General features: G+C 63.0%; 52 protein-coding genes, 1 pseudogene and 1 riboswitch (2 of these 54 only partly in view). Of the genes and pseudogenes, 18 read left to right on the top strand and 35 right to left on the bottom strand.

Annotation, left to right across the window (positions count from 1 at the left end):
- From AC0C6X_RS20610 to AC0C6X_RS20620, 3 genes and pseudogenes are all read right to left on the bottom strand, one after another.
- Window positions 1-318, bottom strand: the start of a protein-coding gene (locus AC0C6X_RS20610) for a FecCD family ABC transporter permease (protein ID WP_173519602.1). Its footprint begins 753 nt before the window's first position; the window shows 318 of its 1,071 coding nt (coding positions 1-318); the start codon lies at window positions 316-318; the stop codon falls past the left edge of the window.
- A complete protein-coding gene (locus tag AC0C6X_RS20615) occupies window positions 315-1,424 on the bottom strand; it encodes an ABC transporter substrate-binding protein (RefSeq protein ID WP_432704696.1) in 1,110 nt (369 codons plus the stop codon). Before AC0C6X_RS20615 ends, AC0C6X_RS20610 begins: the two co-directional genes overlap by 4 nt.
- An 88-nt stretch (window positions 1,425-1,512) precedes the next feature.
- A pseudogene (locus tag AC0C6X_RS20620) lies at window positions 1,513-2,647 on the bottom strand (ABC transporter substrate-binding protein).
- A gap of 106 nt (window positions 2,648-2,753) precedes the next feature.
- On the opposite strand from AC0C6X_RS20620, the gene AC0C6X_RS20625 reads away from it, so the two are divergent.
- Window positions 2,754-3,557 (top strand): class I SAM-dependent methyltransferase, encoded by an 804-nt coding sequence (locus AC0C6X_RS20625; protein ID WP_173519599.1) that lies wholly within the window; start codon window positions 2,754-2,756, stop codon window positions 3,555-3,557.
- A gap of 32 nt (window positions 3,558-3,589) precedes the next feature.
- Here the strand turns inward: AC0C6X_RS20625 and AC0C6X_RS20630 are convergent, their stop codons facing one another.
- The 3 genes from AC0C6X_RS20630 to nirK all read right to left on the bottom strand — a co-directional run bounded on the left by AC0C6X_RS20630 (window position 3,590) and on the right by nirK (window position 6,665).
- Window positions 3,590-4,288, bottom strand: a complete 699-nt coding sequence (locus AC0C6X_RS20630; RefSeq protein ID WP_247959178.1) for a Crp/Fnr family transcriptional regulator — start codon at window positions 4,286-4,288, stop codon at window positions 3,590-3,592.
- Window positions 4,289-4,515: 227 nt separating this feature from the next.
- Window positions 4,516-5,433, bottom strand: a complete 918-nt coding sequence (locus AC0C6X_RS20635; RefSeq protein ID WP_173519597.1) for an SUMF1/EgtB/PvdO family nonheme iron enzyme — start codon at window positions 5,431-5,433, stop codon at window positions 4,516-4,518.
- Window positions 5,434-5,528: 95 nt separating this feature from the next.
- On the bottom strand, window positions 5,529-6,665 hold the full coding sequence (nirK, locus tag AC0C6X_RS20640; RefSeq protein WP_173519596.1) for a copper-containing nitrite reductase: 1,137 nt from the start codon (window positions 6,663-6,665) through the stop codon (window positions 5,529-5,531).
- Window positions 6,666-6,997: 332 nt separating this feature from the next.
- On the opposite strand from nirK, the gene AC0C6X_RS20645 reads away from it, so the two are divergent.
- The gene (locus AC0C6X_RS20645; RefSeq protein WP_246304564.1) at window positions 6,998-8,221 is read left to right on the top strand and encodes an NnrS family protein; all 1,224 of its coding nucleotides are present in this window, start codon (window positions 6,998-7,000) and stop codon (window positions 8,219-8,221) included.
- 65 nt (window positions 8,222-8,286) lie between these two features.
- On the opposite strand, the gene AC0C6X_RS20650 is transcribed toward AC0C6X_RS20645, so the two are convergent.
- The 4 genes from AC0C6X_RS20650 to AC0C6X_RS20665 form a co-directional block, all read right to left on the bottom strand.
- On the bottom strand, window positions 8,287-8,613 hold the full coding sequence (locus tag AC0C6X_RS20650) for a metal-sulfur cluster assembly factor (protein WP_173519594.1): 327 nt from the start codon (window positions 8,611-8,613) through the stop codon (window positions 8,287-8,289).
- A complete protein-coding gene (locus AC0C6X_RS20655) occupies window positions 8,600-9,130 on the bottom strand; it encodes a DUF2249 domain-containing protein (protein ID WP_472954843.1) in 531 nt (176 codons plus the stop codon). The genes AC0C6X_RS20650 and AC0C6X_RS20655 overlap by 14 nt, the downstream gene beginning before the upstream one ends.
- Window positions 9,111-10,490: a hypothetical protein gene (locus tag AC0C6X_RS20660; RefSeq protein ID WP_247959181.1), complete on the bottom strand. Its 1,380-nt coding sequence runs from the start codon at window positions 10,488-10,490 to the stop codon at window positions 9,111-9,113. The genes AC0C6X_RS20655 and AC0C6X_RS20660 overlap by 20 nt, the downstream gene beginning before the upstream one ends.
- 147 nt (window positions 10,491-10,637) lie before the next feature.
- Window positions 10,638-10,916 (bottom strand): DUF2249 domain-containing protein, encoded by a 279-nt coding sequence (locus AC0C6X_RS20665; protein WP_376741699.1) that lies wholly within the window; start codon window positions 10,914-10,916, stop codon window positions 10,638-10,640.
- A gap of 221 nt (window positions 10,917-11,137) precedes the next feature.
- On the opposite strand from AC0C6X_RS20665, the gene hemN reads away from it, so the two are divergent.
- On the top strand, window positions 11,138-12,490 hold the full coding sequence (gene hemN, locus AC0C6X_RS20670; RefSeq protein WP_247959182.1) for an oxygen-independent coproporphyrinogen III oxidase: 1,353 nt from the start codon (window positions 11,138-11,140) through the stop codon (window positions 12,488-12,490).
- A gap of 516 nt (window positions 12,491-13,006) precedes the next feature.
- Here the strand turns inward: hemN and AC0C6X_RS20675 are convergent.
- The 6 genes from AC0C6X_RS20675 to AC0C6X_RS20700 form a co-directional block, all read right to left on the bottom strand.
- Window positions 13,007-14,908 carry a nitric oxide reductase activation protein NorD gene (locus tag AC0C6X_RS20675; RefSeq protein WP_247959183.1) on the bottom strand — a complete coding sequence of 634 codons (1,902 nt, stop codon included), beginning with the start codon at window positions 14,906-14,908 and terminating at the stop codon, window positions 13,007-13,009.
- 8 nt (window positions 14,909-14,916) lie between these two features.
- Window positions 14,917-15,729: a CbbQ/NirQ/NorQ/GpvN family protein gene (locus AC0C6X_RS20680; RefSeq protein ID WP_247959184.1), complete on the bottom strand. Its 813-nt coding sequence runs from the start codon at window positions 15,727-15,729 to the stop codon at window positions 14,917-14,919.
- A 64-nt stretch (window positions 15,730-15,793) separates the two neighbouring features.
- Window positions 15,794-17,140, bottom strand: a complete 1,347-nt coding sequence (locus tag AC0C6X_RS20685; protein ID WP_472954845.1) for a cbb3-type cytochrome c oxidase subunit I — start codon at window positions 17,138-17,140, stop codon at window positions 15,794-15,796.
- A gap of 24 nt (window positions 17,141-17,164) precedes the next feature.
- A complete protein-coding gene (locus AC0C6X_RS20690) occupies window positions 17,165-17,617 on the bottom strand; it encodes a c-type cytochrome (protein WP_173519586.1) in 453 nt (150 codons plus the stop codon).
- A gap of 155 nt (window positions 17,618-17,772) precedes the next feature.
- Window positions 17,773-18,051 carry a cytochrome C oxidase subunit IV family protein gene (locus AC0C6X_RS20695; RefSeq protein ID WP_247959186.1) on the bottom strand — a complete coding sequence of 93 codons (279 nt, stop codon included), beginning with the start codon at window positions 18,049-18,051 and terminating at the stop codon, window positions 17,773-17,775.
- Window positions 18,052-18,056: 5 nt separating this feature from the next.
- Window positions 18,057-18,614, bottom strand: a complete 558-nt coding sequence (locus AC0C6X_RS20700) for a cytochrome c oxidase subunit 3 (protein WP_173519584.1) — start codon at window positions 18,612-18,614, stop codon at window positions 18,057-18,059.
- Between the two features lie 183 nt (window positions 18,615-18,797).
- On the opposite strand from AC0C6X_RS20700, the gene AC0C6X_RS20705 reads away from it, so the two are divergent.
- From AC0C6X_RS20705 to AC0C6X_RS20720, 4 genes are all read left to right on the top strand, one after another.
- A complete protein-coding gene (locus tag AC0C6X_RS20705; protein WP_089044838.1) occupies window positions 18,798-18,953 on the top strand; it encodes a hypothetical protein in 156 nt (51 codons plus the stop codon).
- A 290-nt stretch (window positions 18,954-19,243) separates the two neighbouring features.
- The gene (locus AC0C6X_RS20710) at window positions 19,244-19,927 is read left to right on the top strand and encodes a DUF1326 domain-containing protein (RefSeq protein ID WP_247959187.1); all 684 of its coding nucleotides are present in this window, start codon (window positions 19,244-19,246) and stop codon (window positions 19,925-19,927) included.
- A 247-nt stretch (window positions 19,928-20,174) separates the two neighbouring features.
- Window positions 20,175-20,603: a hemerythrin domain-containing protein gene (locus AC0C6X_RS20715; RefSeq protein WP_173519582.1), complete on the top strand. Its 429-nt coding sequence runs from the start codon at window positions 20,175-20,177 to the stop codon at window positions 20,601-20,603.
- Between the two features lie 10 nt (window positions 20,604-20,613).
- Window positions 20,614-21,306 (top strand): NnrU family protein, encoded by a 693-nt coding sequence (locus tag AC0C6X_RS20720; RefSeq protein ID WP_173519581.1) that lies wholly within the window; start codon window positions 20,614-20,616, stop codon window positions 21,304-21,306.
- Here AC0C6X_RS20720 and AC0C6X_RS20725 read toward each other — a convergent pair.
- Complete coding sequence (locus tag AC0C6X_RS20725; protein ID WP_173519580.1) at window positions 21,303-21,887, bottom strand: UbiX family flavin prenyltransferase; 585 nt, start codon at window positions 21,885-21,887, stop codon at window positions 21,303-21,305. The two genes, AC0C6X_RS20720 and AC0C6X_RS20725, sit on opposite strands and share 4 nt — an antisense overlap.
- Window positions 21,884-23,395, bottom strand: coding sequence for a UbiD family decarboxylase (locus tag AC0C6X_RS20730; protein WP_247959188.1), 1,512 nt, complete (start codon window positions 23,393-23,395; stop codon window positions 21,884-21,886). Before AC0C6X_RS20730 ends, AC0C6X_RS20725 begins: the two co-directional genes overlap by 4 nt.
- Window positions 23,396-23,522: 127 nt before the next feature.
- On the opposite strand from AC0C6X_RS20730, the gene ubiT reads away from it, so the two are divergent.
- Genes ubiT through ubiV form a run of 3 tightly spaced genes read left to right on the top strand, consistent with a single transcriptional unit; the run spans window position 23,523 to window position 25,961 of the window.
- Window positions 23,523-24,041 (top strand): ubiquinone anaerobic biosynthesis accessory factor UbiT, encoded by a 519-nt coding sequence (gene ubiT / locus AC0C6X_RS20735; RefSeq protein ID WP_173519578.1) that lies wholly within the window; start codon window positions 23,523-23,525, stop codon window positions 24,039-24,041.
- A complete protein-coding gene (gene ubiU / locus AC0C6X_RS20740; RefSeq protein ID WP_173519577.1) occupies window positions 24,032-25,009 on the top strand; it encodes a ubiquinone anaerobic biosynthesis protein UbiU in 978 nt (325 codons plus the stop codon). Before ubiT ends, ubiU begins: the two co-directional genes overlap by 10 nt.
- 7 nt (window positions 25,010-25,016) lie before the next feature.
- The gene (ubiV, locus tag AC0C6X_RS20745) at window positions 25,017-25,961 is read left to right on the top strand and encodes a ubiquinone anaerobic biosynthesis protein UbiV (protein WP_247959191.1); all 945 of its coding nucleotides are present in this window, start codon (window positions 25,017-25,019) and stop codon (window positions 25,959-25,961) included.
- A 57-nt stretch (window positions 25,962-26,018) separates the two neighbouring features.
- Here the strand turns inward: ubiV and AC0C6X_RS20750 are convergent, their stop codons facing one another.
- From AC0C6X_RS20750 to AC0C6X_RS20765, 4 genes are all read right to left on the bottom strand, one after another.
- On the bottom strand, window positions 26,019-26,489 hold the full coding sequence (locus AC0C6X_RS20750) for an RbsD/FucU family protein (RefSeq protein WP_472954851.1): 471 nt from the start codon (window positions 26,487-26,489) through the stop codon (window positions 26,019-26,021).
- 154 nt (window positions 26,490-26,643) lie between these two features.
- Window positions 26,644-27,657 carry an ABC transporter permease gene (locus tag AC0C6X_RS20755; RefSeq protein ID WP_246304563.1) on the bottom strand — a complete coding sequence of 338 codons (1,014 nt, stop codon included), beginning with the start codon at window positions 27,655-27,657 and terminating at the stop codon, window positions 26,644-26,646.
- A gap of 1 nt (window position 27,658) precedes the next feature.
- Window positions 27,659-29,224: a sugar ABC transporter ATP-binding protein gene (locus tag AC0C6X_RS20760; protein ID WP_173519574.1), complete on the bottom strand. Its 1,566-nt coding sequence runs from the start codon at window positions 29,222-29,224 to the stop codon at window positions 27,659-27,661.
- Window positions 29,225-29,439: 215 nt separating this feature from the next.
- The gene (locus AC0C6X_RS20765) at window positions 29,440-30,372 is read right to left on the bottom strand and encodes a substrate-binding domain-containing protein (protein ID WP_472954853.1); all 933 of its coding nucleotides are present in this window, start codon (window positions 30,370-30,372) and stop codon (window positions 29,440-29,442) included.
- A 296-nt stretch (window positions 30,373-30,668) separates the two neighbouring features.
- On the opposite strand from AC0C6X_RS20765, the gene AC0C6X_RS20770 reads away from it, so the two are divergent.
- Window positions 30,669-31,670 carry a LacI family DNA-binding transcriptional regulator gene (locus AC0C6X_RS20770; protein WP_472954856.1) on the top strand — a complete coding sequence of 334 codons (1,002 nt, stop codon included), beginning with the start codon at window positions 30,669-30,671 and terminating at the stop codon, window positions 31,668-31,670.
- 53 nt (window positions 31,671-31,723) lie between these two features.
- On the opposite strand, the gene AC0C6X_RS20775 is transcribed toward AC0C6X_RS20770, so the two are convergent.
- The 5 genes from AC0C6X_RS20775 to bioB are packed head-to-tail and all read right to left on the bottom strand — an operon-like array spanning window position 31,724 to window position 36,747.
- The gene (locus AC0C6X_RS20775; protein WP_173519571.1) at window positions 31,724-32,713 is read right to left on the bottom strand and encodes a beta-ketoacyl-ACP synthase III; all 990 of its coding nucleotides are present in this window, start codon (window positions 32,711-32,713) and stop codon (window positions 31,724-31,726) included.
- Window positions 32,710-33,978: an adenosylmethionine--8-amino-7-oxononanoate transaminase gene (locus AC0C6X_RS20780; protein ID WP_472954858.1), complete on the bottom strand. Its 1,269-nt coding sequence runs from the start codon at window positions 33,976-33,978 to the stop codon at window positions 32,710-32,712. The genes AC0C6X_RS20775 and AC0C6X_RS20780 overlap by 4 nt, the downstream gene beginning before the upstream one ends.
- The gene (gene bioD, locus AC0C6X_RS20785) at window positions 33,975-34,613 is read right to left on the bottom strand and encodes a dethiobiotin synthase (RefSeq protein WP_173519569.1); all 639 of its coding nucleotides are present in this window, start codon (window positions 34,611-34,613) and stop codon (window positions 33,975-33,977) included. The genes AC0C6X_RS20780 and bioD overlap by 4 nt, the downstream gene beginning before the upstream one ends.
- On the bottom strand, window positions 34,610-35,755 hold the full coding sequence (locus AC0C6X_RS20790) for an 8-amino-7-oxononanoate synthase (protein WP_173519568.1): 1,146 nt from the start codon (window positions 35,753-35,755) through the stop codon (window positions 34,610-34,612). The genes bioD and AC0C6X_RS20790 overlap by 4 nt, the downstream gene beginning before the upstream one ends.
- Window positions 35,752-36,747: a biotin synthase BioB gene (bioB, locus tag AC0C6X_RS20795; protein WP_376741721.1), complete on the bottom strand. Its 996-nt coding sequence runs from the start codon at window positions 36,745-36,747 to the stop codon at window positions 35,752-35,754. Before bioB ends, AC0C6X_RS20790 begins: the two co-directional genes overlap by 4 nt.
- A gap of 459 nt (window positions 36,748-37,206) precedes the next feature.
- A riboswitch (TPP riboswitch) is annotated at window positions 37,207-37,327 on the top strand.
- 156 nt (window positions 37,328-37,483) lie between these two features.
- On the opposite strand from bioB, the gene thiO reads away from it, so the two are divergent.
- The 4 genes from thiO to AC0C6X_RS20815 are packed head-to-tail and all read left to right on the top strand — an operon-like array spanning window position 37,484 to window position 40,028.
- The gene (gene thiO / locus AC0C6X_RS20800) at window positions 37,484-38,455 is read left to right on the top strand and encodes a glycine oxidase ThiO (RefSeq protein WP_472954859.1); all 972 of its coding nucleotides are present in this window, start codon (window positions 37,484-37,486) and stop codon (window positions 38,453-38,455) included.
- On the top strand, window positions 38,452-38,649 hold the full coding sequence (gene thiS, locus AC0C6X_RS20805) for a sulfur carrier protein ThiS (protein WP_173519566.1): 198 nt from the start codon (window positions 38,452-38,454) through the stop codon (window positions 38,647-38,649). The genes thiO and thiS overlap by 4 nt, the downstream gene beginning before the upstream one ends.
- 3 nt (window positions 38,650-38,652) lie before the next feature.
- The gene (locus tag AC0C6X_RS20810) at window positions 38,653-39,426 is read left to right on the top strand and encodes a thiazole synthase (RefSeq protein WP_173519565.1); all 774 of its coding nucleotides are present in this window, start codon (window positions 38,653-38,655) and stop codon (window positions 39,424-39,426) included.
- Window positions 39,423-40,028: a thiamine phosphate synthase gene (locus tag AC0C6X_RS20815; protein ID WP_173519564.1), complete on the top strand. Its 606-nt coding sequence runs from the start codon at window positions 39,423-39,425 to the stop codon at window positions 40,026-40,028. The genes AC0C6X_RS20810 and AC0C6X_RS20815 overlap by 4 nt, the downstream gene beginning before the upstream one ends.
- Window positions 40,029-40,062: 34 nt before the next feature.
- Here the strand turns inward: AC0C6X_RS20815 and AC0C6X_RS20820 are convergent, their stop codons facing one another.
- Window positions 40,063-41,808 carry an amidohydrolase family protein gene (locus tag AC0C6X_RS20820; protein WP_472954861.1) on the bottom strand — a complete coding sequence of 582 codons (1,746 nt, stop codon included), beginning with the start codon at window positions 41,806-41,808 and terminating at the stop codon, window positions 40,063-40,065.
- A 126-nt stretch (window positions 41,809-41,934) separates the two neighbouring features.
- Between AC0C6X_RS20820 and AC0C6X_RS20825 the strand changes: the two genes are divergently transcribed.
- From AC0C6X_RS20825 to AC0C6X_RS20835, 3 genes are all read left to right on the top strand, one after another.
- Window positions 41,935-46,047 (top strand): AAA family ATPase, encoded by a 4,113-nt coding sequence (locus tag AC0C6X_RS20825; RefSeq protein ID WP_472954863.1) that lies wholly within the window; start codon window positions 41,935-41,937, stop codon window positions 46,045-46,047.
- Window positions 46,044-47,603 (top strand): B12-binding domain-containing radical SAM protein, encoded by a 1,560-nt coding sequence (locus AC0C6X_RS20830; protein WP_173519561.1) that lies wholly within the window; start codon window positions 46,044-46,046, stop codon window positions 47,601-47,603. Before AC0C6X_RS20825 ends, AC0C6X_RS20830 begins: the two co-directional genes overlap by 4 nt.
- 168 nt (window positions 47,604-47,771) lie before the next feature.
- On the top strand, window positions 47,772-48,842 hold the full coding sequence (locus AC0C6X_RS20835) for a glycoside hydrolase family 25 protein (protein WP_472954866.1): 1,071 nt from the start codon (window positions 47,772-47,774) through the stop codon (window positions 48,840-48,842).
- Between the two features lie 133 nt (window positions 48,843-48,975).
- On the opposite strand, the gene AC0C6X_RS20840 is transcribed toward AC0C6X_RS20835, so the two are convergent.
- The 7 genes from AC0C6X_RS20840 to AC0C6X_RS20870 all read right to left on the bottom strand — a co-directional run.
- Entirely contained in the window at window positions 48,976-49,980 is a 1,005-nt protein-coding gene (locus tag AC0C6X_RS20840; protein ID WP_247959197.1) for a ScyD/ScyE family protein, read from the bottom strand.
- The gene (locus AC0C6X_RS20845) at window positions 49,959-50,708 is read right to left on the bottom strand and encodes a formylglycine-generating enzyme family protein (protein WP_432704697.1); all 750 of its coding nucleotides are present in this window, start codon (window positions 50,706-50,708) and stop codon (window positions 49,959-49,961) included. The genes AC0C6X_RS20840 and AC0C6X_RS20845 overlap by 22 nt, the downstream gene beginning before the upstream one ends.
- A gap of 16 nt (window positions 50,709-50,724) precedes the next feature.
- Window positions 50,725-51,786 (bottom strand): ABC transporter ATP-binding protein, encoded by a 1,062-nt coding sequence (locus tag AC0C6X_RS20850; RefSeq protein WP_173519558.1) that lies wholly within the window; start codon window positions 51,784-51,786, stop codon window positions 50,725-50,727.
- 4 nt (window positions 51,787-51,790) lie between these two features.
- Window positions 51,791-52,651 (bottom strand): carbohydrate ABC transporter permease, encoded by an 861-nt coding sequence (locus AC0C6X_RS20855; RefSeq protein WP_247959199.1) that lies wholly within the window; start codon window positions 52,649-52,651, stop codon window positions 51,791-51,793.
- Window positions 52,652-52,658: 7 nt separating this feature from the next.
- The gene (locus AC0C6X_RS20860; protein WP_472954871.1) at window positions 52,659-53,582 is read right to left on the bottom strand and encodes a carbohydrate ABC transporter permease; all 924 of its coding nucleotides are present in this window, start codon (window positions 53,580-53,582) and stop codon (window positions 52,659-52,661) included.
- 204 nt (window positions 53,583-53,786) lie between these two features.
- Window positions 53,787-55,046, bottom strand: a complete 1,260-nt coding sequence (locus AC0C6X_RS20865; protein WP_173519555.1) for an ABC transporter substrate-binding protein — start codon at window positions 55,044-55,046, stop codon at window positions 53,787-53,789.
- Window positions 55,047-55,256: 210 nt separating this feature from the next.
- Window positions 55,257-56,509, bottom strand: partial view of a patatin-like phospholipase family protein gene (locus AC0C6X_RS20870; RefSeq protein WP_247959201.1) — the 3' portion only. The gene runs 130 nt beyond the window's last position; 1,253 of the gene's 1,383 nt are visible here — the last part of the coding sequence; its start codon lies off the right edge, out of view; it ends in the stop codon at window positions 55,257-55,259.

The following is a 56,509-nucleotide window of genomic DNA, read 5'->3' on the forward strand; positions in this document are numbered from 1 at the left end:
CGGATTGGCGAGGATCGTCTGCATCTGCGCGCCCGCGACCGACAGCGAGGCGCCCACCGTCACCGCCATCAGCGCGATCGGCATGCGGATGTCCCAGATGACCACGCGAAGCTGGTCGCTCACCGTGTCAGGCCGAAACAGCGCCGTCAGCACGTCGGCGAGCGGATAGTTTGCAGGTCCGAGGGCCATGTCGACTGCGACCGATGCAAAGAGCGCGCCGATGAGACAGAAGATCAGCACCAGACGGCGCAGAACGAGGGCGCGGTAGCGCCCTCGTCCCTCAATGCCGGAAATATGGTCGGTCATGGCAACCATCATTCACCCCCTGTCGCAAGCGAGATGAAGTAACCCGGGCGATAGATCACCGGCAGGAACTTCTCATGAAACTCGCGGAAGGTCCGATCCGGATCGATGTCGGCGAAAAGTTCCGGGTGGAACCACTTGGCGAATTGCTGGATCGGCACGAACTCGTAGGGCGCACCATAGAACTGGTGCCAGACCGCATGCACGTTGCCCTCCTTCACCGCCTTCAAGCCGGGAAAGCCCGGGCGCTGCATCAGGCCGCGCAGCCGCGTCTCAGCCGCTGCTGCATCGGCACCGCGGCCGACGCTGACGAACTGGTTGAGATCGGATTCGGCCGACCAGTTGCTGCCGGTGATGATGACATGGTCCGGATCGCTGACGATGAGTTGCTCGGGATTGAGGTCCCCGAAGGTGCCCTTGATGACGTCCGAACCGATATTGTGGCCGCCGGCCTTTTCCACCATCTCGCCGAAATTGGCCGGACCGAAGGTTCGGCAGCAGGCGAATTCGCCGGTGATGCCGGGCGAGCGTTCGATGAACACTTTCGGACGCGCAACCGCCCCGGCCTTGGCCAGCCGGTCGGTCACCAGCGCGATCTGGGCGTTGCGGTATTCGATGAATTCGCGCGCCCTTGCTTCGGCGCCAAAGAGCTGGCCGAGGATTTCGACGGATTTCTCGCTGTTGGCCGCCGGATCGACGCGGAAATCAACATAGACGACGGCAATGCCGGCAGCCGCGGCCTTTTCGATGAAGCCAGATTCTTCGACTGCATCTCGCGCTTCGAGGTTCAGCGTCAACACGTCAGGCTTGAGCGCAATAGCCGCTTCGAGGCTGAAATCCCCCGTCGGGATATAGCCGAAGCGCGGCAGCTTCTCGATCTCGGGGAACCGCTCGACATAGGCGGCGTAGGAATCCGGATCCTTCTTGATGAGATCGTCGCGCCAACCAACGATCGTATCGAAGACCTGCACCCCCTTCAGCGCCGCGGCGATGTGAATCTGTCGCGCCTCGCCAAGCAGTATCCGTTTGGCGGGCAGCGCCATTTCGACCCGACGGCCGGTGACGTCGACGATTTCCGCAGCGCCGGCCGGCAGAGCCGCCAACACGACCGCCGCAATCATCGCGGACGCGATTTTCCTGAAGATCGACATTCTCATACCTTTCGATCGCGGCGCCGGCGGCCTCCCGTTCCGCTAGCCGCCGATGCAGTTACTTGCTGGTCGTCAGCGAAACGAAGTAGCCACCCTTGTAAGGAAGCGGCAGGAAACGCTCGTGCAACTCCCTGAACGTCGCCTCCGGGTCGAGATCGGCAAAGAGGTCGGGATGCAGCCACTTGGCGATCTGCTGGATCGCGACGAACTGGTAGGGGTTGTTGTAGAACTGGTGCCAGATGGCATGGACCTGGCCGTCCTTGACCGCCTGCACGCCGGTAAAGGCCGGGCGCTTGGTGAGGTTTTCGAGCTTGCGGACGGCTTCCTTTTCATCGGCACCGTAGCCGACGCCGACCCAGGCCCCCCCCCGGCACATAACCCTGCCAGTTGCCGCCGGTGATGATGATCTGCTCCGGATTTGCGGCGATGATCTGCTCCGGATTTACCGTGCCGAATGTGCCGGGAATGATGTTCTTCGCCATGTTCACGCCGCCGGCGAATTCGACCATCTTGCCGAAATTCTCGTTGCCGAAGGACATGCAGCAATCCTCGGAGTAACCGCCGGCGCGCTCGACGAAGACGAGCGGCTTCTTCGGATTGGCCTTCGCCAGCACGTCGGTCACCTTGGCGATGTTCTCGGCGCGGAACGTGATGAACTCTTCGGCCTTTTCCTCCTTGCCGAGAAGCTTGCCCATCACACGCATGCTCGGCTCGGTGTTTTCCATGGGCTTTTCGCGGAAGTCGACATAGACGAGCGGGATGCCGACCTTGGCGAGCTTTTCGATGTAGCCGGCCTCTTCCGTCGCCGTCTTGGCATCGACATTCATCAGGACGACATCGGGCTTCAGCGCCACCGCCTGCTCGATGTCGAAGGTCCCGTCCTTCATGCCGCCGAAGGTCGGCAGCTTGGCGATGTCAGGGTATTTCGCGAGATAGGCGGCGTAGCTTTCAGGATCCGCCTTCGCCAGGTCGTCGCGCCAGCCGACGACGCGCTTGAGCGGCTCATCGCGGTCGAGGGCGCCGAGGAAATAGATCTGGCGCCCTTCACCGAGGATGACGTGCTCGACCGGTACATTGACCTCGACGTCGCGACCGGTGACATCTCTCAACGTCACGACATCAGCGAAGGCTGCCGTTGAAAAAAGCACGCAAAAGCCCGTGGCGGCCGCGGCCACCCTGTTGAAAAACTGCATTGTTTTCTGCTCCGCTGGGAAAATCGACGCGATCTAATGTTTCATGACTTTATTAGTCAACATTTATCTTTTAGAACGCCTCCAAACAAGGGCGAGCGGTATCGATATGAGCGATGTAACGGATCGGCAGAACTACAACCTGCGGGATGAAATCAAGGCCTACTGGTCGGAACGCGCCGCGACCTTCGATCTGTCGCCAGGACATGAGGTCTTCTCGGAGGACGAGCGCGCGGCTTGGCACAGGCTGTTTCTACGCCATCTCGGACCGGGGTCCGGCCGCAGCGCGTTGGATCTTGCAAGCGGCACCGGCGTCATTTCGCACCTGCTCGATGATCTCGGCTTCAAGGTGCAGGGCCTGGACTGGGCCGAGCCGATGCTCGAACGCGCCCGTGAAAAGGCCCGCAAGCGGGGTCGTTCCATCCGTTTTGGTCTGGGTGACGCCGAAAACACCATGGAACCCGATGACCACTACGATGTCGTCGTAAACCGGCATCTCGTCTGGACGCTCGTCGATCCGGCCGCAGCCTTCACGGAGTGGCTTCGCGTTCTCAAACCGGGCGGAACCCTGCTGATCGTCGATGGCGACTTTGTGAATACCAGCGGGCTCGAGCGGTTGTTCTCGAAGCTCAGTGCCTGGGGACAACAACTCGGCGTGTTCAAGTCGGAAACGCCGAGCGGCTCATCACAGATGATGGCGACGCATCGCAGCATCCTCTCGCGCGTTCACTTCTCTGAAGGTGCGCGCGCCGAGGCCGTCGTCGTTCTTCTGCAGAGGGCCGGATTTGTCGATATCGAGGTCGATACCGATCTTGGCGAGATCCATCGCACCCAGGCGAGGAACTGGAATGTCTTCAAAGGTCTGGCGCGGCAGTCACAGCACCGCTACGCCATTCGCGCCGCAAAACCGTAGTTGTTCCGTCAGTCCGTAGGGGCATCCGAGATCTAGCCGCCGACGCGTTCGGCGAGACGCCGCAGGCCTGGAATGTCCTTGAGCGTCAGCTTCTGCCGGCCGCCCTGGACGAGGCCCTGGCCTTCCCAGGCGCTGAGGATGCGCGAGACCGTATGCAGCGTCGTTCCCGTCATCTCGGCGATATCCTGGCGCGAGATCGGGAAATCGATGCGGATACCGCCACCATCGGGCTTGCCGGCCTGCTCGGCCAGCCGCAGCACCGTGTGGGCGACGCGGCGCTCGACCTCTTCCGTCGACATTTCGCGGATGCGGGTATGCGCCTCGTCGAGACGCTGGCCGATCGTATGCATGGCGTTGACGGCAAGGTGGGGGTTCTTCTCGACGAAAACGTTCCAGAGCTCCGTCGGCCAGGCGAGAACGAGGCTCTCGATTGCTGCCGTCGCGGTTCCCGGGTAGTCGCTGCGCTGGAGCGCACGGGCAAAGCCGAAAAGATCGCCGGGATTGACGACCCGGACGATGATCTGCTGCCCATCCTTGGTGACCTGGGTCACCTTCAGCCGACCGTGCAGCAGCAGGAAGAAGAAATCGGCTGTCGCACCTTGTTCGAACACCGCTTCGTTCTGCGGAACGCGCCGCACCGTGGCGCGCGTCAGCAGCGAATCCAGTTCCGGATCGCTCATCTTCTGGAACAGAGGGAGCGATTTGACGAGTGTGCGATCAAGTGCAGCCACTTTGGCCCTATATCCTGCCGTTTGAGTTGCCCTGATGTAGCACAGCCCAGGACCCTGCAAAAGGACCAGAGCGCCGCACGACCGGTCAGACGCACAAAGGTCGCGGCAGCACCTCGAATACCACATGTTCTTGCCCCTGGACCGGCGGCGATCCAGGGGCAAAAGCATGTATTGGATCCATGCCGGCTGAGGCGCGAGGACTTGGCGGCTCTACCGGCCGCGCCGTGTCACCCAGCGCCCTGGAGCCGGCGTTCGAAGGCATAGAGCAAGGCCGAATACCAGCGACCGTCGCGCACCAGCCGAAAGCCGAGATTATCCGGCGGTACGCCGACGGCGCAGCCGCCGCTTTTCGGGTCACGGATAAAGAAGCTCATCGACGCCCGGTGCTTGCCGTTGACGACGAAGATGCCACAGGCAGGAGACTCCTTCAGCACCTCGCCGTCTTCGCCGATGGTGACGCGGCGGTGGCAGGTCTCGGTCCATTCCCAGACATTGCCGTCCAGGTCTGCAACCCCATACTCGTTTTCGCCGAAAGCGCCCGATGGCTGCGGCATCGGGTTCTCTGCGCGCTGCCGGCTCGCTTCGCGCTCGTAGTCCGCCAGCCAGCGCAGCGCCGGATTGTCCTTGGTGCCGTCGATCCCGAGCGCATCGTCTGGAAACTTGGAACCGGCGGCAAAGGCCCACTGCTGGTCGGTCGGAAGGCGCCAGACCACACCGGTCTTCTTCGTCAACCACGCCGCATATTCAGTCGCATCGGTATAGTTGACCCCGGTCATCGGCACACCCGGCAGGCCCGCGCCATGCCCGCCTTCCGGCTGCTGGCAGGCGCCGTCGGCAACGCAGCGTTCATAGTCCTGACGCGTCACCTGGTATTTCATGATCTCGAGCGGCTCCTTAAGCGCTGCGACGACGATGGGCGCATCGACGGCAAAACCGTTCTTCAGGAAGTGTCCCTCTGCCCGATAGCTCATTTCACGCGGCGCGATCGTCACGGTCACCGGTGCCTTGACCGACAGGTCGACGCCGTCCTTGAGATCGTCGAACAGCCCCACCTTCGCCGAAAGCCCGCCGCCGATGGCGACCAGAAGAACGGCCGGCGCTGCGAGCGACAGGAGCGAAACCGCAGATTTCTTTTTGCTGGGCATGGGAGGTCTCCGGGGAAACGGCACGCGCTGGCAGGCGCGTGCCCTTGGCGTGTGGGGTCGCTGAGACCGCGGCCCCACGGTTACCTTGCTTCAGGCTACATCGACGCCGGCTTGACGACCGAAGTCATGAGGTCGTCGTTCCATTCGCCGGTGACCTTGAAGTGGCCAGCAGCACCCAGTTCGAACGCTTCGATCAGGTTGTGGTTGACATAGGCGTACACACCCGGCTGGCGGAAGGTGTAGAAGGCAGCGCCCGCGGTTCCGCCCGGAATGAGCCAGGTTTCCTGGTCGAGGTCCGGCGGATTGCGGAACTTGCCGGTTGCCCAGACATAGTCACCATGTCCGCCGATCAAGTGCGGCCGCGTATCGCGGTTGGCCTGCGAATGGACGACGAGCACGCGCTCGCCCACGGCCGCGGTCAGGGCATTGTCGCCGGTCAGCGCGCCGACCGCGCCGTTGAAGACGATGTGGGTCGGGGTCAGCGTGCGCATCGCCTTCACCGCATCTTCATAGGCTTCGCCGGGGGTCTCGTATTTCTTGTAGTTCCCCGCCTCGTCCTTCGGCACGTAGAAGTCCTGTTCGCCGACATAGTAGACCTTGTCATAGGTCAGCGGCTGGCCCTTCTCGTCCTTCAGGCCTTCACGCGGTAGCACCATGATGGCGCCGTTCATGCCCGATGTGACGTGCCAGGGCACCATGCCTTCAGGCGCGCAATGGTAGACGAAGACGCCGGGCTTGGTGGCCTTGAAGCGAAGCGTCGTCTCCTCGCCCGGGTTGACCTGGGTCAGCGCGCCACCGCCCAGAGCGCCGGTCGCGGCGTGGAAGTCGATGTTGTGCAGCAACGTGTTGGTCGCCGGGTTGATCAGCCGCAGTTCGACATAGTCGTTTTCATGCACGACCATCAGCGGGCCCGGCACCGAGCCATTGAAGGTCATCGCGTGGATCTCGGTGCCCTCACGGTCGATCACCAGCTTCTTTTCCTCGATCGTCATGGTGAATTCGACGACGCGGGGTCCGGTCTTGGCGACCTGCTCGTGGGCATGCACGAAAGGCGGCTTGACGAGATCGACCTTCACGCGCGGCAGGGTCGAGATGTCGACGGGGGCAGCACCCGCTGCCGTGGCGGCACCGGCCGCCTTAGCCTGCGCGGTATGGAGAAGCGGCGCAACCGCGCCCGCCAGGGCAGCACCGGCAAGCATAGTCCGGCGGGTCATCTGAAGTTGTTCAGTCATCTTGCTCTCCTTCGACGCACTCCAGCGGCCGGAATTGGCCTTCTGCGAAACGCGCCTGTATTCAACGAGTTAGGGTGGGCGACGCCGACTTGGGCAGCCTCACCTCCGGTCTCGACCACCGGTCCCCCAGCAGTCACAAGAAAAGTAGAACCGGAGACGAATCGCGTCTTTGTCTTGGAACAAATCCTTTCGCGGAGATCGCTTTTCTTTGCCGCCGCATGAACGCACATGGCGGAGCCGGGTAACAATACTTGCGTTTTCGCAAAGAGCGGCTCCGAAGCCATTGATAGATCAAGCCTCATCCGCAAGCACGCACGACAAGGACGATGATCATGTTGGACAGACTCATAAGACCGAAACCGAGCGGCGGCATTCCGCGCGGGCTCTCGACCACCGGCCCGGTACTCTTCTCCTACGGTTTCCGGCCGTTCTTTCTGGGCGCCACCCTTTGGGCGATCGGCGCCATGGCACTCTGGATCTCCGCATTGATTCTCGGGGTCGACCTTGCCGGCAACTACGGCGCCGCGCATTGGCACGCTCACGAAATGCTGTTCGGTTTCTCCTCCGCCGTGCTCGGCGGCTTCCTGCTGACGGCGATCCCGAACTGGACCGGCAGGCTTCCGGTTTCCGGGCGCCCGCTCGCCGCCCTCTTCGGGCTCTGGATCGTCGGTCGGGCCGCGCTGCTTTCGAGCGGTGTCATCGGTCTGCCCGTCGCCGCAGGTATCGAAGCGCTGTTCCTGCCGGTCCTCCTGCTGATCTGCGCGCGCGAGGTGATCGTCGGCCGGAAGTGGAAGGACCTGAAGGTCATCGGCGGGCTGGTGCTCCTGTCCACCGCCAACATCTGGTTCCATCTTTCGGTTCTCAGCGACCTCGACGTCGATGCCGCAGCGCGGCTGGCGATCGGCGCCTACACTATGCTGATCATGATCGTCGGCGGGCGCATCGTGCCGAGCTTCACGCGCAACTGGCTGAACAAGGTCGGGCGCACCGATTTCCCGGTGCCCTATAACCGCTTCGACACGGCGGCGATCCTGATCGGCATCGCGGCGCTTGCCGCCTGGACCTTCGCACCTGTTCACATCGTCACCGGGGCGATCGCGCTCGTCGCCTGCGCCTTCCATACGGTGCGGCTGTTCCGCTGGCGCGGACTGGCGACCTGGCCAGAAAAGCTGCTCTTCGTGCTGCACGCGGCCTATGCCTTCGTGCCGCTCGGCTTCCTCGCGATATCAGCCGGTGCGATCGAACTCCTGAGCGAATACCCGGTCATGCATGTGCTGACCGTCGGCGTCGTCGCGTCGATGATGCTCGCCGTCATGACCCGCGCCAGCCGCGGCCACACCGGCAGGCAGCTGGTCGGCTCGGCGCTCACCAACGCCTCCTATGTCGCGATCATGACCGCAGCGCTGATCCGGCCGCTGGCGGAGGTGCTGCCCGCGCACTACCAACACCTGGTCGCGCTTTCGGGTGCGTTGTGGATCGCCGCTTTCGCTCTGTTCACGCTCGAATACGGGCCGATGCTGGTGCGCGAACGCCGCTCGCCGCGCGCCTCATCCTGACGGCGCGTTTCGAACCCAAAGCAAAAGGCGCCGGATCAGCGGCGCTTTTTTTTGCAAGACCACTTTCAGAAGATGCTGCCCTTCGTGAATTCGACCGCGCCGTCAGCCATCATCTCAGGCGTCCATGGAGGCTCGTAGGTCAGGCGCACTTCGGCGTACTCGACACCCGGCACATACCAGACGCAGTTCTGAACCGCCTCCTTGAGGAAGGCCGTCGCCGGGCAGCCCTTGATCGTCGTCGTCATGGTGACGCGGGCGATCCCGCCTTCCTGAACGTCGATGTCATAGATCAGGCCGAGATCGACGACATTCTTGCCCATTTCGGGATCGATGATGATGCGCAGCGCATCGCGAATCTTCGCTTCGAGATCTAGGGTTTCAGGCGCCGACATGGGTACGCCCTCCGCCGATGCGAATGAGGATCCGGTAGGTCTCGCCGGTCGCGTCGAAATTGCCGGCCCATTTGTGCCCGCGCTTGGCGAGCTCCGGATAGAGGAACAGCGGTTCGCGCGCGAGCAAGGCGAAGAGCACTTCGCCCTCCGTCATCTTCTCGGCCGTCGCCAGAATGCGCACCATCGGCTCGGGCGGATCGAGATCGGTCAGGTCGAGCTGGCGGCTCGGATCCGGCCAGGTATCGAGATCCGTTTTGCCGGCCGAAAGCCGGATCTCGTCGACCTCTCCTTCGGGCGTGAACAAAACCTCCCAGTCGCCATTGTCGAGCGGGCGATCCTGATGCGTGAAACCGCGACCGGCCATGACGCTGAAGAGCGGAACGGGCCTGAAGGTGGCAATCAGCTTCAGCGCCTGGCCTGGCGCCAGGCTGTCGACAGCATTCATGATGGCCTGAAACGGATCGCTGCCGCCGCGCAACAGCGGCCGGACGTCGAGTTCATAGGGATCTTGGCTCATGGGAACCTCCGTGAGGAATGGATGGCAGAAACAGGCCCGGTCGAACAAGTCCGCCAGGCAATCGAAGTTCGGCCGGAACGTTGATCAGCCGCCGTGTTCGCACGAACTCGAAGATGAGCGCATTGATGGCAATCAATTGGCCGAAGCTCGCAAAGCGAAACAGGATCGCGCTACCGATCAGCAGGGCCAGCGTCCCGACCGCAACCGTCAGATAATAGAGCCGAAACCAGCGAAGTGCCGCGGCCTCGACGACGAGGTCCTGGACCCGCGGCGTCGGCATACGCCCAAGTGCCGGCCCATAGCATTCGAGCCAGGTCATGAACGGTACGATCTTGTAAAGCTGGGCGAGACCCATGCCGGTCAGCCAGCCGAAGGTGACGAGATAGATGACGGCGCCCGAACCGGTGTCGAGCCGGCCGGCCGCCAACAGGGCGACGAACAGCACGGTCGCGGCGATCAGGGATGCGAAGGCACCGATGCTGGCGCGACTGTTGAGCTCGATCGCCTTACGCCGGCGCTCCCGATAGATGCGCAGGATATCGCCGACATAGATCGCCACGACTGCAGCGCCGGAAGCGACGGCAAGGATGAGAAGCGGCACACGGCCGAATGCGCCCACGAGAACGACAGGGACCGCTGCGGCCAGAAGGCCGAGACAAAGCGTACCGAGCACGAAGACGAGCCGGCTGCTTGCGCGTTCCTTGTCCGGCGAAAGCATGAACATGGTCAAAAGCCGGTAGCTGACGCCCATGGTGGTGAAGCTCAACCAGCCACAAAGGCCCAGGGAGGCATGAAGCGAAAGCCCGTCGATCGTCAGGTCGATCGCGCCTTCCGCATCGATCAATCCCGAGAGCACGCCGGCATAGACGCCGCCGAGCAGCATCGTGGCGAGGAGCGCAGCGAGACCGACCGCGACAAAGCGGGCGGGAAGCGGCAGCGGGCGCGCATGCCAGAGTGTCGCCGCGAAGGCGAAGCCAGGCACTGAGAACCCGACGATCGAGAAGGCGCCTCCGAGAGGAAGCAGCGTCACCGGAAGATCGATCGTGCCCGAAAGGCTGACGAAGCCGAGCGTCAGGCTGGCGATGCCGACAATGAGCAACAGGAGTGCCGGCAGGGCAACGCTCGGAAAGGACAACGGCCGGCCGACGAGAACCGGCACGAATTGTAGCAACGCACCGGTCATCAGCAGGCTCAACCAGCCCAGGACGACGATATGGACGAGCGCCAGCGTTTCCGGCGCCTCAAGGGCGGAGACCGGGTGGCCGTAGCCGAGAACCATCATGATCTCGCCGAGGACGAGAAAGATCAGCGCGGCCGCGAAATAGGACATGGTCCAGCGGGACAGCGTGGCTGCGAACATGGCGGTTCATCCCCTAGATCACGATGGGCTTTGGCCGAGCCGATCAAAAACCAATAAACGTGATCGATTCTCGTAAGTTAGAGCGGGATGTGCGCGGAAGTCCGCACAGACTTTTCTTCATCCCGCTCTCAAGGCGCACCGAGAGACTCAGTGCCCGCCGCAGCAGCAATCGCAGCCGGAGGATTGTTGCCGGCCGATTTCGACACGCCAGACATCAGGTCCTTGCTCGAGATATTCCCAGGTGAACTCGCCCGGATAACGCGTCTCCAACTGGTAGTGCAGCGGACGCGGATCATGATCGTTGATGATGATGAAGGCGCCGCCCTCGGCAAGCGCGTTCAACATGCCGAAGATTTTGGGATGGCGCTCCACCGGCGGGATCGTCCGCACGTCGATGAAGGGCTTGTCGGTCTCTGCAATGCTCATGGTCATCCGCTCTAGTCGCCGTCGTTGCTTGATGATCCGGGAAACGCCGGCGCACACGCCCCGGATTTCCGCAACCTAACGACGGCCGGACCGCGACATTTTGTCGAAGCGCAAACAAATCCCGGTTTGACCGAGACCACCCCCGTCCTTGACTTTTCGCAAAGAGTTGCCGGCTTGCGCAGCCTAGAAAGATGATCCATCGCCACCCAGATGAGGACGAAATGTTAGCTTCCGCGCTCCTGAAATACGGTGAAATGCGCCTGCCGCGCTACACGAGTTACCCGACCGCGCCACGCTTTGCCGCAGCGGTCGACGAGCAGACCTATGGCGACTGGCTGAAAGCGATCCCCGGCGGGCAGGACGTGTCGCTCTATCTGCACATCCCGTTCTGTCGATCGATGTGCTGGTATTGCGGCTGCCACACGACGATCACCAAGAAGGACGATCCGATCCTCGATTATCTCGACGTGCTCCGAGACGAGATCCGCATGGTCGCCGATACGGTCGGACGCCCCTTGCCGGTGGCGGAAGTGCATTTCGGCGGCGGCACGCCGACAATCATCGAGCCGCGCGAATTCCTGGCGCTGATGACGTTGATGCGCGAACGCTTCGCTCTCACTCCATCGACCAACGTCGCCGTCGAGATCGATCCGCGCCGATTGACGCTCGCCATGGCCGAGGCGCTCGGCGAAGGTGGCGTGCGGCGCGCAAGCCTCGGCGTGCAGAGCTTCGATCCCGTCGTGCAGAAGGCGATCAATCGCATTCAGAGTGAGAAGCAGACGGCCGAGGCCGTGGGCCATCTGCGCGGGGCCGGCATTGGCGGCATCAATTTCGACCTGATCTACGGGCTGCCGCATCAGACGGTTCGCTCCTGCGTCGAGACGGTCGAAGCGGCCGTGGCGATGCGTCCGGAACGGTTCGCCGTCTTCGGCTACGCTCATGTGCCAAGCTTCAAGAAGCACCAGCGCATGATCGACGAGAAGGCACTGCCGGACAGTGGCGCCCGCGCCGAACAGGCGATGGCGATCAGCGAGGCGCTCGTCAAGGCCGGCTACCGGCAGATCGGCCTCGATCATTTTGCCTTGCCTGATGACGATCTTGTCACCGCCCAGGCAGCCGGACGGCTTCGCCGCAACTTCCAGGGCTATACGACCGACAATTGCGAGACGCTGATCGGTTTCGGCGCCTCGGCGATCGGCCGCTCGCGCGACGGTTATGTCCAGAACGAGGTACCGCCGGGTGTTTACGCAAGCCGCATCGCCTCGGGCCGGCTCGCGACCACGAAGGGTTACCGGCTGACCGACGAGGACAGGCTGCGTGCCGTAATCATTGAACGGTTGATGTGCGATTTCAGCGCGGATATTTCCGCAATCGCCGCGGCGCACGGCCGGGACTGGCAGTCGCTCATCGAAGGCAACGGCAAATTGACTGAACTGCAACAGGACGGTGTGATCGATATCGCTGATGGCGTCATTACGGTCAGGCCCGAGCACCGCTTCGTCATCCGCGCGGTGGCGGCGGCCTTCGATGCCTATATCGATGAGTCTCAGCGAGTGCACAGCAAGGCTGCTTGAGGGCTCTTTCGCCAGGAAGGTTCGGCCATTGCCGAGTCTTCTGTCACAGGGGCGTGCCCGCCATCGGGGCACGCCCGCGCCACAATACAGCCAAAGCGCCGCCCCCCTCCGCCATGCTCGGGCTCGACCCGAGCATCTCTTTATCTCCTCATGCTTCGAGAAATGCGAATAGACACCACGCCTTGGATCCTCGCCTCAAGGGCCTCACGGGCGAGGATGACGGTGTTCGGGGGGACCTCTCGTTAAAGGCCGGTCGCTTGCGGCGGGTTGCGGTCCTTGGCCTGCAACGACGTTTTGGGCCGTGGCAGCATAAGTTTGCCAGGTGCCGCTTCTCTCCTTCATGGTCGAGGCCCGACCTTACGATGCAGCCGCCTTCTGCAAGGAGTACGCCGCGAACGCTAGGCGCGTGTCCTTCGTTCAAACCTTTGCGACGAAGATCGGGCGCCCGCATACCTGAGCTTGAATTCAAAAGGCCCGACGATTGCGGGGCCCTTGTTTCCTGACTGGATAACCGCCTCACCCCACCAGGTTGCGGTAGATCGCCGGCAGCGCCGCGGGTAGCCGCGAGATGTTGCCCACGACCGCATAGCCGTTCTGGCCGAACATCGCGGGCACATAGGACTTCGCCTCGCGGTCGACCGTGACGGCAAAGGTGTTGATGCCGCTCCGCCGCGCCTCCGTGACCGCCCGGCGGCTGTCTTCAAGCGCGAAGCGTCCCTCATAATGGTCGATGTCGTTGGGCTTGCCGTCGGTCAGTACCAGGAGAAGCTTCTTGCGGTTCGGTTGCCGCCGCAGCTCGGCCGAGGCATGGCGGATGGCCGCACCGATGCGGGTGTAATAGCCGGGCTTCAGCGCGGCAATGCGCGCCTCGACCAGCGGTCCCATCGCCTCGTTGAAGGCTTTGACCGTTTCGACCCGCACCCAGTCGCGCCGTCGCGACGTGAAGGTCAGGATCGAGTGGTTGTCACCGCAAGCGGAAAGCCCGTGCGCCAGGATGAGCAGGGCGTCTTTCTCCACGTCGAGCACCCGCCGGTTGTCGGACCAGGAGTCAGTCGACAGCGACACGTCGACGAGGATCGTCACCGCCAGATCGTGCATCTGCGGCCGACTCATCAAGTGGATGCGATCGCTACCCTGGCCGCCGGCGGCGAGGTCGGTGCGGGCACGCACGACCGCGTCGAGATCGAGATCGGCGCCGTCCAGTTGGGCGCGCAGCATCTCATGGCGCGGGCGCAGCACTTCGAACTGGCGTCGCACGCGGCGGATCAGGCTCTTGCTTTCCTCCGTGAGTTCAGGGCGCTCTTCGTGGCCGGAGGCCGCCATCGCCAGCACGCGGCAATGGTCTTTGAGATATTGGCCTGTCCGGTAGTTCCATTCGGGATAGGTGAGCTCGGCCGTCAGCGGCGTCGGATCGACCGCTTCCGGCGGCAGGTCGAGATCGAAGCGGAAGCGCGCCGAGGGCCGCCCCTTGCGCTCGCCGAGCGTCATGTCGTCGAGTTCCTGGGCAGCCTTGCTGTCGTGGTCGTCGCTGTCATCGCCGGGGCGGTCGACATTGACCATCTCGGCCATGGCCAGGATCTTCTCGAAGCGGTTAAGAATGAAGGGGCTACGCTCGCCCTTGCGGTTTTCCGGGTTTTCGCGAACGGCGACATGGCGTTCGACTTCGGTAACCGCGGCCTGAGTACCCGGCGTCGCGGCGACATCCTCGTCGCGCGTGGTCGTGGTTTCCGCCCGACCCAGCGTGTCCGGCCAGAGCGGCATCGGCAGCATCGGCAAATAGCCGGGCGGCGCGCGATGCGGGAAAATCACCGGCAGCGTCGCATCCGCCTGACCCGCAGCCTTGCGCAGGAGGCGCAGGATATGGTTTTCGAGATGTTGTTCGGTCGCCGGCAACGCGCCCCGCTGCCGCTCGGCAAGCGTCGCTTCCGCCAGGCGCCGATAGCGCCGCCGAAGTCCCGGAAACCGCTGGAACACCTCCTCGACAGTCTCCTGGGCGCGCGACACGAGCGCCAGGTCGCGGCGGAGCGGATCGGTTTCACTGACGGGGTCGACCGGCATCGTTGCCATGAAGGCAACCAGCCAGTGATAGAGATCCCGGTTGAGGTCCTTCGTCGGAAAGATATCGATCTCGCCAGGCAGCATCAGCGACGCGTGGTCGCGCGCCGGCTGCACGAGCTTCTCTTCGCCGAGCCCCATGCGCTGCCGCCACCGCAATCGATGGGTAGAGGTTCGACCACGGGCCGGCACAATCTGCACCGCCGCCTCGCCGCCATGTCCGCGAAAGGACACGCCGAGCACCGGCATCATGTCGGTGAGCTTCATCGCTTCTTCCGGATAGCGCCGCCACGTTCTGGTGTTGCCTACGAAACGGTGCCATGCCCGCCCGACGGTTTCTTCGAGCTCGAGGAAATCAAGCATGGCTCACCTCAGGCGATCAGGGAGCCGGCTACTTCGAGAAGTGCTGCGCGCACATCCGGCTCATCGGTGAGCGGCTCGATCATCGCGGCCCGCACCGCGTCCTTGACCGGCATGCCGGCATCGATCAGCGAGGCGCAGTAGACCAGCAGCCGGGTCGACACGCCTTCTTCCAGGTCATGCCCCTTGAGGGCGCGCAGCCGATGCGCGAGATTGACGAGCGGCGCCACCTGGCTTTCCAGCAATCCACTTTCCTGGGAAACGACCGCGATCTCCTGGTTCTTCGGCAGGAAATCGAATTCGATCGCCACGAAGCGCTGCCTGGTGCTGGGCTTAAGGCTCTTCAGCAGGTTCTGGTAGCCGGGATTGTAGGAGACGATCAGCATGAAGCTCGAGGGGGCTTCGAGCAGTTCGCCGGTGCGTTCGAGCGGCAACATGCGGCGATCGTCGGTCAGCGGATGCAGGACGACGGCGACATCCTTGCGAGCCTCGACGATCTCGTCGAGATAGCAAACGCCGCCGTCGCGCACGGCGCGGGTCAGGGGGCCGTCGACCCAGACGGTGTCGCCACCCTTCAGCAGATAGCGACCAGTGAGGTCAGCGGCGGCAAGATCGTCATGGCAGGACACGGTCGAAAGCGGCAGGCCGAGCTTCGCTGCCATGTGGCTGACGAAGCGAGTCTTGCCGCAACCGGTCGGTCCCTTGAGGAGCAGCGGCAACTGCCGCACCCAGGCGCTTTCGAACAGCGCGCATTCATTGCCGGCGGGACTATAGGCGGGGATATCGAGCGCCGCGCGACTGATGGCGGTTTGGACAGGGCTCATGGCAGGTCTCCATGCTGAAAATTCTTGGGGGGTGCCGGCGCGGGGAACCGCGCCGGCTGATGGGTCATTCGGCGGGCTGGACGACGCCGCTGAGTTTCTCGCTGCGCTCCCGGCCGGGCACGAGAACCGCCCAGATGAACATCAGCGCCGAGATCAGGACGACGGCACCGGAGCCGAGGCGGATCCAGTAGAACAGCGCAAGCTGATCCTGAACGTCCATGTAGCTTTCGCCGAGCACGCGCTGCAGGTGCGCCTGGAGAACGCCGGCGAAGGTGAGCGCGAAGGTCATGACCGACATGGCGGTGCACATGATCCAGAAGCTTGTGATCGACAGCCACTGGTTATAGGGGGCGCGGCCGCGGATCTCCGGGATGGCATAGGCCATGACTGCGAGGTTCAGCATCACATAGGCGCCGAAGAAGGCGAGGTGTCCGTGGGCCGCGGTCACCTGGGTACCGTGGGTGTAGTAGTTGACCGAAGACAGCGTGTGCAGGAAACCCCAGACGCCGGCACCGAAGAAGGCCATGACCGAGCAGCCGATCGACCAGAGGAGGGCGGCACGGTTCGGATGCTTGCGGCCGGCCTTCCAGGTCATCACGAAGGTGAAGATCACCATGGTGAAGAAGGGTGCGACTTCCAGCGTCGAGAACAACGAACCGATCCACTGCCAGTAACCCGGCGCACCGATCCAGTAGTAATGGTGGCCCGTGCCGAGAATGCCGGAGAAGAGCGCCAGGCCGACGATGAAATAGAGCCACTTTTCGACGACTTCGCGGTCGATTCCGTTGAGCTTGATCATCAGGAAGGCGAGCACCGATGCCATGATCAGTTCCCAGACGCCTTCGACCCAGAGGTGGACGACGTACCACCAGTACATCTTATCGAGCGCGAGGTTGATCGGGTTGTAGAAGGCGAAGAGGAAGAAGATCGCGACACCCCAAAGCCCGAAGATCAGGATGTTGGTAACCGTGGTCTTGCGGCCTTTCAGCACCGTCAGCGTGATGTTGTAGAGGAACATCAGCGCGACGATGACGATGCCGACCTTGATCGCGAAGGGCTGTTCGAGGAATTCGCGACCCTCGTGGATATGCATGAGATAGCCGACGACGGCGACGGCCGCGGCGATCAGGAAGATCCAGAACTGCGCGATGGCGATCTTCGTGCTGTAGAGTTCGGTTTCCGCTTCTTCGGGCAGCAGGTAATAGGTAGCACCCATGAAGCCCATGAGCAGCCAGACGATCAGTGCGTTGGTATGGACCATGCGCACGATGTTGAAGGGCAGGAGCTCGGAGAGCGTGTTGGGCAGGACGTAGATGGTGCCGGCAAGCACGCCGAACAGCACCTGGGCGAGGAAGAGGCCGAGCGCTCCATAGAAATAGAGCATCGCGACCTTCTGGGTTTGGTATTTCATGGCGTCACACTCCAATTGCTCTATTTAGCCGGCCTCGTTAGGCGGCCAACTCTGGGTCTTGATGCGGCTCGTCCATTCCAGGAAGTCGGCGAGGTCGTTGAGTTCCTGTTCGCTGAGGTTGAACTGCGGCATCTGCCGCCGCCCTTCGATGCCGGTCGGCTGGGCGGCCATCCACGCCTTCAGCGTTTCGCGGGCGCCGTCCGGATCGGCCTCGCCGCCGAAGCGCTTCCAGACATTGCCCAGCTCGGGTGCGAAATAGGCGCCCTCGCCCAGCAATGTGTGGCAGTTGATACAGGAGTTCTTTTCCCAGACGTGTTTGCCGCGCGCGACCGAGTCGGTCAGCGTCGTTTCGTCCGTCGAGGTCGTCCGCATGTAGTAGTGGCTGTGGGCAGTCAGCCCGACGAAGATTGCGAAGAAAAAGAAGGACCCGCCGTAAAAGACGTTACGGGCCCCGGTTTTGGTGAGGCGTTCTGCCATCACGTGGTCCTTTCGATTTCAGATGGCCGCAAAGCGCGCGGCCGGCTGATCTGATCCCCTCCCCGTGTGGCGTCGGCAACAATCGGGGCGACCCCATGTCTAGGGAAATCGGCAGCGGCTTCTTTGCGTTTCGGCAAACAAGTCGGCGGGTGACCTCAGGTGAGGAGAACGGCGCTCAGCACCAGCTTCGCCGCAGCGAGCAGGACCAGTGCTGCGGGCCAGATCAGAAGACCGAGACGGAGAGCAGACGGCGCATGGCTGAGCCCCATGAAATCGAGCGCGACGAACCGGCTCTTGACGATGGCGAGCCCGAGCAGGACGGCGATGACGATCACCGTCGGCCCGGCAACCGCCATCAGCGCCATGCTCGAGATCACGATCGCGGCGAGCACGAGCCAGGTGTTGAACAATTGTTTTGGATTGCGGTCGGTCATGGAACTTACACGAGATAGACGAGCGGAAACATCACGATCCAGACGAGATCGATCACGTGCCAGAGCGTAGTGATGAGCGCGACATTGCCGGGAGCCGGCCGCCAGGCGACGATGAGCAGCACGAGGGCGCCGAAGACCACGTGCAGCAGGTGAAAGCCGGTAACGAGGAAATAGAGTTCGAAGAAGGAGCCGAATGCGGGATCTCCGGCGACACCGGCTTCCGCGCTGTATTCGAAGAGCTTGATCGCGACGAAGGCAAAGCCGAAGAGCGCGGCATTCACCAGCGCCCGCCGACGCTGCCCGAGCGAGGCCCGAGGCCTTGTCGCCAGGGCCGCCTGCCAGCCGCTGGTCAGGAGAACGAGCGTGTTGATACCGGCAAGCAGCGGATCGAGATGCGAACGAGCGACCGCAAATGCGTCCGGCTGGATGAGGCCGACAACCAGAAAGCCGACGAGCAGGATGCCGAAGGCAGCAAGTTCGCTCCAGACGAGCACCCAGAGCAGCAGGGTGTCCGTGGTGTCCTCTTCCGCCGCTGCGGCAATCGGATAACTGCGGGCATCCATGTCAGCGCCTCCGTCAGGTCTCAATGGGTTGGAGCGGGAAGCGGCCGGAAAACAGCACACGTTTTTCATCCCGCCTCAAAAACTCGAGGCTTGAGCTAGGCGCGGGCGCACACCCTGTCTTTGCGATTGAGCAAAGAAGGCGGCAGGGTGCGGGGCTATTGGCGGTGACAAAGGAGCCCTCCGATGACAGACGCACAGATCGGCCTTTCCGTCGCCACCCCCATCATCATCGTCTTCGCCCTCGTGCTCTATCGCATGGGCGTGCTGCAGCGCGGCGCGACGCTGTCGGCGATCCTCTCCTCCGTCGCGATCGCCATCGTTCTCTTTCTCGACCGCTGAGCGGCAGCGTCGCCCACGCCAACGGATGTCGGAGACCGGTGGAGCAACCTCCCTTCGTGGCGGGCGGTGCCGATTGAAGCGACCTTTCGACACTGCTAAAATTCGCTTCTTCCGCATCCAAACAGGAGCGGGTCCCGTGAGCGAAGCAGGCGCGGGGCGATACTACCATTCGCGCCGCAGACAAAGTCGGTCAGGGCTTGCCTCCTCGAGAGGACGATCACCGCTTCGAGGCGCTGAGCGGAAGAAATACCCTCTTACAAATGCGACCGTTCAAGGGGAGGATTGGAGGGATGATCGACCAATGGCTATTCAAAAGCGAGACCTACGACAACTGCAATTGCGCTATGAATTGCGGCTGCCAGTTCAACCTGCCGAGCACACACGGCTACTGTCAGTCGGCCTTCGTCGGCAACCTGGTAGAGGGCTACTACGGTGATACGCCGATCGCGGGCCTGAACTGGGCGGCAATCTACAAGTGGCCCGGAGAAATCAAGGACGGAAATGGCCGGCGCCAGATCGTTATCGACGAGCGCGCAAACCAAGCTCAACGGATCGCGCTTGAAGCGATCATCTCCGGCGACGCCGGCGAACCCTTGAGCAATCTCTTCTCCGTATTCGCGTCCACATGCTCCGAATTTTGCAAGACATTGTTCCTGCCGATTCAGCTTGAGGCGGACTTGGAGCTCAGAACCGCCAGGGTAGAGATACCCGGCGTCATGGTGAGCCGCGGCAGGCCGAAGATCAACGAGTTTACCGGCCAGCCGTTCCACATTGCGATGGCGCGTCCGAGCGGCAGTTTCGAATTTACCTACGCAGAAATCGGGCTGGGTACGACCTCGGTCACCGGGGATATGGAGATGGCCTACGAAAATTCGTGGGCGCATTTTTGTGTCCACCACTTCAATCAGGATGGTTTGGTCCGCGAGCGATCGAGGCTCACCGCATGGCTCGAGCGCATGGGCCCGCGTTCGTGATGCGATAAATCCGGCAATCGTCATGCGCTCACGACCGACCGCGGGGGTCCATTGATCGCAGCCGATCAATGGAGGCCGGGACATGCAGCAATTTCAAAACTCTACGGCGACCTTTGCGCGTCTTGCAGGGCGCGGAGCGCTGTAGTCCCGAGCGGCGAAGGGTCGCGCCGCAGACTTTGAGAAATGTCAAAGATGGCCGCCTTCAGTGGGTGTAGTTGAGGCATCAATACCTAATGGAGCAGGTTCTATGCAGCAGCGATTTTCGGGACAACAGGAGCTGGGACAGGCTTACCGCGGACTTCTCGACCTATGCGACCGGCTCGAATCGCTCGCCGATTCGATCCCGCATCGTATCGACGCCGCGAGTTGCCGCATGATCATGACGGAACTGCCGGAAAAGCTCAGGCGGGTCCATGCGCTGGAGGAAATGATCCTGTTTCCCGCAGTCGAAGACCAGCGGGCTGGCGAAGATCGCGACGCCTTGATCGCGCGGCTGCGCGCCGAGCATGACCAGGACGATCGGGCCGCCATCGAACTGGTGCGCGTGCTGAGAGCAGTTCTCGACAACAGGGCATCGGTCAATTGGGACGCGATCGGCTATATGTTACGGGGGTTTTTCGAAACCGTTCGCCGCCATGTAGCAACGGAGCGCCTGCTTCTATGGCGCCACGCGTGAGTCGATCGACATGACCTATTTTCTCCTCGCCTTCGCCGTCTTCCTCCTGCTCCATCTCGTGCCGGCCTGGCCGGCGCTTCGCCAGGGCCTGATCGACCGGCTCGGCCGCTCGACCTATTTCGCGGTCTATTCGCTGCTCTCCGTGCTCGCCCTCGGCTTCGTCTTTCACGCGGCGCTGCAGCTCGATTTCATCCCACTCTGGGAACCGACCGCCTGGCAGGCCTGGGTGACCTTCGTTCTGGCGCCGCTGGGGATCTTTCTCGTGCTGGCCGGCCTCTTCAGCGAGAACGCGCTGTCGATTTCGATCTACCAGGGAAACGAACGGCCCGGTGCCATCCTGACGATCACCCGCCATCCGGTGCTGTGGGGCTTCCTGCTCTGGGCCGCCGGCCATATCGTACCGAATGGCGACCTGCGCTCGCTCGTGCTCTTCGGCGGCTTCGCGCTCTTTTCCGTCGGCGGTTTCTTCATGCTCGAAAGGCGCGCCCGCCGGCGCCTCGGTGCCGGCTGGCGAGCTGCCTCGAAGGGAACATCGGTCTGGCCCTTTGCAGCGATCATCCGGGGCAAAACCCGTTTGCGCGCCGACCCCGTCATGATCATCGCCGCCTTTGCGACCGTCGCGATTGCCGTCTGGCTACTGCTCGGCGGGCACGATGTCCTCTTCGGAGCCGACCCCCTGCTCCAGGCATTCGCCTTCGACTAGCCTTGGTCTTCTCCTTGCCAGGCCTTTGCCAATGGCGTGATCGGCAACGCCAGGAGATCGATCGCGCGAGCCGCCAGATGGTCGACGATGGCTTCAACGGTTTCGGGGCGATGGTAGAAGGCCGGCACCGGCGGCATGACGATCGCCCCCATTTCGGTGATGGCGCACATGTTGCGCATATGGCCGAGATGCAGCGGCGTCTCGCGCGCCATCAGTATCAGCCTGCGCCGCTCCTTCAAATGCACGTCGGCCGCACGAACCACGAGATTGTCGGCCATGCCACTGGCGATCGCCGCAAGCGTGCGCATGGAGCATGGCGCGACGATCATGCCTGCCGTCGAAAACGACCCGCTTGCAATCGCCGCGCCGATGTCTGCGTGGTCATAGGTTCGCGCGGCCTTACGTAACAAGGATGGAAGCGCTTCCGCGCCGACCTCGTGCGCGAGCGTGCGGTGCGCCGCGGGCGACAGGATGAGATGCAGTTCGGCATCTTCGATTTCGCTGAGCCGCTCGGCGATACGCACGGCGATCGCAGCGCCGGAGGCGCCGGTCACGCCGAGTACGATCTTCATCCTGTTCATCGCGTCAGGCCTCCAAGCCCGAGATCCGCCCAGATCGCATCGACCTGACTGACGATCTGCGGCGACATATCCAGAACACGCCCCCATTCACGATCGGTTTCGCTACCGATCTTGTTGGTGGCGTCGAGCCCGAGTTTACCGCCGAGACCCGAGCGCGGCGAGGCGAAGTCGAGATAGTCGATCGGAGTGCCCTCGATCACCGTCACGTCGCGGCTGGCATCGAACCGTGTCGCAAGCGCCCACATCACGTCGGACCAGTTGCGCACGTCGATATCCGGGTCGACGGCGATGATCAGCTTGGTGTAGCTGAATTGCGGCAGCATCGACCAAAGCCCCATCATCACGCGCCTGGCCTGCCCCGGATAGCGCTTGTCGATCGAAACGACCATCGCCCGGTAGGAGCAGGCTTCGGGCGGCAGCCAGAGATCGGATATCTCCGGAAACTGTTTGCGGACCAGCGGTACGAACAGCCTGTTCATCGCTTCACCGAGCCGCGAAGGCTCGTCCGGTGGCCGGCCGGTATAGGTCGAGAGATAGAGCGGGTTGCGGCGCATGGTGATTGCCGACAGGCGCATGACCGGGAATGGCTCGATTGAATTGTAATAGCCGGTGTGGTCGCCATAGGGGCCCTCCTGCGCCGTTTCGACTGCCGAAACGGTGCCCTCCAGCACGATCTCGGCATTGGCTGGCACCAAAAGAGGCACGGTCTTCGCCGTGACGAGCGGCGTCCTGCCCCTCCTGAGCAATCCCGAGAAATTCAGTTCGCTCAATCCGTCCGGCAGCGGCATGACGGCGGCAAGGATCGTCGCCGGGTCAGCGCCGATGACGACCGCGATCGGCATGTCCTGACCCAAGCGTTGCCACAGGCGATGGTGGCGAGCGCCGCCGCGGTGGGCGAGCCAGCGCATGATCACGCGATCAGGGCCTAGCACCTGCATGCGGTAGATGCCGACATTGACATCCAGCGGGTCATCCGGCGCACGCGTGATCACCAGCGGCCAGGTGATGAGCGGCGCCGGCTCGCCGGGCCAGCACCATTGAACCGGCAGGCGGCCGAGGTCGATTTCCCGACCGCGCCACACGATTTCCTGGCAAAGCGCACGCGCCACTTTTCGCGGCCGCATATACATCGCCGATCTCAGCAGCGGCAGCCTGTCCCAGGCATCGCGCAGCGATTGCGGCGCTCGTGGATCGCGCAGTTCCGCCAAGGCGCCGGCCAGCGTATCGAGTCCTCCCGGCATCAGGCCGAAACCACGTTCGATCCGGCGTTCCGACCCAAAAAGATTAGCAAGAAGCGGGATCGGCTGCACGGCACCAGAGGCATCGACCGGTTGCTCGAAAAGAAGCGCGGGCCCGTCGGCCGCGAGCACGCGGCGGTGGATCTCGGTCACCTCGTGCACCAGCGAAACGGGTCGCGAGATGCGCTTCAGGTCGCCTTCACGCTCAAGCGTATCGACAAAATCCCGAAGCGTTGCGAAGCCCTGAGATGGGCGAAAGGTCCTGTTCATGGAGCCTGTTTGTGGCGGCGAATGGCCCTTGTCTTTGATGTGGCGCAAACAACCGCGGGCGGCGGGCGTCTAACATGCGCATCACCTTCCGATTCCGTCGCTCCGCAGGCCGCCCCACAGGTAGTAAATGACCCTTCCGCTCGCGATCACCGCACCCCTGAGCTTCGTTCCCCTCGTCGCCATCGAAAGCGTGGTGCAACGGGTCTTTGCCCGCGTGATCGCGGCCCATCCCGGCCTCTTCGATCGCCTCGCCGACCATGCCGCCAAGCGCTACGCCTTCCTGCCGTCCGATCTGCCGATCGGCTTTCTGGTCGAGCCGTCGGTGCGGCGTATCTCCGTCCATCGCAAGGAGCGCGCGCCCGCGTCAGACGCCCGCATGGAAGGCGAATTCGTCCTGCTGCTGGCGTTGCTCGAAGGGCGCATCGATGGCGACGCCGTCTTCTTCTCCCGTGATCTCACGGTCAGCGGCGACATGGAGGCGATGCTGGCGCTACGCAACGCCCTCGACGATTGCGAAATCGATCTTCCAAACGATCTCGCGCGCATGAGCGGGCCGCTCGCGCCACTCGTACGCCGCGCCGGGGAGGAGATCCGTGAACGCGCACTTGGCCGCGTTCTCAAGGAGGAGACTTCCCAATGGAACTGATCTGCCCAGCCGGCACGCCGGCCGCCTTCCGCGAAGCCGTCGATGCCGGCGCCGACGCCGTCTATTGCGGCTTTCGCGATGAGACAAACGCCCGCAATTTTCCCGGATTGAACTTTTCGCGAGAGGAACTCCGAACGGCCATTGCCTATGCCAAGCAGCGCAAGGTGATGACCTTCATTGCGATCAATACCTTCATGCGCGCCGGCCAGGAGACACTTTGGCACCAGGCAGTTGACGACGCCGTGGCACTCGGTGCCGATGCCGTCATCCTCGCCGACTTCGGCCTGATGGCCTACACGGTCGAGCGCCATCCGCAGCAGCGGCTGCATGTCTCGGTGCAGGCCTCCGCCTCCAATGCCGATGCCGTGCGGTTCCTCGTCGAGGCTTTCGCGGCAAAACGCGTCGTGTTGCCGCGCACACTGACGATCGCCGACATCGCCCGCCTTGCCAATCAGATCGATTGCGAGATCGAGGTTTTCGCCTTTGGCGGGCTCTGCGTGATGGCCGAGGGGCGCTGTTCGCTCTCGTCCTACGCCACAGGCAAGTCGCCCAACATGCACGGCGTCTGTTCGCCCGCCAGCCACGTGCGCTACCGCCAGGACGGGCGCGAACTCGTCTCCGAGCTCGGCGACTACACGATCAACCGCTTCCCGGCCGGCGAGGCCGCGGGCTATCCGACGCTCTGCAAGGGGCGCTTCGACATTGCCGAGGAACGCGGCTACGCCTTCGAGGATCCGGTCTCGCTTGACGTCATGGACCATATCGATGCGCTGCGCAGCGCCGGCGTCAGCGCACTGAAGATCGAAGGGCGGCAGCGCGGCAAGGCTTATGTTGCCGAGGTCGTCTCGGTCATGCGGCGGGCGCTGACCGCCGGCGCCGCCGAACGGCCCGCGCTTGTATCGCGGCTGAAAGCTCTGAGCGAAGGCCAAAAGACGACAACAGGCGCCTATGAGAAGCGCTGGAGGTAACCGGCCCATGACCACGTCCGTCAGCCCATCCAAACCGGCCTTGAGCCTCGGCCCGATCTATTATCTCTGGGACGGCCCCAAGTGGCGCGACTTCTACTTCCGCATTGCCGACGAGGCGCCGATCGCCCAGGTAACGATCGGCGAGGCCGTCTGCTCGAAGCGACTACATTTCATCGAACCGCATCTCGGCGATGTCATCGAACGGCTGGAAAGCGCCGGCAAAAAGGTGAGCCTCGCCTCGCTGGCGCTCGTGACGCTGGAGCGAGAGAGCCAGCTTGTGCGCGGACTGGTGCGTGACAGCGCCCATCCGATCGAGGCCAACGACCTATCCGCCCTGCACCTGCTTGCCGGCAAGCCGCATTCGATCGGACCGCTGGTCAACGTCTACAACGGCGCCACGGCAAGGCTGCTGGCATCGCGGGGGGCGAGGAGCATCTGTTTGCCGCCGGAGCTGCCGATGGCATCGGTGCGAGGCATCATTCAGGACAATCCGGGCGTCGCTTTCGAGGTCTTCGCCTTCGGCCGCGTACCCTTGGCGATCTCGGCGCGCTGCGCCCATGCCCGTTCCAAGGGCCTGATCAAGGATAATTGCCAGTTCATCTGTGGCCAAGACACGGATGGCCTGACCGTCGAGACGCTCGACCGCCAGCCTTTCCTGGCCCTCAATGGTGTGCAGACCATGTCGCACACCTGCCAGACGCTGATGCAGGAACTCCTCGAACTGGCCGCCGCCGGCGTCTCCCGGATCCGGTTGTCGCCACAGGATTGCGACATGGTCGCCGTCGCCGAAATCTACGACGACGCGATTGCCGGCCGGCGTACCATCGGTGAAAGCCTGGCACGGCTCGAATCCGTCTATCCGGGCATCCCATTTTCCAACGGCTTCCACCACGGCCAGACGGGAGCGGCCTGGGTCAAGGTGCCTATATCCGCGGAGTTCCCGGTTGCATGAGCCACGGGCCGAGTGCAATCGCGGTGCGCGACGACGAAACAGCGATGCCGGCTTCAGTCACATTGCTTCGTCCCAATGGCTGGCGGGCGGCACCACGCCCTTGGTGAACAGGAAACAGCCATAGGCGCGAGCTTCACCGGTCACGATGACGCAATAGGCCCGCTTTGCCTCCTCGTAGAAGGCGAAGCGCTCGATCGCATACATCTTCGGTGCGTCGCCGTCTGCACGCGTGATTTCGGCCTGCACCTCGCGTTGGACATCCGGCAACTCGCCTGCCTTGATTTCAGCCGCCATCCTTGCTGCTGAGGGCTGCAGCGGGGTATCGAGCGGCATGACCGAAAGCACGGCCCTCGCCGCGCGCGCCGCCGAGACATTGGCAATGTGCAGCGGCAAACCGAGCCGGGTGTGGCGGGCAATCGTGTCGGCCGGAAAGTTCGCATCGACGAGCGCGATCCGGTCTCCGTGGCCCATCGAGCGCAGCGCGTGCAGCACGTCCGCGTTCAGCGCCGGGTCGATGTTCTTGAGCATCAGCGTATCCTTTCCTCAGCTTGTTTTCAGCTTGTTTCCGCCCGGAGATCCGGGCGCGAGACGGCGCCGCGTGCGAGCCTCGTCGGCCCACCGCGCGCGTGATCGTTTGTCGTCGTTGGAGCGGGCGGCAGGCCGCCGACACCTTGCCCGCGTCTCAGACGCCGGTCAGCCGCTCGCGATACTTGTCGATGATGACGGCGAGGATGATGACAACGCCGGTGATCATCTGGCGCATGAAGTCGCTGAGCCCGAACAGGATCAGGCCGTTGGCCAGGACCCCGGTGATGCAGGCGCCGAGCAACGTGCCGATCACCGTGCCGCGGCCGCCGTTGAGGCTCGTTCCGCCGATGATGACGGCCGCGATCGCATTCAACTCAAAGCCGATGCCGATGATCGGGCTCGCGATGTTGAGGCGCGCCATGTAGACCATCGCGGCGATGCCCACCAGGGCGCCGGCGATGGTGAAGGCCGCCACCTTGTAGAACATCAGCGAATGACCGGCGAGACGCACGGCCTCCTCGTTGTTGCCGATGCCGTAGAGCAGCCGGCCGAACACTGTCTTCGACAGCACGAACCAGGCGATCGCGACAAGCACGAGCGCGATCAGAAAGACCACGGGAACGCCGAAGATCATCTGCGAGCCGAAGGCGTTGAAGCTCGGCGGAAAGGAGTAGATCGTCCGCGCATCCGTGACCTGCAGCGCCGCGCCGCGCGCGATATTCAGCATGCCGAGCGTGACGATGAACGAGGGCAGCCCCCAGAAGGCGCTGATCCAACCATTGAGGAAACCGCAGACGACACCGGTGCCGATGGCCGCAAGCGTCGCGAGCGCCACCGCCTGGAACACCGAGAGATCGGGGATCGTCAGAACCGTGCCGCCGACGACGGCGCAGAAGGCGAGCATCGAGCCGACGGAGAGATCGATGCCGCCGATCAGGATGACGAAGGTCATGCCGACAGCGAGGATCAGGTTGATGGTGATCTGCGTCAGGATGTTGGAGATATTGTTGGGCGTCAGGAAGTGCTCGGTGCTGACCGAGAAGAAGACGATCAGCAGCAGCAGCGCCAGACCGATGCCGGCGTCGCGCAGAAGCACTTTTGGCGACCAGCCCGCCAGCCGGCGCGTGTCGTCGGTTTCGGTCACTTGGGTCTTTTCGAGTGCTTGCATCTCAGTGCCTCCCCTGTTGCTGTTCGCCCTGGTAGGCGTATTGCAGAATCCGTTCTTCGGAGAATTCCGGCCGCGACAGTTCGCCGACGACGCGGTGCTGCGACATCACGAGAATGCGGTCCGACAGCGTCATCAATTCCGGCAGCTCGGACGAGACGATCAGCAGCGCCAGACCGCGTTCGGCGAACTGGCGGATCAGCGCATAGATCTCGGCCTTTGCGCCAACGTCGACGCCCCGGGTCGGCTCGTCGAGCAGCAGCACCTTCGGGTTGCGCGCCAGCCATTTGGCGAGCACCACCTTTTGCTGGTTGCCGCCCGAAAGCGTCGCGGCATTCTTGCCAGGGCCGCCATATTTCAGCTTCAGCTCGGCGCCGAGCCTCTGCGTCACCGCGATCTCCGCCTTCGCGTCGAGGATGCCCGCACGCGACACGTCCGCAAGGGAGGCGAGCGTGACATTGGCCGCAATCGGCATATTGAGGATCAACCCCTCCTCCTTGCGGTCCTCGGTGACGAAACCGATGCCGGCATTGATCGCCTCGCGCGGCGAGCGGAAGGAAATGGGCGCACCTTCGAGGCGAAGCTCGCCGGAGAGTGGCAGTTCCGCCGCCGCGATCGCACGCAGCAGCTCGGTGCGCCCCGAACCGACGAGGCCGGCGATCCCGAGGATTTCGCCCCTATGCAACCGAAGTGAGATGCCGTGAGCATGGGGCGATTGCAGATGGCGGAAGTTGACGAGCGACAGCGCTTCTTCCGGCCGGGCAAGCGAGACAATCTCGCTTGCCATCTGCTGTTGCAGCTTCCTGCCGACCATGGCGCGCACCAGCTCGTCCTGGCTGGTGGCGGCAATCGACCGCGAAAACACCGTCTCGCCATTGCGCAACACCGTCACCCGATCGCAGATACGGAAGACCTCGTCGAGGTGATGCGACACGAAGATGATCGAAACGCCGCGGCTGCGAAGGTCGTTTATGATCGCGAACAGCCGCTCGGTCTCGCGCGCTGTCAGCGTTGCCGTCGGCTCGTCGAGGATGAGGATGCGGCTTTCCGTCATCAGCGCGCGCGCCACCTCGACGAGCTGGCGATGAGCGATGCCAAGCCGCTCGACCGGCCAGTGCACGTCGATATCGCTGAGCCCGATGGCGTCAAGCGCGGCCCGTGCACCGGCATGCATCTCCTGCCGCTTGACGATGCCGAGCGCATTGCGCGGCAGATGTTCGATGAAGATATTCTCCGCCACCGACAGATAGGGCAGCAGGTTGAACTCCTGGTGCACCACCTGAAGGCCGTTGACCTTGGCCTCGCGCGGCGTGGTCGGCATATAAGGCCGGCCGGCAAGGTTGATTGCGCCCTCGTCCGGACGAACGATGCCGCAGAGAACCTTGATCAGGGTCGATTTGCCGGCGCCGTTCTCGCCGATGAGGCCATGCACTTCGCCCGGCTGAATGGACAGGCTGACGCCGTTCAGCGCCCTGGTGCCGCCGAAGGACTTTTTGACATCATGCAACTCCAGAACGGGCGGCGTTGAAACGCCGGCCGCCTGCGCGCGCACGGTTTCCGCGTTGATCATGATCTAGCCCTTTGAAACGTAGCAGTGCGAGCCGGAAGCCGTTCGCTACCCTGTGGACTGCTGCCTCTGCCTACAGCGCCGCGCGTCTCATTGGACGGGCAAGGTCGCTGTAGCACTTTGAAATGCTGCATGTTGTTCCTTAAATCGGATCAGATTTAAGGAACATACAGTAGCCGCACCGGGCATCGCCCGGCGCGGTTCGAAGCGGTGTTGGGCTATTTCACGTTGTCCTTGGTCACGAGCTCGATATCGGTCTTGACCCAGCCTTCGAGCTTGGGGCCGCCGGCAACGACTTCGAGCGCCTTATCGATCGCGTTCGCGGCCATCTGCGAACCGAACTGGTCAACCGTAGCCAGCAACTTGCCGTCCTTCAGCATGGGAGCAACCGCCGGCACGTTGTCGAAGCCGACGACCCTGATGTCGTTACGGCCGGCCGCATCAAGCGCCTTGACCACACCGATCGCCATGGAATCGTTGGCGGCGAGAACGCCCTGGATATCGGGATGGGCGGTCAGCATGGTGGAGAAGACGGCGTTCGCCTCCTCGGTTTCCCAGTGCGCCGTTCTGGAGTCGAGAAGATCGAGCTTGCCGGCGGCAATCGCGTCTTCAAAACCGAGCTTGCGCTGCGCCGCATTGTCGGCGCCGGGGTTGCCTTCGAGGATCACGACCTTTGCGCCGGCGCCGAGATCCTTGGCAAGCGCATCGCCGACCATCTTGGCGCCGCCGCGATTGTCGGGCCCGACAAAGGCGAGATCGACGCCCGCATCCTTCTTCGCCTGCTCGTCGAGCGAGACGTCGAAATTGACGACGACAATGCCGGCGTCCATTGCCTTCTTCAGTGGCGCAACCATGGCGCGGGAGTCGGCAGGCGCAATGACGATCGCATCGACACCCTGGGTGATGAAGTTCTCGACGCCGTTCAGCTGGCTTTCGAAATCGGTCTCGTTCTGCATGCCGATCGCTTTGAGCTCATAGTCGCCGCGCTTCTTCGCATGCGCTTCGGCGCCTTCGAGCATGTTCTTGAAGAAGTCGTTGGCAAGCGACTTCATGACGAGGCCGACAACGGGCTTGTCGGCGGCCACGGCGATCGTCGGCAGCGCAGTGGCAACGGTGAGCGCGACGATGGATGCGAATCGTGAAAATTTCATGGGTTCTTCCTCCGGTGAAAAGATGGTCCTCCAACCATCGATGAAACGTTTCATCACGCGGGCAAGCGTGAGGTGCTTCGGTCGCTAGAAGAACGAAACACATCGTGACTGTCAATATGAAACGTTTCATCATTGTGAATTTTGTGCTGGAAGCCGCTACCGGTTCGCGGCATTCTCTGATTTAAGAGGAAATCAGCTGCCCGTCGGCCAGGACGCGAGTAATGCTGTAAGACTTTGATCCGCTGCATAATTTTCTATCTGCAGCCGATCCAACGCACGACACCGGGAGCGATCGTTTGAACCCGACGATAAAGGATGTTGCCCAGCGTGCCGGCGTCTCCGTCGGCACCGTTTCGCGCGTGCTCGCCAAGAACAAGACTGTCAGCGAGGACATTCGAGCCAAGGTGGAAGCGACAATCGAGGCGATCGGCTACCGGCCCAACATCCTCGGGCGGAGTCTCCGGCTCAACAAGACCGACATCATCGGCCTCGTCGTCCCTGATATCACCAACCCCTTCTTCGCCGAACTTGCCAAACACGTCGAGATGCTCGCGTCTGCTGAGGGCTATTCGGTTCTGCTGGCCAACACCCATGACGACCCGGAAGCGGAGAAGCAGCAGATTGAGACACTGCTCGGGCGCCTGCCGGCCGGCCTGATCCTCGTCCCCGTCAGCAACAGCCTCGTTGACGGCCTGATTTCGGGCACGCGGACGGTCACGATCGACCGGCCCTTGAGCGGGCACGCGCTTGTCGCGGTCGACAACCGGGAGGGCGGCTATCTCGCCGCCGACCATCTACTGGCCCTTGGTCATCGGCGCATCGGCTATATCAGCGGGCCGAACTCGACCGACGTCTCGGCCGAACGCCGTGAAGGCTTTCTGCAACGCCTCGACGAGTTTCGGGAGACGAATCCCGGTGAGTATGTCGCGCCGCAAGTCGTCGAAGGTCACTTCGACTATCGCTCGGGCGAGGAGCTTGGTAAGAAGCTGCTGACGCAAGCAGACGCAACCCGCCCGACGGCGATCGCCACCGCCAGCGACCAGCAGGCGATTGGCCTTCTACGTGCCGCCGGCGACATGGGCCTGCGCGTGCCGACAGACCTTTCGATCGTCGGCTTCGATGATATTCCGCTCGCCTCGCTGGTGCTGCCGCGCCTGACGACCATCCGCCAGCCGATCGCCGAGATCACCCGGCTGGCACTCGAGGGCGTGCTCGGCAGCCACGCGCTGCAAGAAGAATACAAGCTGCGGCCCGTGCTTATCGAGCGCGGATCCTGCGCGGCACCACCCGTCCCCTGAGGCAAGGCGAGACGGGATGAGGAAAAGTGTGAAACGGTCTTCCTGGAATTGCGCTAGAAACCAAGCACGACCGCACCTCCAGTGAGCCCGGCGCCCGCCGCCGTCAACAGCAGTTTCTCGCCGCGAGCGAACGGCTTTACCTCGTGCGCCAGCGACAGCGAGAGCGGGATCGTGGCGGCGGAAGAGTTGCCATAGTCCGCAATGGTGCGCACCGTTCTTGCCGGTTCGATGGCAAGGCGATCGCAGACGACGTCGAAGATCCGGGCATTGGCCTGGTGCGGCACGAAGCGGCTGATCTCCTCTGGACTGCAGCCGGCGGCATCCAGGGCGCGCTTGGCACAGGACGCCATCATCTCCACCGCCCGGGCGAACATCTCCCGCCCGTCACGCATCGTCATCAGGAAATCCTCGGGCGGCATACCCGGCGAGAACGGTTGGCTGCTGCCGCCGGCGGCGATGGAGATCAGGTCGTAACGGCTGCCGTCGGCGGCAAGATCAACACCAAGCAAGCCGGTCTGCGGATCATCGGAAGGCGTAACGACGACGGCACCGGCCGCGTCGGCAAAGAGAACGGCGCTTGCCCTTTCCGCCGGATTGATGCGCCGGCTCAAAATGTTGGCCGCCACCACCAGCACAGGCTTTCCCTGCGAACGGACGAAGCCGTCGGCGAGTGTCAAAGCGTAGAGGAAGCCCGAGCATGCCCCGGCCAGATCGATCGCGCCCGAACGGCCCAGCCCGAGCCGATGGGCAAGAAGCGGCGCCGAAGGTGGCAGGAGATGATCGGGCGTCGAGGTCGCGAGCAGGGTCAGGGCCACGTCGCCCTTGGGCAAACCAGCGTCACTGAGCGCCGCGGCCCCGGCTGCCGCTGCCAGACCCGTCAGCGTATCGCCGTCCTCGACCCAACGCCGCTCGCGAATGCCAGTACGGCGCTCGATCCAACCGGGATCGAGACCGAGCTGTGTTTCGATCTCGGCGTTTTCAACACGCCGCGCCGGCACCGCATGGCCGAAACCGACAAGACGGGATGAGCGCGCGACCCTCACAGCCGCCCAGCCGCGAGAAGTGAAGCCGCCTCGTCGATCGCTCCATAGGCCCGGTCGAGCTCCTCGGAAGTGACGCAATAGGGCGGCATCAGATAGATGACGTTGCCCAGCGGGCGGATCAGCAGACGGCGCTCGCGGAAGAACGCCTTGAGCCGCGGGCCGGCCTCGGAGAGATAACCGGCGGCTGGAACCTTGAGATCAAGGGCGGCAATCGTACCAAGCTGGCGGGTACCGCTGAAGCGGGGATCTTCGGCAAAGCGCGCGACATGCCGACGCTGCTGCTCCGTCAACGCGTCGATGCGTTCCCGCACAGGCTCCTCTTTCCAGACGGCGAGATTGGCGACGGCTGCAGCGCAGGCGATAGGATTGGCCGTATAGGAACTCGAATGGAAGAAGGTCTTGCGTCGATCCGTCGAGAGATGTGCCTCGAAGATCTCGGCCGTTGAGAGCGTCGCCGCCAGCGGCAACGCGCCACCGGTCAGCCCCTTCGAGGTGCAAAGGATGTCGGGCGTGATGCCAGCCTGCTCGCAAGCGAACAGGCTGCCCGTCCTTCCCCATCCCGTCATCACCTCGTCGGCGATCAACAGGCTGCCGTGCCGTTCGGCGATCCCTTTCAACTCGGAAAGGACCGAAGCCGGGTAGGTCCTCATGCCGCCCGCACCGAGAAGCAGCGGTTCGATCAACAGGGCCGCGACCTCGCCGGAGGCGCAGGCCGCCTCGAAGGCATCCAGCGTCGTCTGCTCTTTGCCCGGCTCCGGAAACGGCAGCCGATCGACGGCGAAGAGCAGCGGTGCGTAAGGCGCATTGAAGACGCCCCTTTCTCCCGCCGACATCGTGCCGATCGTGTCGCCGTGATAGCCGTTTTCGAGAACGCAGATACGGTTCCGTGGTCGGCCGAGATTGTGGAAGAAACCAAGTGCCATCTTCAGTGCGACTTCGACCGCGGTCGAGCCGCTGTCGGAATAGAACACATGGGCGAGCCCAGATGGCGCAATCTCGATCAGCCTGCTCGCCAGTTCTTCTGCCGGCGCATGGGTATACTCAGCAAAGATGAGCTGATCGTAGGTTTGCGAGGCCGCGCGGATTGCTTCCATGATGGCGGGATGCCGGTGGCCGTGGGTGATGACCCACCAGGACGAGATCGCATCGAGGATCGCCGCCCCGTCTTCATCGATGAGATAGGCGCCCTCGGTCCGGACGACGCGTCGCATCGCCGGCTCCAGTGCATGCTGGGTGAAGGGGTGCCAGACCGGAGATCGTCTCATGCCGTCACCTCATGGAAGCAGTCGATGTCGAAGTTTTCGCGAAAGGCCTGTCGCAGGCGATCCGGGGTCAACGGATCGAGCCGCGGCAGCCGGCCGAGCCGCCGAACCTTTCCCAGTTCCGCAATGATCGCCTCGCTGTCCGCCTGTTCGTCGCCGATGAAGGCGACGCCCAGGAGCGGGATTGCACGGCGACGCAGTGCCTCGAGCGACAACAAGGTGTGATTGATCGTGCCGAGCCCGGTGCGGGCACAGAGGATCACCGGGATCTGCCAGCGCGCAAACACGTCGGCGAAGACCACCCGCTCGGTGAGCGGCACGAGGAGCCCACCGGCCCCTTCGATCACCAGCGGTCGGTTCACTGCCGGCGGCGAGAGGCTGTCAGGCACGATCGTCACGCCATCGATCCGTGCCGACAGGTGTGGCGAGGCCGGAGTCATGAGCCGATAGACCTCGGGCAGAATCCGTTCGGGTGGAACCCTGCCGAGCCGTGCTACGGCCTCGCTGTCGGTCTCCCCGTCGAGCCCCGACTGTACTGGCTTCCAGTAGCTGCCGGAAAGCGCATCGGTCAGCGCCGCAGAGAATATCGTCTTGCCGATGCCGGTGTCCGTGCCGGTGACGACGAAACGGGGCATCATGGCCGCTCCTGCGCCATTGCGGCCGTCAAGCGCTCCAGCATATTCGCGATCGTCGGACGGTCGACGTTCAGCGTAATCGCGATCCGGAGCCGCGCGGTCCCCTCTGGGACGGTCGGCGGACGGATGGCCCTGATGTCGAAGCCTTCTTTGCGCATGCGCGCGGCAATCCGTACGGCGCAACCGTTGTCGCCGACCGGGACCGGAAGGATCTGCGAGCCACTACCCTCGATGCCGAGGGTGTCAGTGAATGCTCGATTGGCGAAGGTCCGGAGATCATCGAACTCCGCCCGGCGCCGAGGCTCATCCACGAGCGTCACCAGAGCCTCGCGGACGGCGGCGGCAGTGAGCGGCGAAGGCGCCGTCGAATAGATGAAGTTGCGGGCGCGATTGACGAGGTAGTCGCACAGCACCGCATTTGCATTGATCAGCGCACCGGAGACGCCAAGCGCCTTGCCGCAGGTGTGGAGCACGACGAGATTTTGTCGGCCTTCCAATTCCGCGGCCAAACCGCGGCCGTCCGGTCCAAAAACACCGGTCGCATGCGCTTCGTCGACGACCAGAAATCCATCATACCGCGCGGCAAGTGCCGCAAGATCCGCAAGCGGCGCCCGGTCGCCATCCATCGAATAGAGGCTTTCGACGGCGATCCAGGGATGCCCCATGCCGCCGCGCTGGCGCCAGATACCGATCGCATCGGCGAAGGCATCGACGTCGTTGTGCTTGACCGCGACCGCACCGGCCCTGCTTGCGGCGATACCCTCATGGGCACTCGCGTGGATCAAGGCGTCGTGGACGATGATGTCGTCGCGCTGTGGGAGCGTCGAAAACAAGGCGGCATTGGCCGCATAGCCGCTGGCGAAGAAGAGCGCCCTCTCCGCGCCAAAGAAGGCGGCTGCCTCTGCCTCCAGCGCCGCGTGTTCCGCATGGTTGCCGCGCAGGAGCCGCGAGCCGCCAGACCCGACCGGCACGCCGCGCTCGATCGCAGCGGTGATCGCGGCCTTCAACCGCGGCGACCCGGCAAGCGCCAGATAGTCGTTGGAGGTGAAGTCGATGCCACCCCCGGCGACAAGTTCACGCCGGCGCCCCTTGCGTTCGAGGCCGTGTAGCGTCTTCGCGTGGCAGGTGACGAGGCTCGCGGTCATTCGGCAGCGCCCTCTTTTGCGGCAAGCGCCATCGGCTCCAACCCGAGGCGGCGGAAGAGGCCCGCATCATGGTCCTCGCCCGGGTTGTCGGCGGTCAGCAGCGTCTCGCCGACGAAGATCGAATTGGCGCCGGCGAAGAAACAGAGCGCCTGCATCTCGTCGCTCATGTCGGTGCGGCCGGCCGAGAGGCGCACATGGGACTTAGGCATCATTATGCGCGCGAGCGCGATGGTGCGGACGAAATCGATCGGGTCGACCGGCGCTGCATCGCCAAGTTTCGAGCCGGGGATGGGGATCAGCATGTTGATCGGCACGCTTTCAGGCGGCACCGGCAGGTTGGCGAGCGTCACCAGCATCGAGACCCGGTCGTCAACGGTTTCGCCCATGCCGAGGATGCCGCCGGCACAAACCTTGATGCCGGCGTCGCGGACATTGGCGAGCGTCTCCAGGCGATCGGCGAAGGTGCGGGTGGTGATGATCTCGCTGTAGAACCGCTCCGACGTATCGACATTGTGGTTGTAGTAGTCGAGCCCGGCGTCCGCGAGACGCTCGGACTGGGCGGGTGTCAGCATTCCGAGCGTCATGCAGGTCTCCATGCCGAGTGCCCTGACGCCGCTGATCATGGCGACAATCGCCTCCATGTCGCGCTCCTTCGGACTGCGCCAGGCGGCGCCCATGCAATAGCGCGTCGCGCCACCGTCTTTTGCCTTCCGCGCTTCAGCGAGAACGCGCTCGACCTCCATCAATTTCGACGCCTTGAGCCCGGTCGGGTAATGTGCCGACTGGCTGCAATAACCGCAATCTTCGGCACAGCCCCCGGTCTTGATCGAGAGCAGTCGGCTCATCTGGACGGCGTTGGGATCGAAATGGGAGCGATGGATGGAATGGGCGCGAAACAGCAGGTCGTTGAACGGCAGTTGATAGATTTCTTGCGCTTCGGCGAGATCCCACCGGTTTTCGGTGGTTTCGACGGTGTTCGAAGTCGGCTCGATCGATATGTTTGCATCCAGCACTGCTGCTCACTCCCTCTGGCTTCGCGAAGCAATATAGATAGATTCTGATATTATCTATAATTTCTTCTCATTCTTGAGCAAGCAACCACCCCTCGGAAAAACCGACGGAAATATTCAACCAGTGGGCGCAGAATGCAACTCGATTAGGGCCAGCAGAAATAGCGGAGGATGCCGGAACGCACTGCAAATGCTTAACGATGGCGGCACCCGACGAAATGCAGCGATCAGCGAGTGATATCCGATTTGAATGATCGCTTTTGCGGCTTGCAGCGTTTCCGAACCGGGCGATTGCTCGCCCGGCAAGCCGCAAGTGACAACTCGCTGCGCACGCGTCATCTCTCGGCGGCAATTTTATAGATTATTTTTTCAGCCGGGATTCTACCCATCGTGTAGAAGACGGCAGGCCTTGACAAGGACCGACACTGCCGGTCAGTTTAACGCATTCACCAGGGGTGTCCCGGCAAGGGGCTGAGATTCTGCTAGGCGGTTTGCGCAGCGCAGTGACCCGTTGAACCTGATCCAGTTCATACTGGCGTAGGGACGGTGCAGACATCGCTGCCGCAATCGTCGCGTTCGCGCGTACAGACTTCGGCAAGGCGTCCTTCCCTCCCTTCCGGTCGAACTGGGTCTCCAATAATGGAGCCTCGGCAATGCGTATCTTCACCGCGACTTTTCCCATCACACGTCCCGCTGGCCGCGGCTGGGCGCATTGACCATGCGCGCCCTCATCAAAGGCGCCGGCGTCGTCGGACTGGCCTTCGCCCATGAATTGACCGCCCGAGGCGTCGAAGTGACGGTTGCGGAGCGGCAGCCAGACTTCGGCGGGGCCGCATCCTGGTTTGCCGGCGGTATGCTTGCGCCCTGGTGCGAGCGCGAGAGCGCCGAGGAACCGGTGCTGACACGCGGCATAGCCGCCATCGATTGGTGGGATCGGGCGCTTCCCGGAGAGGTATCGCGCAACGGCACCCTCGTCGTCGCCCCGCCACGCGACGCCGGCGAACTCAAACGCTTCGCTTCACGCACCTCCGGCTTCGAGTGGCTCGATGCCGAGGCGGTCACAGCGCTGGAGCCGGCGCTTGCCGGGCGCTTCCGGGAGGCGTTGTTTTTTCCGGGCGAGGCGCATCTCGACCCGCGCCGAGCGCTTTCCTTGCTAAGGCAAAAGCTTGTCGAAAGCGGTGTCGCCCTCATCGGCGAGACGGATAGCGATGGCGGCTACGATCTGATCGCCGATTGCCGTGGCGCCGCAAGAATCAGCAGCACCGCCGGACTGCGTGGGGTACGTGGCGAGATGCTCTACCTGCAAAGCGATGAAGTGGAATTGTCGCGGCCAGTCCGTCTCATCCACCCGCGCATCCCACTCTACATCGTGCCGCGCGGCAACGGCCTCTTCATGTGCGGGGCGACCATGATCGAATCCGATGATGGCGGTCCGATCACTGTCCGCTCCCTGATGGAGTTGCTGAATGCCGCCTATGCGCTGCACCCTGCCTTCGGCGAGGCGCGCCTTCTCGAAACCGGCACCGGCGTCCGACCGGCCTTTGCAGACAACCTGCCGCGCATCAATCGCGCCGGAAACACCATCGCGCTAAACGGGCTTTACCGTCATGGCTTCCTGCTTTCGCCGGCCTTGGCCGAGGAAGCGGCGGACCTTGCGCTTGCCTGGAACCTGAAGGGAGACGCCGCATGAAATTGATTGTCAACGGCGAGGAGCATGACCTCGCAGTCACGACCCTTGCCGAGCTTCTGGCGACACTCGACTTCGAAGGGGATTGGCTTGCTACCGCCGTCAATGGCGAGCTGGTGCACCGGGCCGACCGTTCGGCCCATTCCCTCAACGATCGCGACCGGATCGAAATTCTCTCGCCGATGAAAGGAGGCTGAGGCATGCTGACGCTTTACGGACAGGAACTGCGTTCCCGCCTGCTTCTGGGCACCGCCCGCTACCCCTCGCCTGCCTCCCTCGAAGACGCGGTTCGTTCGTCGGCAACGGAGGTCGTCACGGTCTCGCTTCGTCGCGAAACCGCCGGCGGAAAACAAGGCGGCGGCTTCTTCGAACTGATCCGCGCGCTCGGCGTGCGCGTGCTGCCGAACACCGCCGGTTGCCACTCGGTGTCGGAGGCGGTGCTGACCGCGAAGATGGCGCGCGAGGTCTTCGACACGAACTGGATCAAGCTCGAAGTCATCGGCCATCAGGATACGCTGCAGCCCGATGTCTTCGGGTTGGTCGAGGCGGCACGCATCCTCTCAGCCGAAGGTTTCGAGGTCTTCCCCTATACGACCGACGACCTGGTGGTCGGCGAGCACCTCGTCGAAGCCGGATGCAGGGTGCTGATGCCCTGGTGCGCGCCGATCGGCAGCGCCAAGGGGCCACAGAACATCTCCGCCTTGAGAGCCATGCGTGCCCATTTTCCGGATATGCCGCTGATCGTCGATGCCGGCATTGGCCGCCCGTCGCACGCAACGGCGGTGATGGAGCTTGGCTTCGATGCGGTGCTGCTCAATACCGCCGTCGCCGGAGCGGCGAAGCCGGCCCTCATGGCGTCGGCCTTCGCCCGGGCGATCGATGCCGGACGCGATGCCCTCGAGGCAGGCATGCTCGAACCGCGCGATTTTGCCGTACCCTCCACGCCCGTCATCGGAAAGGCGGTGTTCGCGTGAAGCTCGATCCCTTCTACCTCATCGTCGACAGCGCGGCATGGATCGAGCGGCTGGTACCGCTCGGCGTCAAGCTGGTGCAGCTTCGCGTCAAGGATCGTCCGGATGCAGAGCTTCGCGACGAGATCCGCGCGGCCAAGGCGATCTGTGACCGCCATGGTTGCCAGCTCGTCGTCAACGACTACTGGCGCCTCGCAATCGAAGAGGGCTGCGATTTCATCCATCTCGGCCAGGAAGATCTCGCCGACGCTGATCTCGCCGCGATCCGCGCCGCTGGCCTGAAACTCGGCCTCAGCACCCATGACGAGGCCGAACTGGAGACGGCCCTTGCCGCCAGGCCCGACTACGTCGCGCTCGGGCCGATCTATCCGACGATCCTCAAGCAGATGAAATGGGATCCGCAAGGGCTGCCGCGCCTCTCCGCCTGGCGGGAGCGCGTCACGCCGCTGCCACTCATTGCGATCGGCGGGCTCAATACCGACCGGATTGCCGGCGTCTTCGAGCATGGCGCCGACAGTGCCGCGGTCGTCACCGACATCACGCTGAATGCCGATCCCGAAGGGCGGACGCGCGAATGGATTGCACGTACGGCGCGGTGGCGTTGAGCCTCCCTGACATCGCAGGTGCTACGACCTCATCTCAGGCGATCGCCAGATCTGCGAGCCAGGTGCTATCGAGGCCGCGCTTGCGGCAATAGGCCATAAGCCGGTCGCGCGTTTTGCCTGGCCGATCGAGACCGAGAAAGCGGGAAGCGTTCCTCCAGAGGATGTTCTGCTGATGCTCGTCGCTGACGCTGGCGAGCGTCAGCTGCTCGGCGATCCGCGAAACATAGGCATTGTAATCCTTCTCGAGCGCCATCATCGACCAGTCGGTCCCGAACATCAGATGGCGGGCGTCGGGATCGTAGGCGGCCAGCCATTTGTCCAGCAACTGACGGATCTCTGCGTGAAGAGTTTTGTCGTCGCTGCTGACCAGCTCACTGAGATAGCTTAAATCCGCAAAGAGGTTCGGGCGGCGTTCGTGGTCGATCGTTCTGCCGATGATCTCCTCCCAGCTCGGCGGCCCGGAAAACTTGTCCTGGGGACAAGAGACCATGACGCCCGTCGGTGCCCCGGGGCGCAGGATTTCGTCAAAGGCACCGAAATGCGCCAGGTTGATCCGCAGCTTGTCGTATTGGTTCGTATCGAGCAGTTTCTTCCAATAGGCGGGGCTTGCCAGATTGCCGTAGCCACAGCCGGCGCCGATGCTGTTTTCCGCATGCGCCATGATCGGCACGTCGTTGTCGCGGCACCAGACATAAAGGCGCTTCAGCGCCGCATCGATCGCCGGGTTTGCATTGCCCCATGCCTTGAAGCCCATCGGTGGATAGATCTTCACGCCGATGAAGCCTTTTTCCATGATCGCATACTGGACATTTGCCAGGGATGAGCCTGGCCTTTGCGTTTCCCGGTGCGGATCGAAGCCAACGAAGCTATGCATTCGGATGCCGTGCTTCCTGGTGACGATCTGCTGGACCTCGTCCATGACGTCGATCTGGTCGCGCTGCGGCGATGATGTCCCGTGAAGCGACTTGTCGAAGTCCAGAATGCTCGGCGTGATCAGCGAAAGCCGGCATTTGGACGCGAAGATCTTGACATAGGCTTCCGCCAGATTTTCCCGGTAGTCCTGCATCAGCCGGACGAAGGAAAGATAGGTTCCGATCTGGTCGTGCGCCTTTGCGTTGTTGGCTAGGGTATCGACCTCCTCGTCACTCATGCCGCCGCCGGAACGGCGCTGGTCCAAACGCCTCTGGAATGTTTGCGGCACATTGGACGTACCGCCAAGCTGGCGCAACAGACCGTCATAATCAGGGGATTCACCAAAGCTGCGCCTCGAGAACGTCGAGCGTTGCTCGTTGGCACGCGCGACCAGATCTCTTATCGCGACGCGCAATTGCTCATCCTTGCGCCGGGCGAGTTCGGTGTCTGAAAGACGCCGCTCCCTTTTTCTCAGAACGGCAAGTTCATGCCTGGCTTTGGGCGCGACGTCGCCAAGGGCGGTAACGAGAAAGACCACCAAGGCATTTTCCAGCCCCTTCGCCTCCTGCGCGTTTGAAGAGAGCCGCTTCTCCGGTATCTTCTCCCGCAGCGCCACATAGCGAACCAGACCGTCCACCGGCACATCGGCCGCATTGAAGAAATGGCAATGGACGTCGATGATCGGGTGACTGAGACTGCAGGCGCCGGGCGAAGGCAGATGCCGGCATCCGGAAAGCACATTTGCAAGCACGCCCGCCGAAACCAGCCGCAAGAAATCGCGGCGCGTCACGGCGGCAACCGGACCAGCCCAGTCGACCCCCATCGTCCCCTCCTGTTGCGAGACCCCCTCGAACAATCGGGCAAACATTACTCCGTCCTGCCACCTCGCGAAATAGGTATTTACTTGCCGTTACTGGAAAGTCGAAGATCAGCGCGGGTCGCCTTTCAGTCAGACAGGAGGCGTGTTACTCTAAAATCTTGGGGAGAATTTTGCGTGGTTGGTGGCGCCGGCAAATATGAGTTCCAACGTTACCTGTCCGGAGCCCTGGTCCAATGGTCCTCCCCGGCAGCAACGGAATCGGCTGCCCCGGCACGCGAAGACTTCCTCGGCTCGCTGCTTTTCGCCGACATTTCCGGCTTTACGCGCCTGACTGCCAAATGGTCCGAAAGTGACCGCGCCGCCGGCGCCGAACGCGTCAGCCTGCTTCTGAACACCTTCATGGGCGAGCTCATCAGCCATATCGAGGAGCATGGCGGCACGGTCTTGAGTTTCGCCGGCGACAGCCTGATTGCCGGCTGGCGGGCCTCCTCCGCCGAAGAGCTTGAACAGACGGCCTGGCGCAGCTGTTATTGCGCCGAACGGATCCGCGAGAAAATCGGCGGGCCGGGCAATCTCGAAGATGGCCTTCAGCTGCGCATCGCCGTCGGCGCCGGCGTCATCACCCTGCTGCATCTGCTGCCACGCGCAGACCAGCGTTGGCTGATCGTCGGAGGCGACTGCCTAGCCCAGGCCGATCATGGCGGCGAATTGAGCGACGCCGGCGAGATTCTCGTTTCCGATGCCGTGTGGCAGCTGATCGGCAAGCGGGCCAAGGGCGGGCTGAACCGCGAAGGAACAGCGCGCCTCGATAGCATCGAGCCCTGCTCGACCACGAAGGAAGCGCCCCGTACCCAGCCGGGCGCCGCATCCGAGCGGCTCGAGGCCTATCTCCCCCTGTCGCTGCGCAGCCGCCTGCTCTCACCGCTTTCGGAATGGCTCGCGGACCTCAGGACCGTGACCGCGCTTTTCGTGCATATCGTCGGCCGCGACCTCGATACGGATCTCGACCGATTGAACAAGCTCGTGGCGCGCTCGATCGCAGTCGTCGGCCGCACCGGCGGAGAGATCCTGCACACGGCGCTCCATTCAGGCGGGCTTGAGGTCTTCGCCGTCTTCGGCCTGCCCGGCAAGAAGCACGCCGACAATGCGCGCCGAGCGATCATCGCTGCCCTGCGCCTGTCGAACGAACTCGATGAACCGGATCTCGGCCTGTCGGCGGGCATCTCGACCGGCGAGAGCTTCTGCGGCGCACTCGGCACGATCCATCGCGCCGACTACACCGTGGTCGGCACTGCCGTGAACATGGCCTCCCGGCTGGCGAGCGTCGCCGCAGGCCGCATTCTCGTCGACCAGGCAACGGCGAAGGAAACCGCCGGCCAGATTGCTTTTTCCGGTCCCTGGACACTTGCCGTGCCCGGCATGCGCGGTGGCGTGGTCGCGTTTGCGCCGATTGCCGAGACCGTCGCGACGATCGACACCAAATCCCCCGTTCTTTTCAACCGGGCCGCCGAACTCGCGGCACTCAACGCCTATGTGGAGCGCGCGGGCCGAGGACAGGCCGGGGTGATGATCGTCAAGGGCGATTCCGGCGTCGGCAAATCGGCGCTGCTTCGCGCCTTCGTCGAAACCTGCCGTGACCATGGAAGCCAGGTTCTGGTCGGCCATGCCGACGATATCGAGAGTGACGTGCCTTACTTCGCCTGGCGTGGGGTGATCCGCGACCTGCTTGGCATCGGCGACCTTCGCGGCGCCAATGCCTCGGATCAGGTGATGCAGTTCTTCGCCCACCGACCCGAACTCGCTCATCTGGCGCCGCTGCTGAACGATGCCATCAACCTCACTTTGACCGACACGGCCGAGACCCGGGCGATGTCGGGCGACGGGCGGTCCCACCGCCTGCGTGAATTGCTGCGCGATCTCATGACCGACAGCCTCTCCTGGGGGCGTGGTCTCGTCGTGCTCGAAGACGTCCATTGGCTGGACGAAGCATCCGGCCAGTTGCTCGGACGCCTGGTTTCCGGACCGGCACCGATCCCGGTCGTCGTTTCAACCCGTACGGCCAGGACACAGCAAGACCTGACGCGATGGACCGGACAACACCACAATGGTGCGCAGACACTCGATCTCCTGCCGCTCGATCTCGAGGGCACGATTTCACTCGTACGCGCGTCGATCGGCAGCAGTTCCCCGGCAGACGGCTTTTGCGAAGCGGTGTATGCGCAGTCGGCCGGAAACCCGCTGCTCATACACGAAATCTGCCGCATGATCGGCGAACGGCGATTGCCGAAGGCCGCAGAGGCCCAGGCGTCCCTGTCACTCCCCGAAACCCATTCGAACGAAGCAACCTTGCTCAATACGGCCAAGGTCACGGTGATCGCCCGAACCGACCAGCTTCCGGCCGAGCTCCAGGCTCTCCTAAAGATCGCAAGCGCCATGGGCGCGACCTTTTCCGCCGCGGAACTCCAGGCGCTTGCGCCGATCAGGAAGTCCGCCCTGGACATCGAGGCAAGCATCGAACGGCTGCAAGCGGCCCATCTGATCAAACCCATGGATGACCGCCCGGGACGTTTCACATTCAGCCACGCCGTCATCCGTCAGGCCATCTACGACAGCATGCTTTCGGAACAGCGACGTGAGGCACATCGCGCGATCGCGCAAGCGATGGAGGAAAGCAGACAGCCCGACAATGCGGAAAGCCTGCCGCGCATCTTGAGCCATTGGGAGCGCGCCGGCGAGGCCACACTTGCGTTCAACTATCTGGACCGCGTCGCCGAACTGCGCTTGCGCCAGTTCGACAATGCCGCCGTCGTCGACCTGGTCGAGCGCTTTTTCAAGACTGGGCGCGATCTCTCGATCTCGATCACGCCGGCACGGCGGGCGGCCGCCTGTTTCCTGCTTGGCGAAGCCAATCTCAATCTCGGCCGCGCCGAAGCTGCGCGGCATGCCTATGAGGAGGGTCTGCGGCTGTCCGGCCTGCCGCTTCCGCGCACTTCGGTCGGCCTCGCACTGCATCTGGTTCTCGATCTTGCAGAACAGGTGTGGCGCCGCGTGACCCATGGGGACAAGGACTGGATCCTGGAACGGGAGATCTCGCGATCACCATCTGATCCTTTCCATCTCGCAGCAAAGGCGCATGAGGACCTGACGCGGATCTACTACTTCACCAGCGAGAAGCTGCGGCTGATCCATGCGACGCTTCGTGCGACGAACCTTGCCGAAAGAAACAAATATGTCTCGCCAACGACCGCGACCAATTATGCAAGCCTCGGCGCCATATGCGGCGTCATCCCGCTGCACAAGCAGGCCGAGCACTACAGCCGCTTGGCCGCCGCCCTTTCGGAGCGCGTCGACCAGTTGGGAACGCGCGTGCGTGTCGACCTCCTGTCGGGCATGTACCAGATTGGCATCGGCCATTGGCGCGAAGGCAAGCGGGCGTTCGAGGCTGGCCTCAACAATGCCGCGACCATCGGTGATTTGAGGCGGTGGTGCGAAGTGGCCGTTGGCCTCGAGACGATTTCCGGTCCCTGGCTGCTGACCTCGGCTTTCGAAGGCATTGCCCCATGGGAGATCCTGGTTCAGCGGATCTGCGAAGAGGGCCGCAGGCGCGGCGACATCCAGGTGCTTGGCTGCGGCCTGCTTGGCCGTCTCAGGGGGCACGCGGCCCTTGGCCGATGGTCTGCCATCGACGCCGATCTCGATGAGCTCAAGCAGATCATCACCACAAGGGCCGACGGACTGGAACTCGTACATTGCATCGAGGGCGCGTCTCTTCTGGCCGAAGCCGCCCGACGGCAGGGCGACACGGGCGCAGCAAGGACCTGGTTCGAGCGCGCGTTCTCCTGGTGCCAGACGCTCAATCCGGCAATGAAGACGCGAACTCTGCCGGCACTTGCCCGCCTGTTCGACGTGGCGAGCGATCCGGACGGTGGCGACCCGGCTGCGGCGCAGCTTGTCCTCAGAAAGCTCGAGCGCTTCGCGCGCGTCTATCCTATCGGTCGCCCGGCGGCAGCGCTCGGCGAGGCGACCCTGTACCTTCATCGCGGCCGGCAGCGCCGCGCCGAGCGCGTGGCGCGATACGCCTTCGCGGAGGCGATCCGGCTGGAGATGCCGGCCGTAGCGCTCGCTTCGTTGCACCACCCGGCTGGACCGAAGGATGCGGCGGCCTGGCAGGCATTGGAGACAATGTTTGTCGTCCGGCAAAACACCTGGAGCGAGGTCCTCCAACTCGATCATGCCGAGTTCCAGACCCATCTTCCGATCGTTGCGTTCGAGGGAGGCCAAGCGTGACCCAGTTTCGAGTGCCCCGCGTCCTGATCGTGCTTGCCCATTTCGACGAGACCAGAAATCCGCAAGGTCGCCCCGATTTCATCCCGCAGGGGACCGGCCACCTGTTTCTGGCCGGCGCCTTTGCCCGCAATCGCGTGCACCTTCGCGCCTACAGCGAATTTCACGACGGGCCGCTCGTCGACGAAACGGCTTTTGCGGAACTGGACATGCTGGTGCTGACGGGAGTCACCGCCGCCTTCGACCGGATGCGCCACCTGACCGCCTATGCCCGCACGAAATCGCCAGGCTGCGTCATCGTCGCCGGTGGACCGGTCGTCCGCAATCTGCCGGTTTCGAGCGCCGAAACCTTCGACTACGCCTGCGAAGGCGACGTCGAGGAGATGCAGGCCGTGATTAAGGAGGTCTTCGGGGAATGGGCGGTCTCCGAAACGATCCTGCCACGCTTCGACCTCGCCAATTGGGGCGGTCCGGTCAGTTACGTCGAGACGAGTCGCTACTGCAATTTCAAGTGCAGTTTCTGCGCGCTCACCGCGGAAGGCCGCCGCTACCACGGCTACGATCTCGGCTACATCGAAGCACAACTTCGCAATGCCCCGCCCAAGAAATACGTGCTGTTCATCGACAACAATTTCTACGGCAACAGCAAGGACGCCTTCCATGCTAAGCTCGGGCTGATCCGGTCGCTTTGGCGCGAGGGTCTGTTTCAGGGTTGGTTCGCGCTCGTCACCGGAGATTTCTTCCGAGACCCCGACAATCTCGAAGCGGTGCGCGCGGCCGGCTGTCTCGGGCTCTTCAGTGGCGTCGAGACGCTGAACGAAGCGCAGTTGAAGCGCTATCAGAAGAAGCAGAACCTGGTGGTGCCGCAACTGGAAGCCATTCAGACCTGTCTCAAAGCCGGCGTCGCCTTCCAATACGGACTGATGTTCGATCCGGCAGCGCAGACGATGCAGGCGATGCAGGACGAACTGGCCTTCATCACCGGCGAGAGCAGAATGCCATTGCCGGCCTTCCTGAGCCTGACGATCCCGCTGCTGGGCACGCCGCTCTTTGACGAATGCGCTGCAGAGGGTCGCTTCCTCCCCTCTGCCAAGCTGCGCGACATGGATGGGTTCACATTGATGACGCGCCCCCTCGACAACCTTGACGATGTCGCCCTGTTTGCCCGCAAGCTGTCGCGCCTTGACGGCAATCGCGCCCAAATCCTGCGCCATTGCCTCGGCTTCTACCGCAATTACCGCCGCTCGCTTTCGGGCCGGCAGATGATCCACCTGCTTGCCAACAGCCTGCGCCTGGCGCTTCCCTCGGTCATGCATCGCCATGGTCTCCCGATACGCTCGGGGAGCGACGACAATCTCACCTATGTCACGACGACGCAGCCGCTGGGACCACTCTACACGCCGGCCTTCCGGCTCGGCGAAGGCTTCCGCTCGCATTTTGCTCCGACGATGGTCACCGACGCCTCGGGCGCGCTTGACGAGACCATTGCCCGCAATCTCGAATTCCGCGCCGGTCAGCGGCGGCGGGCCGGCACCGGCATGGAACACGCCCCTGGCTGAAAACACTCCAGCGACTGCGTCAATGTGCCCTCATCGCTGCAACCTCCAGTGCACGAAGTTGGGTCGGGTTGGTAAGATTGGATTCAATCTTTTTGGGTAAGCTTCGGTTAGCTATTCACACCTGTCGGCCGGCGATTGCCGTCGACCTTGTCCTGCGTACGGGTGCCCATGCGTCTTTCAGCTGCGACCGCAATCATTTTTGCCGGCCTTGTTTCGGGCTGCTCTTCCAGTTCGAGCCTGGACACCATCGCACCGCGGCCCTCGCGTGAAACGACCAGTTCCGTCGTGCTTTCGGCCGCACCGGTACCGGCCGCCAATGTCGGCGCAAGAGCAGCCGAGGTAACGCCACCGCAGACCGTTCAGTCCGCACCGCCGCAGGAGATGCTTGCCTGGGCCGGCCCGGTTCCGGAGCCCAAAGCCTTTGCGCCGGCGGCCAATACGACGACAACGGCGACAATGGACATGCCCGTTCCGGGCGCTCGGCCGGTGGCCTTCGTAGCCCCCGCCAATCCGGTCACACAGGCGATGCCGCAGGGGCGCTCGCGCATCTACGGCCACCGTTTCCGCGATGCCAAGCCGATCAATTTCGGCCGCGCCAAAAATCCGCGCAAGATGGCCGTTCACGGCGTCGACGTTTCGCGCTGGCAGGGTGAGATCGACTGGCCGAAGCTGCGCACCCAGGGCGCGAATTTCGCGTTCATCAAAGCGACGGACGGCGGCGACCATCTCGACCCGATGTTCAAGAAGAACTGGCGCGCCGCCAAGGCGGCCGGCCTGCGGCGCGGCGCCTATCATTTCTTCTACTGGTGTCGCACCGCCGGCGAGCAGGCCGACTGGTTCATCCGCAACGTTCCGCGCGAGCCCGGCGCGCTGCCGCCCGTGATCGACGTCGAATACAACGGCGAATCCAGCTGCAAGCGGCGCCTGTCGCCAGAGCGCGTGCGCGAGAAGATGCAGGTCTTCATGGACAAGCTCGAGGCGTATTACGGCCAGCGCCCGATCATTTACACGGCACCGGATTTCTATAAGGACAACCTGCAGGGCGCGTTCCAGAACTATCCCTTCTGGCTGCGCGCGGTGGCCCAGCATCCATCCAAGGTCTACCCGAACCGCAAATGGCTGTTCTGGCAATACTCGGGCTCCGGCCTCTCGCACGGCGTCGACGGTAAGATCGACCTCAACGTCTTCCATGGCAACGAGGACGAGTGGCAAGACTGGCTGGAGGCACGGGCGAGCTGAGCGCAGCAACGGGCTTCGAATAGCTCCGCTACGGCATGTTTCCTCAGATCGTCGCCGGTCCAAGAATTAAAACTTGCGGCAATTCAACGTGACCCTTGCGCGTCTGATAGGACGCACGGCGCTCGTTGTTCCTTCACCGTCCCTCTTCGCGGTCCAGAAAGAGCAGCGTGCCGCCGAGTTCGGAGATGACGATCTGCCTGTTGTCCCACACGAGGACGGAGACCGGTCGCGTCAGCCCGTCGACCACCGTCTCCCGGCTGCCCGTCGCATTATCGAACAACAGCAACCGGCCGCTGTTTGCTCGGAACCCCTGCTGCTGGTCGTATAGGCCGTGTTCAAGGATGAGCATCCGTCCCTTTTCGTCGAAGGCAAGAGCGACCGGTGCATTCAGGCCATCGACCTCCAGCCGCGGCTCCGCGCCCTTGCTTTTCTCGGGAATTGAAACGACCTTTCCGGCACCGGCGAGGAAAGGAAAGCCGCCGAAAAGCGCAACATAAAGACGCCCCTGGCGAAGCGTGATCCCGGTCGGCACGGCATCGACCTCGTAGCTCCCTTTGTTGAACTCCGTCGGGGAAAGCGTCTCCAGAGCGGTCGCCTGTTGACGAAGGCGGCGAAAGCTCATGAGCGTCTGCTTGCGACCGTCGGCTCCGAGACGCTCGACGCTGTTGCGCGCCGAATCGACGACGTAATAGGCATCCGCGGCGGCGACGAGGTCGAAAGGATTCCAGAAGTCGGCGTTGATGACACGGCGACGACCAGCACTGTCGATCGCAATGAGGGCATGGTCATAGGGCCCGGCATCCACATCGGCCGGCGTCCATCCTTGAGCGACGACCAGCTTGTCGCCGGCGCGAAGCACCCGATAGGGACCGGTCGGATCGCCGATCACGTCGAGACCATGGGGAAAGACTGGACCGAACGCTTCGAAATCGCCCGCGGGCATCCGCCGATAGAGCCGGCCATTGGCAAGATCGGTAACGAGCAGAGCCTCGCCGTCGCGGGAAAGGCCGCCGAAGGCAGCACCGGCCTTGCTGAAGCTTTCAAGCCGGTAGCCCGGCGCGACCGCCGGCTCGGCAGCGGTACCTGCTGCGAGAAGCAAGAAGGCGACGAGGATCGTCATCTGCCGGAACGGACGCATCGGAAACCGCCATTCCCCGAGAACCGGAAGTTGGGATCATAGGCCAACCGGTAGGTTGTGGTAAGATGTGTGGGATCACTGTTCCAGGCCCCGCCGCGCAGCACGCGATACGATTTGGCGCCGCTGCTCGCGGCCGTGGCGGCATAGGGGGCATAGAGATCGCTCGTCCATTCCCAGACATTGCCGACGAGGTTGAGTACCCCTTCGCCGCTTGCGCCATCGGCAAAGGACAGGGCGGGGGCGGTCATCGGATAGCCGTCGCGCTCGTCGCCAGCGCAGCAATGCGCGGCGCCGGCATTGGCGCGGCGACCATCCGCGGGCGCAGTACCCCATGGAAACGCCTGCCCCTCGGTCCCGCGCGCCGCCCTCTCGTACTGCTGTTCCGAAGGGAGAGTGAGGCCATAATGAAGACAAAAGGCATCGGCGTCTCCCCAGCTTACGCCGACCACCGGATGATCGTCCAAGCCGAGAATCGGGTGCCCGACGTAGAAAGCTGGACGATGCCCCGTCGCGTCAGCGAAAGCTCGATATTGCCGGTTGGTGATTTCGGTGCGGTTGATGGCAAATGCGTGGCCCAACACCAGGCGGCGCGGACGTTCGTTATCCGGGCCGTCATCACGGCCGAACACGAAAGTGCCGGCGGGAATGTCGATGAGCGGATTGCCGGCGATCGGACCCTCATCGGCGGTGGCCGCCCCCGCCACAAAAAACGTGAGCGCGATTGCCACAGCCGTCATCCGGAGATCAGAAGTCGACACGACGCTGAGACTCGCCATCGAACAGAAACACCTGGTCGGCCGCGACCTTGATTCCGATCGGCTGATCGATCTGGCCGGCGAAATTCTTGTCTGCCCGTAGGGTCAGCAACTGGGCGCCGAGCCTGAGGCTGACGAGCGTGTTCTCGCCGGTGAGCTCGACCGAATAGATTGGGGCGACCAGATTGGCATCGCTCCCCCCGACTCCTGTCGCATGGATATCTTCTGGGCGAACGCCGAGAACCGCGCGGGGAACGCTCGCCTGGCCGAGCCCGCCCACCCTCAGCCCAGCGCTCGTGAAGATGCCGTCCCGCGCCTCGCCTGGAATGAGGTTCATCGGCGGCGAGCCGATGAAGCCGGCGACGAAAAGCGTGCGCGGATCGCTGTAGATTTCCCGCGGCGTACCCAGCTGCTCGATCACCCCCCTGTTCATGACCGCCACCCGATGCGCCAGCGTCATCGCCTCGATCTGGTCGTGCGTGACGTAGATCGTCGTGACCTGGAGCTCGTGCTGGAGATGTTTCAGCTCCGAGCGCATCTGGGTGCGCAGCTTTGCGTCGAGATTGGAGAGCGGCTCGTCCATGAGAAAGACGCGCGGCGTGCGCACGATCGCGCGGGCAAGCGCGACGCGCTGGCGCTGACCGCCCGAAAGTTCCCTTGGCAGGCGCGACAGCATGGTCTCGAGTTCCACCCGACGCGCGACTTCGGCGACGCGCCGTTTGCTTTCCTCGGGTGGCACTTTGCGGATCTTGAGAGGGTAGCCGATGTTCTGCTCGACCGTCAGGTGCGGGTAGAGCGCATAGGACTGGAAGACCATCGCGACGTCGCGATACTTCGGCAGGACGCCATTAATGCGTTCCGCATCGATGTAGATATCGCCGGAGGTCGCCTCCTCGAGGCCAGCGACCATGCGCATCGTCGTGGTTTTGCCGCAACCGGAGGGGCCAAGCAGGACGAGAAACTCCTTGTCCCGGACCTCCAGGTTGAAGTCGGCCACCGCGACGAATTCGCCGAATTTCTTGGAGACGTTGTTGAACGTCACGGACGCCATGGCCTCACCCCTTGACCGCCCCGAGAGACAACCCCCGGACCAGATGCTTCTGAACGATGAACGCGAAGATGACGATCGGCACGCAGGCCATGAACCCGGCGGCGCTGATTTCTCCCCAATAGGTTTTATACTGCGTAACCCGCCCGGCAATGCCGATCGGCAGCGTCTGCGATTGCTCGGTGAGCGTGATGATCAGGGAAAGCAAAAACTCGTTCCAGGAGATGATCAGGCAGAAAATGGCGGTGGCCGCAAGCCCTGGGCGCGCCAGCGGCAAGGCGACATGCAGGAAGGCGCCCCATTGCGTGTCGCCGTCGACGATCGCCGCCTCTTCCAATTCGACGGGCAGGTCCTGGAAATAGCTCTTCATCATCCAGGTGGCGAACGGCAGGTTGAAGGCGGTGTAGGCGATGATGAGCGCCGACTTGGTGTTGAGCATGTCGAAGGAGTTGAAGAACAGATAGAGCGGGATGATGCTGACGATCGGCGGCATCATCCGTGTCGAAAGAATCCAGAACGAGATCTGCTTGCGCCATTGCCAGGGATAGCTGAATCGCGCCAAGGCATAGCCAGCCATCGTGCCGAAGCCGACGGAAATGATCGTGGTTCCAACCGCGACGAGCAAGCTGTTCAGCGCGTAGCGCAGGAACGGGCGCTGGACGAACGCCTCGTCGTAGTGCTTCAAGGTCGGGTTGCGCGGCAGCCATTCGGGCGGCACGGCGAAGATGTCGATGTCGTACTTGAACGAATTCACCGCGATCCAATAGACGGGAAACAACGTCAGGATCAGGGCGACGAGGATCGTCAGATAGGCGGTCAGGCGGAGAAGCATTTCGCTGCCACGGCTGCGTGTTCTTATCGTCGCCATCGTCGCCTCACTCCGCCAGCCGCATGCGCTTCATGAACCAGGTGCTCAGCACGATCGTCACGAACAGCACGAAGAGAGAGATCGCCGCCGCGTAGCCGGGATCGGCGAAGCGGTAGGCGACCTGATAGATGTATAGGCTCAGAACCTTCGTTCGATCCGCCGGACCTCCCCCCGTCAGGATGAAAACCAGATCGAAAAGGCGCAGGGCATCCATGACGCGCAGGAGCACGGCAATCGCGATGACCGGTTTCAGGAAGGGCAGCGTCAGATCCCAGAACTGCCGCCAGGACGAGGCGCCGTCCAGCGCCGCCGCCTCGTAGGGCTCGATCGGCAGGCTTGCCAGCCCCGCCAACATTAAGAGGAATATGAATGGCGTCCACTGCCAGACATCGGCGACGATGATTGAAAACATCGCCAAATTCACGTCGCCCGCCCAGGCCTGCAATGGAAGGCCGAGACGGAACATGATCTCGTTCAGGACGCCAAACTGTGGCTCATAGATGATCTTCCAGGTGATCGCGACGGCGATCGGCGGCAGCATCATCGGGATCATCAGGACGGTTTTCAGAAAGGTCAGCCGGCGGATGAACCTATCGAGCAGCAGCGCCAGGCCCAGTCCGAGCAAGAATTCAAACGTCACCGCCACGATCGTGAACACCGCAGTGTTGCGCAGCGCGACGTGAAACTGTGCGTCGGTCAACAGCCGCGCGAAATTGCCTGAGCCGACGAATTCCCAGGGCAGGTCGGGATTGGGGCTGATCCTGTGGACCGCCGCATAAAACATGTAGAAGCTGGGGAATATCGTCAGTGCCAGAAGGACAATCATCGTCGGCGCGAGCATCAGGTAGCGCAGGTGACGCTCGGTCCAATGCTCAAGCGCGCCACCGGGTCTGGGCGACGCCGCCGGCATGCCTTTGTCGGGCCTCAACATTGGCTCCTCCCGCAGGCGCGACTGCATGTGTCCGTAGCCGATTCAAGGATGCAAACATGCAGCAATTCAAAATGCGACGGCGACCGTTGCGTCTCTGGTAAGACGTTGAGCGCTTTCGCTACTGACGTCGGATGCGACCCCACCGGTCGGTTCCGGTGCGGCCGCGAGAGTAGAGCCTGTGGCCCCACCGATATAGGCGTCCGCCTATTTAAGGCCGGTGATTTCTTCGACCGCTATCTGTGAGTTCTTCAGCGCCTCCTCCGGCGTGATCGTGCCCGCGACTGCCTTGGAAAGCTCGATCCCGAAGGCATTTTCGATCTCCGGCCACTTCGGATGACGCGGCCGTGGCGTCGAGGCCTGGATCGCCTCCATCAGCACGGGGTAATGGCGGAATTTCTCCTGCTTGGTCAGTTCCGGGTCGGTGAAGACCGAGGTGCGGACCGGCGGATTGCCGCGCTCGGCGGAGATCTTGATCTGCTCGGGCGAGGTCGCCCAGATCATAAAGTCGAAAGCCTCCTGCTTGTTCTTGGAGGCCGACATGATGCCCATGGTCCAATGGCCGATTTCGGAGCTGCCCGGTTTCGTGCCCGCCGGAATCGGACTGTAGGATATCTTGCCGACCATTTTCGATTGGCTCGGATCCTCGAAGGTCGCAACCCAGTTCGGCCAGTTGATTGACGACGCTGCGGTGCCGGCGGCAAGCGCAGTGCCAACCTCGTTGGCGTTGTAGCTCTCGATCCCCTTTGGAGAAACGTCGCGGAGCGCCATGAATGTCTTCATCGCGGCCGCGCCTTCCGGCGTATCGATCGTCACCTTCGTACGATCCTCGTTGAACATATTGGCGCCGTAGGACCAGAAGATCGGCATGAAATCGGCGACGACCGGGTTACCCTGTCCGCCACGGAAAACATAACCGAAATAGCGACCGCCGCCTTCCTTGGTCAGGGCCTGGCTTGCCTTCAATACGTCGTCCCAGGTCTTGGGGGCGTCAACACCGGCTTCCTTGTATTTCGCGGCGTCGTAGAAGAACATCTGCGCGTTTCCCACATAGGGCAGGCAGACGTAGGGACCCGTATTGTACGGGTTGCGGCATATTGCCAGCGACTTCGAAAGGAAATCGGTGTCCGGCCCCTCCAAGCCCGCCTGCTTGAAGAACGGCGTCAGGTCCTCCAGATGTCCGTTCTCGGCGAAAAACGGAATCCATGGGTCATCCATCAGGATGATGTCGAACACGCCGGATTTGGTCGCTCCTGCATTGGCGCCCTGCTCAAACACATTGGCATAAGGCGCCTGCACGATCTCCACCTTCGTACCCTTCATTTTCGAGTAGTCGGCGGCAGCGGCCCTTAGGCCGTCACCTTCACTGCTCGACGGCACGAGGATTGTGAAATCGGCCCAGGCGACCCCGTTGATCGCAAGCGCAGACGCCGCGGCAGCCAAAACGAGAAACAGTTTGCGAACCATTGTACACCTCCCAATCCGAGTTGTTGGTCAAAGGCCACTTCGCAATGGACCCGACCTTGCCCGGCATGGTGGAGACGCTGCCTCGACATCCACAAACGATTGAACAGCAAGATGAAATGGAGGCCGGCATCTCCTTAGCCGGCTGTTGCTCCCGCGATGAGTTTATCACATCAAAAGGCTTATTCAGAGAGGTTGCATTAGTATTTACTGTTATTGAGATTGCGCGAGCGCCTCCGAAAAGGCGCTGATACGCCCATCCGTCGTTCCCCGCCTGATGCGGTCCAGGAACCGCTGGTATCCGGGATGCTCGATGAGCAACCGCCGGCCGAGGCTCGACAGCAAATCGACATCCTCCGCATCCAATGCCAGCCTGTTGTGGAGCTTCATGATCCGCCGCGCCACCGGCGGGTCGACGATATCGGTCAAGGCCAGCCGGATGACATCGACATCAAGATCGCCGCAGCCCCGCCTTGCGCCATCCATACCGCAACGCCATTTCACAAATTTGTTGCGCCAGGCGGGCAGGTGGTCGCGCAGGGCATCGAAGCTTTGGAGGTTGGGGATGTTGATCATCGCGTCGATGGCCGCGACGATCGCATCCGGCGCCTTGGGGCTGTCCACGGTTTGCGACAGATCCCCTCCGACCCGGGTCGAGGCATCGACGACGATGACGATCAGGTGCCTGAGGCGCAGGGCCCGTTCCTCTGGAATGGGTTCGGGCGCCGACCGCCCCATCAGATGCAGTAGGCTCTGCGTTCCGACGCCATCGACCAGACCACCGTCGTAGAGCTTGAGATAGTTGAGATCCTTCGCCGTTTCGTAGCGCCTGAGTGAATCGGCGTATTCGCGCGCGACGAGCGAGCTTGGCGGCTGCGATTGCGCCGCCTGCGCGCGCACTTCCGGCAAGGCCTCGCAACCGGTCCGGAAGTTCCTTAAGGTCAGAGGCGCAAACACCACCGGGACTGCGGTCGAGGCCGCGACGGCATAGGCGAGCGGATAGTCGTCGTAACTGCTGCAAATGGCGGTGAAGGACGCTCGATCGAAGATGAACGGCGCGCGGTTATAGAGGTCGGTCGCATGGATCACCAGGCGCGGGTGGCCCGGTCGTGCAACGGTGCCGAGTGTCGCTCCCTTGAACAGGTTCGCATCGAGCCACGCAGGAAAGCCGGTTAGATCGTTCACCCCGCCGCGATAGCCGCGCAGGATATTCGCCGGCGAAAACGACATCCTGAGCGAGGCCTCGACATCGCGCCCGAGGAAACGCTTGCGAAAATCTTCAAGGCCCGAACGGCCGTAGAGGGCGAAATAGGAGGCAAGCACCGCGCCGCCGGAAACACCGGCGACGACAGCGACATCATCCGTAAGACGACGCCCCCTTGCGGCCGGTGATGCCTCTTCCGCCAGCGCCGACAACACGCCGTAGCCGAAGGCGGCAGAGCGCGCACCGCCTCCGGAAAAGGCAA

Source organism: Ensifer sp. VA4 (assembly GCF_055710065.1).

Coding starts and splice junctions, on each gene's coding strand:
- AC0C6X_RS20615 (WP_432704696.1), bottom strand. CDS start 1,424: ATGATTGCGGCGGTCGTGTTGGCGGCTCTGCCGGCCGGCGCTGCGGAA.
- AC0C6X_RS20625 (WP_173519599.1), top strand. CDS start 2,754: ATGAGCGATGTAACGGATCGGCAGAACTACAACCTGCGGGATGAAATC.
- AC0C6X_RS20635 (WP_173519597.1), bottom strand. CDS start 5,433: ATGCCCAGCAAAAAGAAATCTGCGGTTTCGCTCCTGTCGCTCGCAGCG.
- nirK (WP_173519596.1), bottom strand. CDS start 6,665: ATGACTGAACAACTTCAGATGACCCGCCGGACTATGCTTGCCGGTGCT.
- AC0C6X_RS20645 (WP_246304564.1), top strand. CDS start 6,998: ATGTTGGACAGACTCATAAGACCGAAACCGAGCGGCGGCATTCCGCGC.
- AC0C6X_RS20650 (WP_173519594.1), bottom strand. CDS start 8,613: ATGTCGGCGCCTGAAACCCTAGATCTCGAAGCGAAGATTCGCGATGCG.
- AC0C6X_RS20655 (WP_472954843.1), bottom strand. CDS start 9,130: ATGAGCCAAGATCCCTATGAACTCGACGTCCGGCCGCTGTTGCGCGGC.
- AC0C6X_RS20660 (WP_247959181.1), bottom strand. CDS start 10,490: ATGTTCGCAGCCACGCTGTCCCGCTGGACCATGTCCTATTTCGCGGCC.
- AC0C6X_RS20665 (WP_376741699.1), bottom strand. CDS start 10,916: ATGAGCATTGCAGAGACCGACAAGCCCTTCATCGACGTGCGGACGATC.
- hemN (WP_247959182.1), top strand. CDS start 11,138: ATGTTAGCTTCCGCGCTCCTGAAATACGGTGAAATGCGCCTGCCGCGC.
- AC0C6X_RS20675 (WP_247959183.1), bottom strand. CDS start 14,908: ATGCTTGATTTCCTCGAGCTCGAAGAAACCGTCGGGCGGGCATGGCAC.
- AC0C6X_RS20680 (WP_247959184.1), bottom strand. CDS start 15,729: ATGAGCCCTGTCCAAACCGCCATCAGTCGCGCGGCGCTCGATATCCCC.
- AC0C6X_RS20685 (WP_472954845.1), bottom strand. CDS start 17,140: ATGAAATACCAAACCCAGAAGGTCGCGATGCTCTATTTCTATGGAGCG.
- AC0C6X_RS20690 (WP_173519586.1), bottom strand. CDS start 17,617: ATGGCAGAACGCCTCACCAAAACCGGGGCCCGTAACGTCTTTTACGGC.
- AC0C6X_RS20695 (WP_247959186.1), bottom strand. CDS start 18,051: ATGACCGACCGCAATCCAAAACAATTGTTCAACACCTGGCTCGTGCTC.
- AC0C6X_RS20700 (WP_173519584.1), bottom strand. CDS start 18,614: ATGGATGCCCGCAGTTATCCGATTGCCGCAGCGGCGGAAGAGGACACC.
- AC0C6X_RS20705 (WP_089044838.1), top strand. CDS start 18,798: ATGACAGACGCACAGATCGGCCTTTCCGTCGCCACCCCCATCATCATC.
- AC0C6X_RS20710 (WP_247959187.1), top strand. CDS start 19,244: ATGATCGACCAATGGCTATTCAAAAGCGAGACCTACGACAACTGCAAT.
- AC0C6X_RS20715 (WP_173519582.1), top strand. CDS start 20,175: ATGCAGCAGCGATTTTCGGGACAACAGGAGCTGGGACAGGCTTACCGC.
- AC0C6X_RS20720 (WP_173519581.1), top strand. CDS start 20,614: ATGACCTATTTTCTCCTCGCCTTCGCCGTCTTCCTCCTGCTCCATCTC.
- AC0C6X_RS20725 (WP_173519580.1), bottom strand. CDS start 21,887: ATGAACAGGATGAAGATCGTACTCGGCGTGACCGGCGCCTCCGGCGCT.
- AC0C6X_RS20730 (WP_247959188.1), bottom strand. CDS start 23,395: ATGAACAGGACCTTTCGCCCATCTCAGGGCTTCGCAACGCTTCGGGAT.
- ubiT (WP_173519578.1), top strand. CDS start 23,523: ATGACCCTTCCGCTCGCGATCACCGCACCCCTGAGCTTCGTTCCCCTC.
- ubiU (WP_173519577.1), top strand. CDS start 24,032: ATGGAACTGATCTGCCCAGCCGGCACGCCGGCCGCCTTCCGCGAAGCC.
- ubiV (WP_247959191.1), top strand. CDS start 25,017: ATGACCACGTCCGTCAGCCCATCCAAACCGGCCTTGAGCCTCGGCCCG.
- AC0C6X_RS20750 (WP_472954851.1), bottom strand. CDS start 26,489: ATGCTCAAGAACATCGACCCGGCGCTGAACGCGGACGTGCTGCACGCG.
- AC0C6X_RS20755 (WP_246304563.1), bottom strand. CDS start 27,657: ATGCAAGCACTCGAAAAGACCCAAGTGACCGAAACCGACGACACGCGC.
- AC0C6X_RS20760 (WP_173519574.1), bottom strand. CDS start 29,224: ATGATCAACGCGGAAACCGTGCGCGCGCAGGCGGCCGGCGTTTCAACG.
- AC0C6X_RS20765 (WP_472954853.1), bottom strand. CDS start 30,372: ATGAAATTTTCACGATTCGCATCCATCGTCGCGCTCACCGTTGCCACT.
- AC0C6X_RS20780 (WP_472954858.1), bottom strand. CDS start 33,978: ATGAGACGATCTCCGGTCTGGCACCCCTTCACCCAGCATGCACTGGAG.
- bioD (WP_173519569.1), bottom strand. CDS start 34,613: ATGATGCCCCGTTTCGTCGTCACCGGCACGGACACCGGCATCGGCAAG.
- AC0C6X_RS20790 (WP_173519568.1), bottom strand. CDS start 35,755: ATGACCGCGAGCCTCGTCACCTGCCACGCGAAGACGCTACACGGCCTC.
- thiO (WP_472954859.1), top strand. CDS start 37,484: ATGCGCGCCCTCATCAAAGGCGCCGGCGTCGTCGGACTGGCCTTCGCC.
- thiS (WP_173519566.1), top strand. CDS start 38,452: ATGAAATTGATTGTCAACGGCGAGGAGCATGACCTCGCAGTCACGACC.
- AC0C6X_RS20810 (WP_173519565.1), top strand. CDS start 38,653: ATGCTGACGCTTTACGGACAGGAACTGCGTTCCCGCCTGCTTCTGGGC.
- AC0C6X_RS20820 (WP_472954861.1), bottom strand. CDS start 41,808: ATGTTTGCCCGATTGTTCGAGGGGGTCTCGCAACAGGAGGGGACGATG.
- AC0C6X_RS20835 (WP_472954866.1), top strand. CDS start 47,772: ATGCGTCTTTCAGCTGCGACCGCAATCATTTTTGCCGGCCTTGTTTCG.
- AC0C6X_RS20840 (WP_247959197.1), bottom strand. CDS start 49,980: ATGCGTCCGTTCCGGCAGATGACGATCCTCGTCGCCTTCTTGCTTCTC.
- AC0C6X_RS20850 (WP_173519558.1), bottom strand. CDS start 51,786: ATGGCGTCCGTGACGTTCAACAACGTCTCCAAGAAATTCGGCGAATTC.
- AC0C6X_RS20855 (WP_247959199.1), bottom strand. CDS start 52,651: ATGGCGACGATAAGAACACGCAGCCGTGGCAGCGAAATGCTTCTCCGC.
- AC0C6X_RS20860 (WP_472954871.1), bottom strand. CDS start 53,582: ATGTTGAGGCCCGACAAAGGCATGCCGGCGGCGTCGCCCAGACCCGGT.
- AC0C6X_RS20865 (WP_173519555.1), bottom strand. CDS start 55,046: ATGGTTCGCAAACTGTTTCTCGTTTTGGCTGCCGCGGCGTCTGCGCTT.